Here is a 54104-nt window from a genome sequence, read left to right on the forward strand (position 1 = left end):
TTCGAGTCCCGCCCCGCACCGCACCTCACGCCTCCCCAGCCTCGTCGGTGGCTCTCCGCTTCGCTCCGACCCACCGACTCCCTCGCGCGGTGCTGTCTCGCGGCCGCCGATGGCGGCCGCTCGTCGGCACGCGCCAGCGTCTCGATAGTTTGTAAGTGGGGAATATTTTCGCTCACGGACGTTTCACGCGCTCGGCAGGTCGATCTCGTCCCCGTCGGCGTAGACCGTCGGGTCCCGGATGATCCCGTCGAGGTGGAGCGGCGCATCCGTCTCGCCGCCGATCCCGACGTTGTCGCCGATCGCGATGTGGACGGTCCCGCCCGCCTTCTCGTCTAAGAGGACTGAACCGACGAGTTCCGCAACGCCGCCGTTGGTGCCGATGCCGAGCTCCGCGAGGTTGTACGCCGCGTCGCCGACCTCGTCGGCGGCGGCCTCGACGTCGGCGCGGATCGCGTCGTCGGCGATCTCGGTCACGAACCCGTCCTCCACCTCGAACGCCAGCTCCCGCCCGTCGTCGAGCAGGCCGTGGGGCATCATCGTCCCGTCGACGACGAAGGTCCCGGTCGCGCTCGCGGGCGCGACGAACACCTCGCCCGCGGGGAGGTTCGAGAAGTCGCCCGGGTCGCGGACCATGCCGGTGTCGGCGAGCCACTCGCGGTCGCCGACCTCGAAGGTGATGTCCGTGCCGGCGGGCGCGGTGACGCGGACCTCGCTGGCGTCGCCGATCTGCCCCAGCACGTCGTCGCAGGCGGCCTCGATGGCGGCGTAGTCGGCGTCGAGCCCCGTCATGAACACGTCCTCGGTGATCCCGGGCAGCGTCGCGCCGCGCGCGCCGGCGTCGCAGGCCGCGCCGCGGGCGCGGGTGTGGCTCAGGCTCTTCGTCGTCGGCGCGAGGAAGGCGTCGGCCTCCGCCATCGCGGCCGCGACCGGTGCCGGCGGCTCCGTCCCGTGCTGTTCGGTCGGGGGGTACCGGAGGAGCGTCGCGTCGTCGGTGACGGCGCTCGCGGCCGCGTACAGCGCCTCGCCGATCGGCTCGCGCTCGTCGTCGATGACGACCGCGACCGATTCGTCGGGAGCGACGTTCAGACACTGTTCGACCGCGGTCGTCGCGGCGTCGGAGAGGTCGGCTGCCATGCCAGCGTCTCCGTTCGGCCGGGCGTTAGGCCTTGTCATCGCTGAGTTTACTCTATTCCGTAATTGAATTATTTACGTCCGGTGCCGATCGGCGTCGAATTAACCGATCGATTACTCGTGGGGTAGTTAATTTCATTTTACCCACCTCGAAAAGATTATACCGATTCCCGAGCGAGGGGCAGATATGATACGCGTGGGCGTCAACGGCTACGGCACGATCGGGAAACGGGTCGCGGACGCCGTCGCGGCCCAGCCGGACATGACACTCGTCGGCGTGACGAAGGCGTCGCCCGACTACGGCGTCGAGGCCGCGGCGCGGCGCGGCTACGACCTGTACGCGGCGGTCGAGGACCGCGTCGAAGACTTCGCGGCCGCCGGCGTCGACCTGTCCGGGATCCTCGGCGACCTGCTCGACGCCGTCGACGTCGTCGTCGACTGCGCGCCCTCCGGCGTCGGCGAGCGCAACGCGCCCGTCTACGAGGCCCACGACACGCCGGCGATCTTCCAAGGCGGCGAGGACGCCGCCGTCGCCGAGGCCTCCTTCAACGCCCGCGGTCGGTTCGAGGCGGCCCGCGGCGCGGACGCGGTCCGCGTCGTCTCCTGTAACACGACCGCGCTCTCGCGGCTGCTCGCGCCGCTCGACGAGACCTACGGCGTCGAGAAGGCGCGCGTCACGCTCGTGCGCCGCGGCGGCGATCCGAGCGAGACGGACCGCGGCCCGATAAACGACATCGTTCCCGACCCCGCGGCGGTCCCCTCTCATCACGGTCCGGACGTGAACGAGATTCTTCCCGACCTGCCGGTCGACACCGCGGCACTGAAGGCGCCGGTCACGGGGATGCACACCCACAGCGTCAACGTCACGCTGGAGAGCGACCCCGACTCGGGGGCCGTCCGCGACCTCCTCGCCGACGAGGACCGGATCTTCCTCGTCCCGGAGGCCGCGGGCATCGACGGCGCGGGCGCGCTGAAGGAGTACGCCGCCGACGCGGGGCGGCCCCGCGGCGACCTCTGGGAGAACTGCGTCTGGGAGGAGTCGATCAGCGTCACCGGGCGAGACCTGTACCTCTTCCAGAACGTCCACCAAGAGGCCGACGTGGTCCCGGAGAACGTCGACGCGATCCGCGCGATGACGACCGATGTCGACGCGGCCGAGTCGGTGGCGCGGACGAACGAGACGCTCGGCGTGGGTCTCGAAAGTCGGCTCGGGAACGACGGGCCGGCGCGCGCGGAACTGACGGCCGACGACTGACGCCGTAGTCGCGGTCTTTTCGGTCGCTACCGTCCGGAAACAGCCGTCACTCGGTCGGTCGCGTGACGAGGAACGTCCGGCCGCCGCGGCGTTCGAGGTGGACCTCGCTCCCGTCGACGCGGTTCACGCGGACTCGGTCCGGGAGGCGGTCGGTTCGACAGTCGGTGATGTCCACGCGCGTGGGCGTCGCGTACCGGGGTCGGTCGGCGGTGACTGCGCTCATACACCTAGTTCGGCCCGGAACGCTCCTATAACCGAGCCATCCGCGGAGTGAAAGTGAAAGTGGACGATCCGCTGCCGCTCGCCGGTGATTCGGACAGTCGGGCTCGCCGCCGGCGGTCCGCTGTCGCTCCTCTCGGCGGTCCGCTGTCGCCCTACCGCCGGAGGCCGGTCGCCTCGTCGTCCTCGACGAACCGCACCGTGAAGTAGTCGTAGCCGCCGTAGGCAGCATCGAGCGCGCCCATCCACCAGTTCCACCGCTCCACCAGCGAGGAGTCGTCCGGCGCGTCCTCCATGTGCCCGATCACCCCCGTCACGGTCAGGCCGTGGCCGCGGTCCTCGGAGGGCCGCCCGGAGTCGACGAGGTCGCGGGCCGCCCGCGAGACGGCCCGCCGCTCGGCCTCGGTCCCGCCGAACTCGTCTTCGAGCGCGCGTTCCAGACGCTGTCTGTCCATGAACGAGTTTGGGTGCGCAGGTATATGAGTCGCGTGGTAGGGGGTGTCAGGTCCGGTGTCGCGACGGGGTTGCGTCGACTCCGCGGGCGACTCACAACCGCGCCGCGAGCGCGAGGAACAGCAGCGAGAACGGGGCCGTGAGCAGCGCCAGCGCCAGTCCGCCCGCTCCCTCGCCGGCCGCAACGGCCATGAGGAGGCCGACTACGAGCGAGGACGATCCCAGCGTCGCGAGGGTGAGCCGCTCCGGGACGCTCGCTCGGTCCGGCCCGTCGCTCTCCGCCAGCACCGCGCCGAGCGCGGACTCGACCGCGTCCGCCCGGTCGCGGGGGACGAACAGCCACGGCGTCGACCGGAACCACGCGTTCCCCCGGTACGCGAGCAGGAACACCGTCGTCCACGGGAGGTCGATCCGGCGCGTCCTGACGACCGCCCCGAGGTCGTCGCTCCGAGTCCGGTCGCCCGCCGGATACGTCCGCGCGATCGCCCGCTCGGCCGGGTCGAGCCGAACGGCGACCCCCGACGACTCGGCGACCGCCGGCACGAACCAGACGACCCAGAACAGCGGCCAGAGGGCCGGCAGGAAGTCAGTCGGCAGCGCCAGCGCCGCCGCGACGACCGCGCCGAGCCCGGCCAGCGTCCAGCCGGGCCGAAGCGTCTCTGCGGCCTCGCGCAGTCGGGCGACGGACGGCTCCCCGACCGAACTCTCGCGGTACACGGCGTACAGCACCGGCACGGTACCGAGCAGAAGCGCGAGCAAGAGCGCGACCCCGACGGCGATCGCCTCGGCCCCGACGCTCGGGACCGCGAGGTCGCCGGACGCGATACCCGCGATTCCCCCGACGGCGACGGTGCCGAAGACGACGAGGACCGCGCCGGCGATCCCGACTGACACCCCGATCGCGAGCGAGCGCAGTCGCTCGTGGCGGACCGGCCCCCACTCGATCGGGTCGCGTTCGGCGACCGCCTCGGAGACGCTCCGGTCGCCGTGGGGGTCGGCCCGGACCTCCGCGGACTCCGTGCGGTCCATCGCCTCCTCGGAGGTGGAGGGCGTCCCGCGCTCGGAGGGCATACGAGCGCAGTTACCGCCGCGGTAATAAAAAGCGTGAGGCCGGCTTCCGGGTCGACTGACCGGCTACTGCTCCGACGCGGCGGCGTCCGCGTTCGGCTCGGCCGCGTCCGTCGCCGCCCCGGAGGGCTCCGCGGGCTCGACGTTGCCGAGCCGGAGCGCGTTCCCGGTGACGCCGAGGCTCATGCCCATGTCGCCGACGACGACGGCCATCGCGACGCTCACGTAGCCGAGGGGAGCGCCCGCGGCGAGTAGCGCCTTCACGGCGAGGGAGGCCCCGATATTGGTCCGGATCGTCGAGCTCGCGCGCGAGGCGAGGTCGACGACGTACGGGAGCCTGGTCAGGTCGTCGGCCATCAGCGCCACGTCCGCGGTCTCGATGGCGGTGTCGGTGCCGGCGGCGCCCATCGCGACCCCCACGTCCGCCGCCGCGAGCGCCGGGGCGTCGTTGATCCCGTCCCCGACCATCGCGACGCCGCTGTCGGTCTCGGCGGCGAGCTCACGCACCGCCGCGACCTTCTCGTCGGGGAGCAGATCCGCGCGCACCTCGTCGACGCCGACGCGGTCGCCGGTCGCCCGCGCGGTCCGCTTGTTGTCGCCGGTGAGCATCGCGACCCGGTCCACGCCGAGTTCGTGGAGGCGGTCGACGACCCACGCCGCCTCCGGACGGACTGTGTCCGCGACCGCCACGACGCCCTCCAGTTCCGCCTCGGTCCCGACGAGGACGACCGTCTTCCCCTCGGCCTGAAGCCGCGGAATCGTCTCGCTCGCTAGGTCGAGGTACTGCCCGTGGTCGCAGGGCTCGGGCTCCGCGGCGGCGCTCGCCTCGCTCCCGCGCACTCCGTCTCCGCCAGCGTCGTCGGCGTCGTCGCGCTCCCGAACCACCCCTCCGTCAGGGCGGACGTGGGCGTGGCTCAGGTCGAAACCGAGGTCCTCGAACAGCGAGGGCTTGCCGGCGTAGTGGGTCTCGCCGTCGATATCAGCGCGGACGCCTTCGCCCGTGAGCGTCTCGAAGTCGGTGACCTCGGTCTCGTCGCTGGACCCGGTACCGGCGGCCTCGGAACCGGCGGCGTCAGTGCCCCGCACCAATATCGCCTCCGCCACCGGGTGTTCGCTCCGTCGCTCGATGGCGGTCGCGCACGCGAGCACGTCGTCGGCCTCGCGGTCGCCGAGGGGGACCACGTCGGTCACCGACAGCTCGCCGCGCGTGAGCGTCCCGGTCTTGTCGAGCGCGACGACGTCGACGTCGCCGGCCGCCTCCAGGTGTTCGCCGCCCTTGATCAGGACGCCGTTCCGGGCGGCCGCGGTCACGCCGGAAACGACGCTGACGGGCGTCGAGATGACGAACGCGCAGGGGCACGCGACGACGAGCAGGGTGAGTCCGCGGACGAACCACGTCTCCGCGCCGCCGCCGACGAGGACGGGGCCGAGCGCGGCGGTCGCGACCGCGCCGACTACGACGATCGGGGTGTAGACGCCTGCGAAGCGGTCGACGAACCGCTCGGCGCGCGTCTCCTCGCCGTTGGCGGCCTCGACGAGGTCGACGACCCTCGCGATGGTCGACTCCTCGGCGGGCGCGGTGGCCTCAACCTCGAGGTAGCCGGCCTCGTTGATCGAGCCGGCGTACACCTCGTCGCCGGGCTCCTTCTCCGCCGGGACCGACTCGCCGGTGATCGGCGACTCGTCGACCGCGCCGGAGCCCTCGCGGAGCACCCCGTCGAGCGGGACGCGCTCGCCGGGTCGCACCGCGAGCCGCTCGCCCGTCGCGACGGCCTCGGCGGGGACCGTCTCCTCCTCGCCGTCCCGGATCACGACCGCCTCGTCGGGGGACAGCTCCATCAGCTCGCGGAGGGAGGTGCGCGCCCGGTCGATCGAGTAGCGTTCGAGCAGCTCGGCGACCGAGAACAGCACCGCGAGCGTCGCCGCCTCGAACGGGAGGTCGACGAGCAGCGCGGCGACGACCCCGACGCTCATCAGCAGGTCGATGTCGAGGCTCACCCCCCGCAGCGAGTAGAACCCGTTCCGGAGGATCGGCGGCCCGGCGATCGCGACCGCCAGCAGGTACGCGACCGAGGCGCCCGTGACGGCCCACGGCCCGAGGAAGCCGACGCCGCCGATCGTCGCGAACGTCGGGTCGAGCCCGGGGAGCAGCCACTCGAGGGCGAGCCCGACCGCGAGGAAGGCCCCGCCGACCGCGGTGGCGATCGCGCGCGGGCTCGTGAACAGGCCGTCGGCGACGCCGTCGGACTCCGCATCCGCGACCGCGTACCCCGCGCCCTCGACGGCGGCCGTCAGCGCCTCCACGTCCGTCGCCTCCGGATCGTACGTGAGGACGACGACGCCCGTCGTGGGCCGAGTGTCGACCGAGCGGACGCCCTCCCGATCGAGCGCGCCCTCGACTTTCCCCGCGCACGACGAGCAGTCCATGTCCGGCACCGCGAGCCGGAGCTGCGCTCCCGTCGGCGCGCTCCCGTCCGACTCGTCGGGATCGGCTGTCGGGTTCGATTCGCTCATTAGCTGAACGTCGCTCCCGGAGCGTTATTAATCTAGCTACCACATAGAGGCATTATTTTATAAGAGATTAATAAAAATAGATTCGAAGTAAACAAATTTGACGAGGAAGTATTTACCTCCGAGCCGGCTACCCGCGGGTATGACAGACTGGCGCGCCGTCGGCTACGGCTTCGTCGTGATGCTGATCGCCGGGCTGCTGGCCACGCTCGTCCCCGTCGTGGGCCACGTTGGCGCGGGACTCATCGGCGGATTCGTCGCCGGCTACGTCGCCGCCGGCGGGCTGCTCTCCGGCTTCTGGCACGGCCTGCTCGCGGGCTCGGTGAGTGGCGTGGCCGTCACGCTCCTGCTCGCCGCGTTCGGCGGCCTCGTCGGACTGGCCGGTGGCCCACTCGGAAGCCTGCTCGGTGGCGCGGGGGTCCTCGTCGTCGGACTGTTCCTGACGCTGCTGTTCGCGGTCGACTTGGCGCTTGCGGGTGCTATCGGCGGCGTCCTCGGATAGCGGGATCGGCTCGAAGCGGTCCGTCGCTGCGGGGCTCCGGTATCTTATTACAATAGAACCGCGGACGCGACGGGACCGGCCGCCCCGCGGCCGGAATTCACGCGCTCTCGACGGCGTCGAGGACCGCCTCGTAGTCCGGCTCGTTGGTCGGGTCGTCGGCGACCCAGTCGAAGACGACCTCGCCGTCGTCGTCGATCACGAACACGGCGCGGTTCGCGATGCCGTGGAGGCCGAGTTCGGCGATGTCGATCTCGAGGTCGTACGCGCGGATCGCGTCGCCGGCCATGTCGCTCACGAGGTCGAACTCGATCCCGTGCTCCTCGCGGAACGCGCCCTGCGAGAACGGCGAGTCGGCGCTGATCCCGAAGAGGGTCGCGCCGGCCTCCGCGAAGGCGTCGGCGCGCTCCTGGAAGGCGATCATCTCGTTCGTACACGGCGGCGTGAACGCGCCGGGGAAGAACGCGAGCACGACCGGCCCGTCGCCGATCTCCTCGTCGAGGTCGAACGGCTCGTGGTCGCTCGTGCCGACCGTCGCGGTGAACGCGGGTGCGTCGTCGCCTGTGGATACCATCGACTCTCGATACGGCTGATTCACGCAAAAGCCTTGTCGCGACCTCGTTCGGTGCCGGTATTGGCCCGCTACCGTCTCGGGCCGAACCCGCACCGAGTCACTCGCGGTCGAGGTACTCCTGTTGGATGTCGACGATCTCGCCGGAGTTCTCGCAGTCGGCGTACCGGCGGAGCGGCTCCGCGTTGAGCTCGAGGAACGTCTCGCCCCACGTGAACTTCGACAGGGCGCGCTCGGCGCGGTCGCGCTCGCCGAGAATCACCAGCGCCGCGGCGAACGCCTCGACGGTGGTGAGCCGCATCGGACGGCCGAAGTTCACGGGGTTGGCGGCGACGAGGTAGGGCAGCGCGCGGTGCTCGCCGGGGAGCGAGAACATCTTCTCGCCCGCCGACTCCCATGAGCAGTCGAGCGCGACGAGCGCGGTCTCGGCGGCCCGCTCGGCGTCGACGGGCGAGAGCGCGCGCTCGGCGTGGGGGTTGAGGACGACCCCGTACGGCGTGGCTCGGTCCGAGCGGTGGAGCTCGGCGAGGTCGAAGCGCGCGAGCTTCCGGGCCGTACACTTGTCGGGGTCGTCGTCGCCCTCGTACCGGACGTGGAGGTCCACACTCGGCGTTCGACGGAGTCGCGTATAAGCCGTACGGACGCCGTCGGCAGAAAAAATGCGGGTGGTCGACGCCCGCGCGCCGTCACGGGGCGCGGGTCTGCGTCACGATCGGTTCGCCGTCGTCGGCCTCTTCGGGGACGCGCGTCCGCGTCCCGATCGGAGCCGATTCGCCTTCGGTTGTCAGTTCTTTCATCGCGTTTTACAGTATTTACTCGGTGCGTAAAAAATTTTGGCTGAAATACCTATTATCCGCCCTTTGTCCTTATATAGACATGGTTTTTTGGCATTTATACCAACGAATGTTCTAGCAAATGCTATTTTTGTGCCTGATCAAACGCGCCAGTTATTCGCCAGTCCGCCGCGAATCGGACTCCGCCGCTTCGTCCCGATACCGTCAAACCGGCCCGGTACCGGCGGGGTTTTTCCTCGTCGCCGCGCAGGTGATCGCATGGAGCTGTTCGCGGTTCCGGACCTCCCGGAGATCCGGGAGGGAGACGACCTCGCGGCCATGATCGGCGAGCGCGTCGACCTCCGCGAGGACGACGTGGTCGTCGTCGCCAGCACGGTCGTCTCGAAGGCCGAGGGACGCGTCTTCGACCTCGACGACTTCCCGGCCGGCCCCCGGGCCCGCGAGGTCGCCGACCGGCTCGCCGAGATAGCGGACGAGGAGAAGGATCCGCGCTTCGCGCAGGCGGTCATCGAGGAGTCGACGGAGCTGGTCATGGAGGCGCCGTTCCTCCTCACCGCGACGCGCTTCGGGCACGTCGGCGTCAACGCCGGCATCGACCGCTCGAACGTCCCGGACGGCGACCTGCTGCTGCTCCCGGAGCGCCCCACCGAGAGCGCGGAGCGCATCCGCGACGGACTCGCGGCCGACCGCGTCGTCGTCAGCGACACCTCCGGTCGTCCCTTCCGGCACGGCCAGCGCGGGGTCGCGATCGGCTGGGCCGGGCTACCCGCCAGCCGCGACTGGCGCGGCGAACGCGACCGCGACGGCCGCGAGATGGGCGTCACCGTCCAGAACGTGATCGACGAGCTCGCCGCCGCCGCCAACCTCGTCGCCGGCGAGGGCGCGGGCGGCACCCCGGTCGTCGTCGTCCGGGACTGGGAGTTCGGCGACCACGACGGCTCGGACAATCACTTCCGCGAGGTCGAGGGCGACTTCGTCCGGCAGGCCCTGCGGGAGTGGACCTTTCAGGAGTAACCATGCTCGGAATCGAACTCACCCCAGAACACGAGCTGTCTCGCCTCGTCGACCTCGGCGTCCGCGCCGAGGAGGCCGGCTACGACGCCGTCTACTCGACGTGTCACTACAACAACCGCGACCCGTGGGCGTTCCTCTCGCGGCTCGCGGCCGCCACCGACTCGGTCCGGCTCGGTCCGGGGGTCGCCAACCCCTACGAGACCCACCCGGTGACGCTCGCGTCGAAGGTCGCGACCCTCGACGAGGCCTCCGAGGGGCGCGCCGTCTTCGGGCTCGGCCCGGGCGACCCCTCGACGCTCGCCAACCTCGGCCTCGAAGACGAGCGCGGGCTCCGCTCGGTGCTGGAGGCGTTCAAGACCGCACAGCAGCTCTGGGCCGGAGAGCGCGTCGACCACGAGGGCACCTTCGACGCCGCGGACGCCGGGCTCAACTACGAGCCGCCGCAGGGCGCGGACATCCCGGTCCACGTCGGCGGCGAGGGGCCGCACATGTGTCGGATGGCCGCGAAGCACGCCGACGGCCTCCTGTACAACGGCTCGCATCCGAAAGACCTCGCGTGGGCCCGCGAGCAGGTCGACGACGGCCTCGACGACAGGCCCGATAGCCGGGGCGAGTTCGACCTGATCGCCTACGCCGCGGTGTCGGTCGCCGAGGACGAGGCCGCCGCCCGCGAGGCCGCCCGGCCGCCGGTCGCGTTCATCGCCGCGGGCGCGGCCCCGCCCGTCCTGAAGCGCCACGGGATCGACCCCGACGCCGCGAGCGGGATCGGTGACCGCGTCTCGGCCGGCGAGTTCTCCGCCGCCTTCGAGCGCGTGACCCCCGAGATGGTCGACGCCTTCTGTATGGCGGGCACCCCCGAGACCGTCCGCGAGCGCGCCGCCGCCGTCGCCGAGCACGCCGACGGCCTCGTCGTCGGCTCGCCGCTCGGGCCGGACCTCGAGGCCGCCGTCGACCTCGCGGCCGAGGCGGTCGACGGGCTGTTCTGAGGTCCGTCGACTGGGTTCCCGAGGCGCGTCGACGGGGGCTGTTCCGGGCCGCGTCGGCGGCGGCGGTTCCGGGCCGCGTCGGCGGCGGCGGTTCCGGGCCGCGTCGGCGGCGCCCGCACTGCTTTCACGCACGCCGGCGGCGGATTCTCGCCCGCTGACAATCGAGAATCGCTGCTGATAACGCCGGCGGGAGGTTCATAACCCGTTCTCGTCGAGGGCGAAGCATGTCCACGACACGACAGCGCCGCCCGGGTGTCCGCGGGCGGTACGAGGCCCTCCTGTGGCGGACGATGGACGCGCTCGGCGTCACCGAATCGATAGAGCGCAAGGTCGTCACGGCGGTCGGCATCCAGTTTCTCGTCACGGTCGGCATCTTTCTCACTCAGTTTCTGATCTCGGGGACCGCCGCGTACGTCGTCTCGGGGGCGCTGTTCCTCGGCGCGGTCGTCGCCATCTACAACACGCTGCTCATCGTTCGACAGGACTTCGTCGGCCCGATACGCGCGCTGGAGCGTCAGGCGGAGGCGATCGCCGCGGGGAATATCGACGACGCGCGTGAGCCCGACGCGACCGGGTCGTCGGGCGGCGACGCCGCGGGCGCCCTCGACCCGACCCAACCCGACGAGATCGGGAGCCTCGTCGGCGCCTTCGGCGAGGTCCACGGGTACCTCACGACCGTCTCCGCGCAGGCGGAGGCCCTCGCCGATCAAGAGTTCGACGACCCCGCGCTCGACGAGGAGGTCCCGGGCGCCTTCGGGGCGTCGCTCGACGAGATGGCCGAGAACCTCGCGGCCTACACCACCGAGCTGGAGGCGCTCGTCGACGCCTTCGGCGACGCCGCCGAGCGCGCGCAGGACGGCGACCTGACGGCGACCATCGACGGGGACGCGCTGGCGACCGACGAGGGCCGGTACGTCGAGATCGTCGACAACTACAACCGGCTCGTCGCGACGCTCGGCGAGACGGTCGGCGAGGTCGGCGGGTTCACCGCCGACGTGGCCGGGGCCGCGGACGAGGTGCGCGCGAGCATGGACGAGGTCGACGACGCGAGCGGCGAGGTCGCGCGCTCGGTCCAGGAGATCTCCGACGGCGCGGCCGAGCAGACGGACGAGCTGGAGGCGATCGCGAGCGAGATGAACACGCTGTCGGCGACCGTCGAGGAGATCGCGGCGAGCGCCGACGACGCGGCCGAGACCGCGCGCGACGCCGCCGAACGCGGTCGCTCCGGCCGCGAGGAGGCGGCTGAGGCGATCGCGGAGCTTGAGACGCTGGAGACGCGGATCGGCGAGACGGCGGCCGCGGTCACGGACCTCGCGGACCGGGTCGGCGAGATCGACGAGATCGCGGCCGTGATAGACGAGATCGCGGAGGAGACCAACCTGCTCGCGCTGAACGCCTCCATCGAGGCGGCGCGCGCCGACGGCTCCGGCGACGGGTTCGCGGTCGTCGCCGACGAGGTGAAGTCGCTCGCCGAGGAGACGCGCGAGTCGGCGGGGGAGATCTCCGGGCGGATCGAGGAGGTCCAGACCGCGTCGGCGGAGACCGCCGCCGACGCCGAGGCGATGGAGGCCCAGGTAGCCGAGGGGGTCGAGACGATCGAGTCGACGCTGCGGGAGTTCGAGGGCGTCGTCGAGGACGTGACGAGCGTCGACGAGACGGTCCAAGAGATCAGCGACGCGACCGACGACCAGGCGCGCACCACGCAGGAGGTCGTCGACATGGTCGACGGCGTCGCCTCCGTGAGCCGACAGACCGCGACCGAGGCGGAGACCGTCGCGGCCGCGGCCGAGGAGCAGACCGCGACCGTCTCCGAGGTGACCGGCCGGGTCCACACGCTCTCGGACCGGTCCGACGACCTGTTGGCGCGGCTGAACGAGTTCGAGGTTCCCGACGGGGGCGACGGTGCCGAAACCGTCGACGGTCCGGGGGCCGGCGCCGAGGTGCGGTCGGCGACGGGCGCCGACGACGACTGAGGACGCGGTCGGCGATCGGTGCTGACGACGACTGAGGACGCGGTCGGCGATCGGTGCTGACGACGACTGAGGACGGTCTGGGCGCGACGAGGTCGGCGACCGGCGCCGCCGACTACTCCGAGCGCCCGCGTCCGCCGAGCGAGGGCAGGTTCACGCCGATCTCACCGAGCAGCGCGCCGACGGCGGCGTAGCCCAGCGCGCCGACGGAAGCGATAATCAGGACCTGTCCGACGAGGACGAGCAGCGCCGACAGCGGGTCGCCGGCGCCGAGGATGAGGTCGTTCAGGAAGATGTCGACGAACCGCCCGACGTCGCCGACCAGCCGGGAGACGAAGTCGATGAGCGCCATCATGAGTCACGCTTGTACCGGGGGGTACTTGGGTGTTGAGTTCGCGGCGGGACCTCGATCGCTCCGGAACTACGCCTCCGAACACGGCTCCGACGGGTCGTCGTCGCGCGCGTACCGCAGCGCCCAGGCGATCAGGACGCCCTGAAACGGCAGGCGGGCCAGCGCCGCGAGCCGCGCCGGAGCGACGAGTCGGTCCGGGAGGAGGTCGTCGAGGGTGTCGCGCCGGGCGAGGTGGACGTTCGCCGGAAACACGGCGAGGAGGAGGGCGACGATCCCCCACGCGGACGGGCGCCGCGTCCGCGGTATCGCGACGCCGACCCCGAGGAGTATCTCGGCGATCCCGGAGAGGTACACCAGCCCGACGGGCCGGGGGAACGACGGCGGGATCGCCTCCGCGAACCGATCCGGGATCAGGAAGTGGGCGACCCCGGCGGTAACGTACGCCGCGCCCATGAGGGGCGCGAGCGAGCGTTCGGCGGCGTCCGACTCGACGGGATCGGGCCGTCGGCGCGCGGGCTGTGCGTCTGCGGCGTGGGACCGGTCGGCGTCGGCCATCGGTCCGACGCACGCACCGGACGCGTATCAGTCCTCCCCGACGGCCGCGGCGGGCCGTATCGGTGCGCGCGGTGCGGCCGAGGGTTCCGGGAACCGAACCCCTTACGAGCGGGCGAGCCCAACGGCGTGGTAATGAACACGTTGTTCTGGGTGCTGACGGGGGTCCTCGCGTACTCCGCGGTCGCGATGTGGCTGCGGAACGAGGGGATCCTCCCGGACGCGGTCAGGATCTCCGGACCGGTGTTGACGCTCCGGACCCTCCGCGGGCGCGCCTTCCTCGGCCGACTGGCGGCGCCGAAGCGGTTCTGGCGCGCGGTCGCCAACCTCGGCCTCGGCGGGGCCTTGGTGGCGATGGTGGCGTCGTTCGCGCTCATCCTCTCGTCGGCGATGTCGGCGTTCACGAACGCACAGCCCGCCGCGATCCAGCAGCCGCAGAACTTCCTCATCATCCCCGGCGTCAACGACTTCCTTCCCCTGTCGGTCGCGCCGGAGATCGTCGCCGGGCTCGGAGCCGCGATGGTGATCCACGAGGGGGCACACGGGCTCCTCTGCCGGGTCGAGGGCATCGACATCGACTCGATGGGACTCGTCTTCTTCGCGCTGCTCCCGGTGGGCGCGTTCGTCGAACCGGACGAGGAGGCGACGCAGGATGCGTCTCGCGGCGCGCGCGCACGGATGTTCGCTGCCGGCGTCACCGCGAACACCGTCCTCACGATCGTCGTCTTCGCGCTCCTCTTCGGCCCCGTGGTCGGCGCCATCTCGCCCGCGGCGGGCTACGCGGTCGGCGAGGTCAACCCCGGCTCCCCGGCGGCCGCGGCCGACATCTCGCAGGGCGACCGGGTCGTCGAGGTCGCCGGAACGCCGATCGAGACGAGCGCCGAGTTCGAGTCGGCGATCGCCGACGCCGGCGACTCGGTTGCGCTCACAGTCGACGACGGCGACGCGCGGGAGACGGTGCGGGTCGACCGCGAGCTACAGGTGGTCGGGTCCGCCGGCGGCAACCCCCTCGGCGTGAGGATCGAGGGCGCACCGGTGACGATCGCGGCGGTGAACGGCGAGCCGGTCGCGACCGAGTCGGACCTCTTCGCCGCGGTCGGCGACGACGAGCGCGCCGCGCTGACGGTGACCGGCAACGCGACCGTCGTCGACCAGGTCCGCGACGCGCCCGGCGCCGAGGACGCCTCGGGCGTCGAAACGGCCGACGGCGAGGCCGCAGTCACCGTCCCGGACGTGTCGATCGGCGCGTACGTCGTCGGCGTTCAGGAGGACGGGCCGATTCACGACGCGGGCGCCGCCCTCGGCGAGCCGCTGACGATCGTCTCGGTCGACGGCGAGCGCGTCGTCGACAACGGGGCGCTCTCCGCGGTCCTCGGCGAGCGCGAGCCGGGGGAGACCGTCCCCGTCACCGTCTACGACGCTGACGGCGAACGCGACACGTACGAGGTCGAACTCGACGCCCACCCGAACCGCGACGGCGGCTTCGTCGGCGTCAGCGTCTTCCCCGGGACGAGCGGGCTCGCGCTCGACGACGTGGGCGTCACCGAGTACCCCGCCGGCGCGTACCTCGAACTGCTCGGCGGCGACGGGGGCGAGGGGACCGCCGGCGGCGTCCCGCTCGGCGGGGTCACCGACTCGCCGCTCGGCTTGGTGTTCGTCGCGCTCATCCTGCCGCTCGGCAGCCTGTTCGGGCTCCCGTTCAACTTCGCGGGGTTCACCGGCGACCTGACCAACTTTTTCGTTGTCGAGGGGCCGCTCGCGGTGCTCGGCGGCGGGACGTTCCTGCTCGCGAACCTCCTGTTCTGGTCGGGGTGGATCAACATCCAGCTGGCGCTGTTCAACTGCCTGCCGGCGTTCCCGCTCGACGGCGGCCGCATCCTCCGGATGGTCGCCGAGGCGGTGATCAGCCGGGTCCCGATCAGCGACCGGCACGCCGCGGTGCGGACGATCACGGTCTCGTCCGGCCTCGTCATGCTGACCGGACTGATCGCGATGATCTTCGGCAACCAGATCCTCACGGCGCTCGGGCTGATCTGAGGCCCGGCGCCACGTCTCGGCCGATGGCGGAGCTGTTCGGCTGCGGCCGGCCGCGCGGCTCGGAAAGGCTCAACTCCCGGCCCGCCGAAGGCGGCGTATGCGCGCCCCGCTCGCGGCCGCCGCGCTCGTCGCGCTCGGCGTCCTCCTGATGGCGAACCCGCTGTTCCTCCCGGTCTCGGTCGGCGAGGCCGACCCGGCCTACACCCACACCGTTCGGTCGGTGACCGCCGGGTCGTCGGTGGGTCTCGACGCTCCGACCGACGAAGGTCTCGACGACTCGAACGCCGTCGTCGCGTACGCCGACCTCGACCCCGCCGCCCGCGCGGCGTTCGACCGCGCCCGCGACGCCCCCGAGGGCGCGTTCGGCGTCGAGAGCTCCGACGAGCGCGTCGACTCGCTGTCGTACCCGACCGACCCGACGCTCGGCGACGGACTGCTGATCGTCGAGCTCGACGGCGAGCGGTACGAGTTCTGGACCCGGACCGTCGAGCGCGAGCCGGGCGCCGTCGTCGCCCAGCGGGTCGTCCTCCAGCCGGTGGCGTTCCTCGGCGGCTTCCTCGCGGTTGTCGCCGGGGCCGCGGTCGGGCTACGGGAGCGGCTCGGCGAGGGGTGACGGGTCGGTGTCACGGCCACGACGGCGACGTACGAACCCAGAGCGCGACCCGTCGACCACAGGGGGCGACCTCACTTCCCGGCCGTCGGCGTCGGTTGACCGACGGGCTTCGGCGCGCTGCCGGCCTCGATCGCCCGACGGGTCGACTCACCGATCTCGACGAGGTGACACAGGGGGTTCCCGGGGTAGACGACCGGGTTCTCCAGCAGGCCGATCAGGAGCCCGGTGAACGGGGCCTCCACCGCGACCGCGTCCTCCTTGAACGGGTTGGTGATCGTCGCGATGCGCTCGCCCTCGCGGACGAGCGAGCCGCTCTCGAAGTGGGTGTCGACGATGCCGCCGGAGTCGGCGCGCAGCCACGTCTTCTCGCCCGCCCCGGCGACAACGGTGCGCCAGCCGGGCCAGCGAACCGTGTCGGTCTCCAGGAGTCCGTACTCCGCGAAGACGGATTTGACGCCGTCGAGCGCGTCGTCGATGAGCGGGCGCTGGAACCGGTGGGCCTCCCCCATCTCGATCGTGATCGTGGGGATGTCGGCGTCGGTCGCCTCGCCGCGGAGCGTGCCGCTCGGCCCGTCGCTGTCGATGATCACCTTCGAGCCGAACGCCATCGCGAGCCGGTACACCGACTCGTCGGTCATGTCTGCGCGGACGTGGAGCATGTTCGTCCGGCCGCGGGTGGAGGTGTGGAAGTCGAGCCCGAAGTCGCACGGCGCGATGAAGTTCTCGTAGATCCGGTGGGCCATCCGCTTCGAGCTGGTCGACCCGGGCTTCCCGGGGAACGACCGGTTCAGGTCGCGGTCGTAGACGGGGAGGTACCGCTGCTGGGCGAGGAAGCCGGGCACGTTGAGGACGGGGAGACAGACGAGCGTGCCCGAAAGCGCCGAGAGGTCCCACTCGTGGGCGACCTCGCGGACGACCTCGATTCCGTTGAGTTCGTCGCCGTGGGCGGCCGCGGTCAGGAAGGCGGTCGGCCCGTCGCGCTCCCCGTTGACGATCGTGACCGGGATACGGACGGGGTCGCCGAGGTACGTCTCGCTGATGCCGTAGCGGATGTTCTGCGTTTCGCCGGGCGGCACCGCCCCGCCGTTGTACGTGAACGCCCGGTCCTCGCTCATGGCAGACCGGAGCGCGGCGTCGGGTATATATATGGCGACCCGGAGACTCCGGATCTCGTCCGGCCGAAACGATCGGGGCGTCTTTTGCGTCGGCCCGCGCAGTGAGAGGTATGAGTTCGGACTCGGTTCGGGTGGGAGTGTTGTCGCTGCACAACAGCAAGGAGACGAAGGCGATCTGTAACGCCGTCGAGGACCTCGGCCACGAGCCGGTGTGGCTCCGCGAGGAGAACGCCGCGGTGAGCGTCGAGGACGGCGAGGTGGCGGTCGAGCCCGCGGTCGACGTGATCGCGAACCGCCTGCTCTTATCGAACACCGACCAGCCCGCGGAGCTGCTCGGGCTGGCGGCGACGTTCGAGCGCATCCGGCCGATGCTGAACGAGCCGAACGCGGTGCTGGCGTCGATCCACAAGTTCGCGACGGCGGCGACGCTCGCCGACTGGAACATCCGCGTGCCCGACGCGCTGCTCGCGCTGTCGAACGACCGCCTCAACGAGGGCCGCGAGCGGTTCGGCGACGTGGGCGTGTATAAGACCGCGATCGGCACCCACGGCGGCGGGACGTGGAAGGTCGACCTGACCGAGCGCGTGAACCCGAAGGTCGGCAACCGGCAGGCGTTCCTCCAGCGGCTCATCGACCGCGACGACGAGAAGCACCGCGACCTGCGGGTGTACGTCGTCGGCGACGAGATCGTCGGGTCGATGTACCGCTACGCGCCCGAGGGCGACTGGCGCACCAACGTCGCGCTGGGCGGCGCGGTGGAGGACGCCACCGACGACATGCCGCAGGAGGCCGCCGACACCGCCCTCTACGCGGCCGAGGTGATGGGGCTCGACTACGCCGGCGTCGACCTCGTCGAGGGGTACGACGGCTGGTACGTCCTCGAAGTGAACCCCACGGCCGGGTTCAAGGGGCTGTTCGAGGCGACCGGCACCAGCCCGGCCCCGCACATCGCGAAGCTGGCGATCGAGACGGTCGGCGGCGAGGTCGAGGACGAGGCGGTCGAGCGCGTCGCCGCGACCCTCGACGACTCGCGGCCGTCCTGCGCGCCCGCGCCGAAGCCGACCCCCTCCGAGCAGCCCGACATCGGCTACATCGAGGAGGTCGTCGTCACGGGCACCTCCGGCTCGACGCAGGCGCTCGCGAAGTCGGACACGGGCGCGACCCGGACGAGCATCGACACCCAGTTGGCCGCCGAGATCGGTGCGGGTCCGATCAAGAGCATGACGCGGGTCAAGTCGGGCAGCGTGAAGGGCGGGAAGGCCCGGCCGGTCGTCGACCTCGTCATCGGTATCGGCGGCAACCAGCACACCGTCACCGCGAGCGTCGAGGACCGCGAGCACATGGAGTACCCGCTGCTGCTCGGCCGCGACATCCTCACTGACTACCGGGTCGACGTGCGGCGACGCGCCGACAGAGACGAGGCCGAGCGCGACGAGGCGGGCGAAATCCTCGAAGAGGAGGAGTAGACCCGTCCGGCGCCGCCGAAATCTGGCTCACGCGCGTCTGACAAAAGTATAAGACCGAGGCTGTCGAGGACACGACACATGGTGAAGAGCACGGTCCGGTTTCCCGAGTCGGTGGTCGAGGAGATCGAATCGCTCGTCGACGAGGGGCAGTTCGAGAGCAAGTCGGAGTTCTACCGCTTCTCGGCCGACTACGTGCTCTCCCGGACCCTCGACGAGTACGACCCGGAGACGATCGACTACGAGGCGATCGAGTCCGAGGTGATCCCGGACGCGGACCGGACGCTGGGCGCGGACGAGGAGACCGACGGCCCCCCGTTCTTCGAGTCCGTCGCGTTCGTGCGGAAGCTCGCGCTCCGGGAGAAGTTCAGCGACGCCGAGGACTTCATCGACCACCAGTACGTCCCCGGTGATCGGCACGCGGTCCTCTTAGAAGAGATCCTCCGGCTGTACCGCGAGGACGCGGCGAGCGGTGACCGAGCCCCGGCCGGCGACCCCGAGCCCGAACCGGAGCAGTCGACCCGGACCCGATAGCTCGGCCCGTCGTTCCTCCACGAGAGCGCAGTCAGGACTCGTACTCGGCCCAGATGTATCGCGTCCCGTAGCTCCGGTACGGGCGCCACGCCTCGGCGATCTCGCGCATCTCCGCGTGCGACAGCGATTCCCCACCGTTGTACACCAGCTCGATCCCTTTCCGAACCGCCAGGTCGCCGAGCGGGAGCACGTCCTCGCGCCCGAGCGCGAAGACGAGGTACATCCTCGCGGTCCACTCGCCGACGCCCGTGATTTCGGTGAGCCGGTCGACGACCGCCTCGTCGCTTACGCCCGCCAACTCCTCGCGCGTGAGGTCGCGCTCGTCGTCGCGAAACGCGGCGGCGGCGTTGCGCAGGTAGTCGACCTTCGTGCCGCTGAGCCCGGCCTCGCGCAGGGTCGCCTCGTCGGCCGCGAGGACGCGCTCCGGGGTCGGGTCGCCGCCCACGACTTCCACGAACCGCTCGTGGATGGCCGCCGCAGAGGCGGTCGAGAGCTGCTGGTTCACGATCGAGGTACAGAGCCGCGCGAACTCGTCGTCCGCGGGCGCGACGTCAAGGGGCCCGTGTCGGTCGACGAGCGTCGCCATCGTCGGGTCCTCGCGGAGGACCTCGATCACCGGGTCGTCTACGTCCGCGGCCGGACCGCCACTCTTCGCCGCTGGCCCGTCAGCGTCCGCGGCCGGGTCGATCGTTCCGTCGACGCCGTCGTCCATACCGGAGCGAGGGGCCGCACGGAGGAGTACGTTCGGTTCCGGACCGGTCCGCGCAGTCCCTCGCACCCCGAGTCGAGCGCCCGTGCCCGTCTCAGCCCCTCGCACCCCGCGTCGACCGTTCGTGCTCGTTTCAGTCTCTCGAACCTCGCGTCGAGCCGCCAACCCACCCGAATAAACTTACAGTTTGTTTTACGTTTGGAAGATGAAAACGTTCAACCATGACGGTTCCGACTCTCAGGTATGCAGCTCGAAGACGTCCAGCGCGTGACGGTGCTCGGCGCCGGGAACATGGGCCACGGTATCGCTGAAGTGGCCGCTCTCGCCGGCTACGACGTGTCGCTCCGCGACATCAACGATGAGCTCGTCCAGAACGGGTACGACCAGATCGAGTGGTCGCTCGGCAAGCTCGCGGAGAAGGACCGAATCGGCGACGACGAGGCGGACGCCGCGCTCGACCGCGTCGACGCGTTCGTCGACCTCGAGGACGCGCTCGACGGCGCCGACATCGTCGTCGAGGTCGTCCCCGAGAAGATGGCCATCAAGAAGGACGTGTACGACGACGTGGTCGAGTACGCGCCCGACGAGGCCGTCTTCGTCACCAACACCTCCAGCCTCTCTATCACCGAGCTGTCGGAGGTGACGGACCGCCCCGAGCGCTTCTGCGGGATGCACTTCTTCAACCCGCCGGTGCGGATGGACTTGGTCGAGGTCATCTCCGGGGAGCACTCGAGCGAGGAGACGCTCGACCTGATCGAGGGGCTCGCCGAGTCGATGGGGAAGACGCCCGTCCGGGTCCGGAAGGACAGCCCCGGGTTCATCGTCAACCGCATCCTCGTCCCCCTGATGAACGAGGCGGCGTGGATCGTCGAGTCCGGCGACGCGACGATGGAGGCGGTCGACTCCACGACGAAGTTCGACATGGGCCTCCCGATGGGGTCGTTCGAGCTCGCCGACCAGGTCGGCATCGACGTGGGCTACCACGTGCTGGAGTACATGCACGAGGTCCTCGGCGACGCCTACCGCCCCTGCCCGCTGCTCGGCGAGAAGGTCGAGGCGGAGGACCTCGGCAAGAAGACCGGCAAGGGATTCTACGACTACGAGGACGGCGACGGCGCGCAGATCCCGAGCGACGCGCTCGACGACGACGTGCGCCGCCGCCTGCTCGCGGTGATGGCCAACGAGACGGCCGGCCTGATCGGCAACGACGTGGCCGACGCCGACGACATCGACGCGGCGGTCAAGCTCGGCGCGGGCTTCCCCGACGGCCCGGCAAAGCTCGCTGACGAAGAGGGGCTCGACGCGCTGGTTGAGACGCTCGACGCCCTCGCGGAGGAGACCGGCGAGGAGCGCTATGAGGCGACCGACTACCTGCGCGAGGCGGCCGAGTCGGGCGGCTTCCGCGGCGACGGAGCCGACGGCGACGCGGAGAGCGGCCCGGCGTTCGACGTGCTGAACGTCGACGTCGACGCCGACGCGCGGGTCGGGCACGTCGAGATCGACCGCCCGCACCGGATGAACACGATCAGCGGCGACGTGCTCGACGAGCTCGCCGACGCGATTGACCTGCTCGACGGCGACGACGACGTGCGGGCGATCCTCCTCTCCGGCGCGGGCGACCGCGCCTTCTCCGCCGGCGCGGACGTCCAGAGTATGGCCGCGGGCGGCGCGGACCCGATCCACGCCGTCGAGCTCTCTCGGCAGGGTCAACAGACGTTCGGCAAGCTCGAGGAGTCGGACAAGCCCGTCATCGCCGCCATCGACGGCTACTGCCTCGGCGGCGGGATGGAGCTCGCGACCGCGGCAGACATGCGGATCGCCTCCGAGCGCTCCGAGCTCGGCCAGCCCGAACTCGACCTCGGCCTGCTCCCGGGTTGGGGCGGCACGCAGCGGCTCGCGCGCGTCGTCGGCGAGGGGCGCGCGAAGGAGATCATCCTCACCGCCGACCGCTACGACGCCGAGACGATGGCCGACTACGGCTTCGTCAACGAGGTCGTGCCGGGCGACGAGCTCGACGACCGGGCGCAGGAGCTGGCCGAGCAGCTCGCGGGCGGCCCGCCGATCGCCCAGAAGTACACGAAGCGCGCCATCCACGCCGGCCGCACCGACAACGAGGCCGGCCTCGAGGTCGAGGCGATGGGCTTCGGCCACGTGATGAACACCGACGACCTCATCGAGGGCGTCACGGCGTTCATGGGCGACGGCGAACCCGAGTTCGAAGGGAAGTAACGAGGGCTCGGCTGCTCACTCGGTGAGCCGCGCGGCGAAGAACGTCCAGCGCGCGTCGGCGCCGTCGGCGAGCGAGTCGTCGACGGTCGATTCCCGCTCGATTACGAAGCCGGCGTTCCGGAGCTGCCGCCGAGTCGCCTCCGCGCCCGCGATGTGCCACTGCATCTCGACGCCGGTGTCGAGCCAGTCCGGGTTCTCGCCGTTCCACGGCTCCGGTCCCTCGGAACAGAGGAGCCGTCCCCCGTCGCCGAGGACGCGGGCGAACTCGTCGACGACGGCCTGGTGACGCCCCTCCGGAACGTGGATTAGCGAGTGGTACGCCGTCACCGCGTCGAAGGCGCCGCCGCGGAACGGGAGCGCGACGAGGTCACCCTGCGCGAGCGGCGCTCCGGGGACGTTCTCGGCGGCCAGCGCCAGTTGGGTGCGCGAGATGTCCGCTCCGACGGCGGTCCCGGAGTCGTTCAGCGCTCGGAGCACGGGCGTGCCCTGCCCGCAGCCGGCGTCGAGGACCCGCGCGTCCGGCGGCAGCGACTCACGGAAGCGGTCGAGGACCGCTCGTCCGCGGCCGTTCTCGACGCGGTCGGCCGCGTACGCCGTCGCGAGTTCGTCGTACCCCCGGCGGACGACGTTCCTGTCGACCATGTGCGGGGACATTCGCGACGGGCTGTTGAACGCTTCGGTCGGCGCGGTCTCGTGGCCCCCCGGAGTATTCGGTGCCGTCCGGTGCCCGTCCGGGACCGATCACAGCGGCGTGTCGGCCGCCGCGGCCACCTGTCTACTGACGCTGCCGACGAGGTACGCGACCGCGGCGACGAAGAGGACGACACCGACCACACTCGACACGCCGGGGAGCGCGGCCTCGACGAACGCGGGGAGCGTCGTCGCCCCGGACACCGGGAGGAGGAGGACCGCGACGCCCCGGCGGACGGACCGTTTCGCGGATGGCTCTGCCATGGCGTCGGCCGACGGAACGCGGAGAATAAAGTGGGTATCGGTCGGCGGCCGGCGCGCTTAGACGTACCCTTCCTCGACGAGCAGCTCGCCGTTGAGCAGCGAGGCGCCCGCCGCGCCGCGGATCGTGTTGTGCGCGAGGCAGTTGTACTTCGCGCCGACGTCGGTGGTCTGGACGCCGCCGGCGACGATGCCCATCCCGTCGGCGTACGTGCGGTCGAGGCGGGGCTGCGGACGCTCGGGCTCGTCGTCGCCGAACACCTTGATGAGCTGTTCGGGCGAGCTTGGGAGGTCGCCGACGCCCTCGAACGAGCGCATCGCCTCGCGGAGGTCCGCCGGCGCGGGGTCCTCGGCGAACTCGGCGAAGACGTTCTCCAGGTGGCCGTCGAGCGTGGGGATCCGGTTACACGAGGCGGCCACGTCGGCGTCGTGGAGGGAGACCTCGGCGCCGTCGAACTCGCCGAGCAGCTTGCGCGACTCCGTCTCCATCTTGTCCTCCTCGCCGCCGATGTGGGGGATGGCGTTGTCGAGGATCTCCATCGAAGTGACGCCGGAGTAGCCGGCGCCGGAGACCGCCTGAAGCGTCGAGACCCGGACGCTTTCGAGGCCGAACTCGTCGATCGCCGCGAGCGTCGGCACCATCGTGATCGTCGAGCAGTTCGGGTTCTTCACGAGGGCGCCGTCCCAGCCCCGCTCGTCGCGCTGGACCTCGATGAGCCCGAGGTGGTCGGGGTTGATCTCGGGGATCGTGAGCGGGACGTCCGCCGCCATGCGGTCGTTCGAGGAGTTCGAGGAGACGACGTATCCGGCATCGAGGAACTCGGGCTCGACCTCGGCCGCGACGCCCGACGGGAGCGAGGAAAAGAGGAGGTCGACGCCGTCGTCCGCGACCCCTGCGGGGCTCGTCTCGGCGACCTCCATCTCGGCGACGCCCTCCGGAATTGGGGTGTCGACGCGCCACTTGGCCGCCTCGCGATAGGTCTTGCCCGCGCTCTCCGCGCTCGCGGTGACCGCGGCGAGCTCGAAGGTCGGGTGGTCGTCGAGCAACTGGATGAACCGCTGGCCGACCGCGCCGGTGGCACCGAGGATGCCGACTCGTACTGACATTGCGCGTGGGTCCGTGACAGGGACGTAAGTGCGTTCGGATAGCCGTCGATACCGCCGAACGCGGCCGGCGATTCGGCCTGACGGTCGGTCCGACTACGATGCGTCGGCGACCGCGGCGCGTTCCCAACGAACCGTCGCCGACTGCCGCGGTCCGGGAGATATTCGCCGATCCGGCAGGAACGTTCCGTTCTGGGCGTCAGGTGCGTTCGAAGCACGCCCAAGTTCGACGGGTTCTCGCTCGTCCCGACCCTGTCCGCCGCCACGCTGGCGAGCGTCACCCACGAGACGGCCCGCTCGCTCTCCTTCGGCATCCGGCCGGAAGTCGTGAGCCTCTCACCCGACCGTTTAACCGCGCGCGACGGCTACCCGAACGTGCGCGCCCCTAGTCCCCGCCCGAGTACTCCCCGATGGGAGCGATGACAGCGCGGAGAACCCAGGCGCGTGACACCGGTCGCGAACGCGACCCGCCCGTCGCCGCGCAGGCGACCGCCCGCCACGAGGGTTTCCCGGTCGACGCGGCACGCCGCCGGAGATGAGACCGGTCGTTAGTGTCGCGGGCGACATTCCGACGCTCGACAGCGGCGCCGCAACGCACAACCCCTCGCGCGCCGAAGGCCCGACATGTCGAACACCCGCGGCGCCGGACCCGCCGTCACTCTCGTCCGCAACGCCACGGCGCTCGCGACCGTGGACGGGACGACGTTCCTCGTCGATCCGCTGTTCGCGTCCGAAGGCACGCTTCCGCCGATCGACAACACCCCGAACGACCGGCGCAACCCGCTCGTCCCGCTTCCCGACGTCGACCTGTCGCACGACGCGGTGATCGTCACCCACCGCCACCCGGATCACTTCGACGACGCGGCCGCGGAGCGACTCGACGCCGACGTGCCGCTGTTCTGTCAGCCCGCGGAGGCGGACGCGTTCGTCGAGGACGGCTTCACCGACGTGCGACCGGTCGAGGAGACGGCGTCGTTCGACGGCGTCGCGCTCCGCCGAACCCCGGGCCGTCACGGACACGGGGAACTTGCCGAGCAGATGGGTCCGGTCTCCGGGTTCCTGCTTGACGGCGACGAGACGCTGTACCTCGCCGGCGACACGGTCTGGTACGACCCGGTCGCGGAGACGCTGGCGGAGTTCGACCCCGACGCCGTCGTGCTCAACGGCGGCGCGGCGCGGTTCAACCACGGCGAACCGATCACGATGGGCGTCGAGGACATCGCGGCCGTGCGCGAGGCCACCGACGCCCCGGTCGCCGTGGTCCACATGGAGGCGATCAACCACTGCCTGCTCTCGCGCGAGGAACTCCGGGCGGAGACGGCGGACGTGCTGATCCCGGAAGACGGCGAGCGGATCGAGTTCTGACCGGCGCCTCGATCACCGCTTCAATTCGCTACGGAGCCTCGCAGCTCGCGATACTGCTCGCCGCGAGAAGGTCCAGGTGCGAGAATCGAACCCGGGCGAGACGGGCTCCGCTCGTCTCGCATGATTCAATCTCGCCTTCCGGACTTTTCGCTCCTCACTCCGTTCGTCGGAAAAGGTCCGGGTGCGAGAATCGAACCCGCGTCTCAGCCTCCACAAGGCTGAAGGATAGTCCACTACCCTAACCCGGACACGCGTCGTCAAATACCCCGCTTCGATAAATAACGGTTACGACTCCCGGACGGGCGTGTGACGCGATGTCGTTCGAACCGCCGACGGTCTCTCGATCACCGCGTCGCTTTTGAGGGCTGCGGGCGTACGAATCGCTAACTGTGGCCTTTACCGACAAGATCTACGTGAAGAACCACCGGCAGCTCGCCTCCCAGCTGGAGGCGAACATTCCGAAGGGGGCGTTCGCCGGCGCCACCCTCGACCTGCTGTTCACCGGCGACGGCCTCTCGAAGCTCGACGAGACGACCCGCGACCGCGTCCTCGACTTCGCCGAGGACTTCCTCGACTGCGACTGCGATTCGAACCCGTACTGCGGCTGCCCCGAGGAGAAGTTCATGCGCTATGTCCTCGAACTGCGCGCCGAGGGGCTCGGCCCGCAGGCCATCGTCGACGTGATGACCGACGATTACATGGTGTACGCGTACACCGGCGACGTGCTCTCGTTCCTCGACGACTCCGTCCGGAAGCTGGAGGCGATCGAGACGCTCGCGGACGTCGACGGCGACGAAGAGATGTCCGAGCGGGCGCGGCGGGCGAAGCGAGAGCTGTCCGGGTAGCGGTCGCGTACCGGGGGACGCTCGACCGCCTCGACCGTCCGTCGCCGCCTGTCGACCCGTGCGCCCTTCTCGATCGCGAGGAGCGGCCGAACGGTCTAAGTGCGCGCGCGCCCGAAATCGGCTAATGAGTCTTCGGCCCGCGTGGCTAACGTTCAGGCGATACGCGGCGGCGACGACGGGGATGACGCTCGTCCTCTTCTCGCTCGGCGTCTACACCGCGGCGACCGGCTCCGGGCTGGCGTGTCAGGCCCAGTGGCCGCTGTGTTCCGACCAGCTCATCCCGGCGCTCACGATCAACCCCGACTTCATCGAGTGGTTCCACCGGGCGTGGGCGATGGTCACCGGCTTCCTCATCATCGGCGTCGCCGGGTGGACGTGGCTCGGGTCCGGGTTCGAGCGCCGGACCAAGCTGGCGGCGACGCTGGCGGTCGCTATCTTACCGCTCCAGATCACCGTCGGCGCGATCACCGTCACCCTCAGCGGGCTCATCCCGGGCGGGTACACCGTGTCCACGCACGCGGCGCACCTGTCCGTGGCGCTGATCATCTTCACGCTGCTCGGGCTGGCAACGATCTGGGGCGGCGGGCGCGGGAACGCGCGACTGCTCCGGGCGGCCGCGGGAATCGCCGTCGCCGGTATCGTCGCCAGCGCGGTCTTCTCGCGGGCAGTCCCGTTCCTCACATACGCGCCGCCCGCGCAGGCCGCCTTCTACATCACCGGACTCGCCGGACACCTCGGGCTCGTCGCGGCCGTCGCGTACGCGACGGAGGCGGTCCGGGGCGGGTACGACGGGCTCGACGCCGGGACGGCCAACACCGTTCGCGCGTTGGCGGCCGGGTCGTTGGCCGCGCTCGTGGGCACGCTGCTGCTCGGCCGGGACCTCGTGTTGTACACCGCGACGTGGCAGCAGATCAACCTCGCCGTCTTGGCCGTCGCCGTCGCGCTCGCCGCGGGCGCGGCGTGGACCCTCCGCGGCGCCGACGAGATGCGCGACGGGAGCGTCCCGATCGGCGGCGACTGATCGGGCCGCTCGCCGTCGGGTCGCGGCCCCGAACGGAGCGGCGTCTCTCCTGAACGACCCTGTCGAACCCCCGCAGTTCGGCAAATATTGCTATCTCGCGGCCGAAACGTTGAAATCGTGATCAACCGAGAAACGGTGTATGGACGAAACCCGTTCTGTGAACCGGCGACAGTACCTGACCGCGGTCGGCGCGAGCGGACTGGCGGCCACCGCCGGCTGTATCGGCGGCGGCGGCGGGGGCGGTGAGACGATCACCATCGGCTCCGACATCCCATACGCGCCCTTCGAGTACCGCAACGAGGCGGGCGACCTCATCGGATTCGACGTCGAGATCGCCGAGGCCGTGTTCGGCGAGCAGCTCGACATGGACTACGAGTTCCAGGAGACCTCCTTCGACGGGATCATCGCGTCGCTGAACAACGCGAACTTCCGCGTCATCATGAGCGCGATGACGATCAACGAGTCGCGCGCCGAGCGGGTCGACTTCTCGGACCCGTACTTCACCGCGTACCAGACCGTCCTCCTCTTGGAGGGCAGCGACATCGGCTCCCGCGAGGACCTCCAGGGCACGTCCGTCGGCGTCCAGCGCGGGACGACCGGCGAGGCCGCCGCCGAGGACCTCCAAGAGGAGTTCGGCGGCGACCTCCAGATCGAGAGCTACGACCAGATCAACGGCGCGTTCGACGCGCTGCTCAACAATCAGGTGGACGCGGTCATCAACGACAACACCGTGAGCGCCTCGTTCGCCGCGGAGAACGAGGAGGTCGTCTTCCTCGAGGGAGACGGGGTCGCGGCCGACCGCGACGACGCGCCGCCGTACCTCACGCTGACGATCGAGGAGTACGGGATCGCGTTCCGGCAGGACGACGACGACTTCCGAGAGGAGGTCAACGGGGCCCTCGCGACGATCCGCGAGAACGGGACGTACGAGGAGATCTACAACGAGTACTTCGACGGCTGAGTCTCCGGACCTCGCCGTCTCTACCTGATATCACATGGCAACACAGACAGAATCGGAGTCGAGCGGCGGCGGCGTACTGATGCGCGACCGGCTGGTGAAGCGGGTCGGCGAGGTGGCCGCCGGGGGGTTCGTGCTGGCCATCGGGGGACTGTTGGCCTGGATCCTTTCGACGCAGGTCGACTACAGCCTGCTCGCCTCGCCGCTCATCGCGCGGCGGTTCGCGGAGGCGTTCTTCCTCGTCATCCAGATCGTCGTGATCTCGAGTCTCCTCTCCGTGTCGCTCGGCGTCCTCGTGGGGCTCGGCCGGATCTCGACATCGAACGTCACCGGACGGATCGCGAAGGGGTACGTCGAGTTCTTCCGCGGCACGCCCCTGCTGTTCCAGCTGTTCGTCATCTACTTCGGCGTGCCGCGGCTCTGGGCCACCGGCGAGTTCCCCTTCACGGACTGGGCGATCCCGGCCGCGATCATCGGGCTCACGCTGAACCACGGCGCGTACGTCGGCGAGGCGATCCGCGGCGGGATCGACGCCGTCCCGAACGGCCAGATGGAGGCGGCCCGGTCGCTCGGGATGTCCCGCGTGATGGCGCTGCGGCAGGTCGTCCTCCCGCAGGCGTGGCGCAACGCGCTCGCGGCCATCGGCAACGACCAGATCATTCTCGTGAAGGACACCTCGCTGCTGACCGTCATCGCTGTCCCGGAGATCATGAGCGTGTTCCGAAACATCAACAGCAACCAACTGGACCCGTGGACCCCGCTCGTGTGGGTGTGCGTGCTCTACCTCGCGATCACGATGTCGATGAGCCAGCTCGTCAACGGACTGGAGCGCCGGTCGGACTGGGGGTCCGACAGCCGGATGTTCGGTCGGCTGTCGGGGCTCGGCTCCGGCGACGACGACGGGGGTGAGGAGGCGTGACCGGTCCGCTCGTCGAGTTTGACGGCGTCGACAAGTCATTCGGCGACACGCAGGTGCTGTACGACGTCGACGTCGACGTCGACGAGGGAGAGGTCGTCGTCGTCATCGGACCGTCCGGGTCCGGGAAGTCGACGCTGCTCCGGTGTGCGAACCGGTTAGAGGAGATTCAGGGCGGCGATATCCGGCTCGACGGCCGGTCCGTGATCGAGACGGACGTCAACGAGATCCGACAGCAGATCGGGATGGTGTTCCAGTCGTTCAACCTCTTCCCGCACAAAACCGCGCTGGAGAACGTCGCGCTCGCCCCGGAGAAGGTGAAAGGCGAGCCGGAGGGCGAGGCGAAGCGGGCCGCGTCCGACCTCCTCGACCGGGTCGGGCTCGCCGATCAGGCCGAGTCGCACCCGGGCGCGCTCTCGGGCGGCCAGCAGCAGCGCGTCGCCATCGCCCGCGCGCTCGCGATGGAGCCGCGGGTGATGCTGTTCGACGAGGTGACGAGCGCGTTGGACCCCGAGCTCGTCGGCGAGGTGCTCGACGTGATCGAGGGACTCGCGGCCGACGGGATGACGATGGTCCTCGTCACCCACGAGATGGGCTTCGCCCGCGAGGTCGGCGACCGGATCGTCTTGATGGCCGACGGCCGAGTCGTTGAGCGGACCGAGACGCGGTCCTTCTTCGACGAGCCGTCGACGGACCGCGGTCAACAGTTCCTTTCGCGACTGCTGTAGGCCGCGCTCAGAACTCGGTAACGACCTCCACGCCCGCCACCTCGTACTCGTCCATCGCCGCGAGCCGGCCCGACACCTCTGACAGTGACAGTTCGCGAGCGACCAGGGCGCCGGGGTCGATCCCCGTCGACTCGATCAGCGCGAACAGGTCCGGGTAGCTCGTCGGCGGCATCCCGCGCGAGCCGAGGAACGAGATCTCCCACCGGGTCATCCAGTCGGTCGGGAGCGACACCTCGCCGCGTTCGGCGTCCGTCGTGAGCCCGACTTGGACGTGGGTGCCTCGGGGACGCAGCGACCGGACGGAGTTCCGACAGGTCTCGGCGATCCCCAGAGCGTCGAGCGAGATGTCGGCGCCGCCGTCGGTGAGGTCGCGGATTTGCTCGGGGACCGAACTTTCCTCCGGCAACGACCCCAGACTCACGCTCTCGTCGGCGCCGAGCTCGCGAGCGAGCGAGAGGGCCGCGTCGTCGATGTCGACCGCGATCACGCGCGCGCCGAGCGCCGCGGCGATCTGGACCGCGGAGAGGCCGGCGCCCCCGCAGCCGTGGACGGCGACCGCGTCGCCGCCGCTGACGTTCGCGCGCTCGGCGAGCGCGTGGTACGCCGTCATGTACCGACAGCCGAGCGCCGCGGCCGCGGTCGCGCCGAGCCAGGCGGGGCGCCCGACGAGGTTGTAGTCGGCGGCCGGCACCGCCACTCGCTCCGCGAACGCGCCCGGGGCGGCGGCCTCGAACCCCAGCGCGCGGCCGTCCTCGCAGACGTTGCCGGCCCCGCGGCGGCAGTGGGGGCACGTCCCGTCGCCGAGCGAGAAGGGGACGACCACGCGGTCGCCCAGGCGGAACCGGTCGACCTCGTCGCCGACCGCGACGACCTCGCCGGCCGGCTCGTGGCCGAGCACTTGGCCGCGCGGGACGCGGTCGTCCGCCCACTCCCCGTGACCGGCCCACGCGTGCCAGTCGCTGCGGCAGACGCCGCAGGCCTCCACGCGGACGACGGCGCCGTCGGGCTCCGGTTCGGGGTCGGGAAGCTCGCGAACCGCGAGCGGCTCCCCGTGGTCTCGAAGGATCGCAGCGCGCATACGGCGATCAATCGGCGGACGCGACAAAGGCCTCTCGGCGGTTCCGCTTCCGCGATCGATTTTTTCGTGTTATTTTGACTTGATCTCAGTGTATGACAAGTGATAATTGAGTAATGTTTATGTGGACCGAGTAATCTGGTTGACACGTGTCGCGACCGATGAAGCGGCGGCCCGGGATCGCCTACCGCCGACCCGAGGGGGACCCCTCTCGGTTCGTGATCGAGGCGGGAGACGATCCGCGGGTCCACGCCCCGGAGCGGCCGGACGGCGGTTGGCTCGACTGCGTGGCCGACGAGGACCGCGACCGTCTCCGGGAGGCGCTCGAGACCGACCCCGTCGACGTGGTGTACCGCGTCGCGTCCGACAGTGAGCCGCAGTGGGTCCACGAGCGTGGCCGGGCGACCGAACGCGGCGACGTGGTGGGGTACCTCTTCCCCGCCGACGAGCGCGTCGAGCGCCGCAAACGGCTGGAACGACAGCGCGAGCGGCTGGAGGAGTTCGCGAGCGTCGTGAGCCACGACCTCCGGAACCCCCTCTCCGTCGCGGTCGGAAACATCGAACTGGCCGACGACCTCGACGGCGACGCGTCGACGGAGCAGCTGGACCGCGCCCTCGACGCCCTCGACCGCATGGACCACCTCATCGGCGACGTCCTGACGCTGGCGCGCGAGGGGAAAACGGTTCAGGCGACCGAGCCGACCGACCTGCGGTCGGTCGTCGAGAGCGCGTGGCGGACGACGGGCCGACCGGCCGACGCCGCGCTCGTCGTCGACGCACCGCTCCCGACGATCCGGTCGGACGCGGACCGACTCCGACAGGCGCTCGAGAACCTCTTCCGCAACGCGATCGAACACGGGACCCCGGACGGACCCGGCTCGGCCGGCACCGGCGGCGACGAGTCGGACCCAGACGAGCGCGGCGCGCCGAGGACGTTCGCCTCGGGAGCGGGGTCGCAGGCCGACGGCACTCCCTCGGACCCCGACGAGGCCGCGGTCCGCGTCCGGGTCGGGCGGACGCGCGAGGGGTTCTACGTCGCTGACGACGGGCCCGGGATCGACCCCGACCAGCGAGACGCCGTCTTCGATGCTGGACACACCACCGCGAAGGACGGGACGGGCTTCGGGCTCGCCATCGTCGAGCGAATCGCCGAGGCGCACGGGTGGACCGTCTCGGTGACGGAGGGCCGGGAGGGCGGCGCGCGGTTCGAGTTCTGCCGCGTGGATGCGATCGAGCCTGCGGGCGTGAGCGACGGCGGTTCGGGGCCGAGTTCGTCCCCCCTCAGCGGCAGCGGGAACCGGTGAACTACCCCCCGAGACCGGCTCACATGAAGTCGGTCAGCCCGGCCTGATCGTCGTCTTCCTCCCCGTCGGCCGCTTCGTCAGCGGCCGCGCCGTCCGCCGAGTCGCGCTGGTCGCTCCCGTCGGCGGTCGCCTCGGAGCCGTCGCGGTCCGGGTCGTCGGCCGCGCCCGAGTCGCTCTCGTCGTCTCGGCGGTCGGCCGCGGCGTGCGCGAAGGCGCCGTCCGCGTGCTCCTCGATCAGTTCCTCGCGGCGGGCCTGCGCGTCCTCGACGATCGACGCGACCTTGTTCGTCGACTCGCCGGAGCCGGTAACGAAGGCGACGCCCGCCTCGTCGAGGTCGTATGCGGCCGCCATCGCGACGGTCAGGTCGCGGGGCTTACAGTGGTGCGTGACGGTCTCGAGGAACGGGAGCACCTCGCGTCTGGCGGTCGCGACGCTACAGCCGCTCGCGGCCGCAATCTTGCCGACGACCTCGTCGGCGGTCGGGTCCGACGACGACCAGAACTGCGGGCGGCCGTACCGGGTCCAGCCACCCTTCTCGCCGTCGCGGGCGGACGCGACGCCCGCCGCCGCGTTGTCGGTCGCGTACCGCCAGTAGGAGTAGTTCTGCGTGGCGCGGACGCGGCCGAGCCACACGTCGGCGTTCGCGAGGAAGTCGTACGCCCGGACCGCCGCCGCCGGCTCGTACACGTCGAGGACGTTGTTCTCGATCCACGCCGTCAGGTCGTCCGGGGTCTCGTCGACGGCGTACGCCGACCGGAGCGCCTCCTCGGCGGACTCCTCTTTCAACACGGCGTCGAGGAACGGGAACAGCCCCAGCGCCTTGTCGCGGTCGCCGGTGACCACGTCCTCGACCGCGATCGAGTCGCGCCCCTGCGTCGCGGCTTGGAGGTCGTTGACCGCGCCTCGGAGGTCGCCGCGGTTCCCCTCTGCGATCCGCTGGAGGGCGTCGGAGTCGAACTCGATTCCCTCCTTGCGGCAGACGTCGCGGAGGACGGGGACGATGGAGCGCGCGGAGACGTCGCGGAACTCGATCTCCTGGGTCGCGTTCCGGAGCCCCCGCGACATGTCGTAGTAGTCGTTGGCGATGAGCACGATGGGCTGGCCGGACTCCTTGACCAGCTTCGTGATCGCCGAGGCGCCGCCGCGGTCGTAGTTGCCGTGGATGTTGTCCGCCTCGTCGACGATGACGAGCTGTCGCGAGGCGGTGTCGCCGCCGGCCGCGCCGCCGCCGGCCGCGCTCCCGCTGAGGGTGGCGTTCCGCGCGGCCCGGCCCGCGAACCGCTCGATGACGTCGGCGGTGCGCTGGTCGGAGGCGTTCAGCTCTACCGTCTCCCACCCCATGTCGTTCGCGAGCGCGTGCGCCGCGCTCGTCTTCCCGACGCCGGGGCTGCCGTGGAGGACGACCGCCTCGTGATGGTCGTCCCACGAGCGGGCCCACTCCGCGAACGCGTCGCGGGCCTTGTCGTTGCCGCGCACCTCCGAGAGCGTGCTCGGGCGGTACTTCTCCGTCCAGTCGGCCATTACCGAAGCAAGGAGCGAGCCGCGTTTAGTGGTTGCGGAGCGACCGGCGCCGCCCTTACGCCCCCTCGTCGGACGGCGGTCGCTCCGAGAGCCGATCGAACCGGTCCTGCGCCGCCTCGGCGCGGCGCTCCGTCTCCTCGGGCTCGTACGAGGCGGCCTCGATACGCCCGCCGTCGAGCGTCACCGACAGGACCGCGTCGGCATGCCCTCCGTCCGGCGGAAGCCGCGAGGCGTCCAGCACCGCGTCCCCCACCTCGTCGCCGTCGCGCTCGAAGAACACGGTCGCGAGCCCGTCCTCGACGCCGTCCACGACCGCGGTGTACTCGCCGTCGGGGAGATCGATACCGGTCATTCGTAGCTCACCGCAAGCACGCGTTCCCCGGCGGCGTTCGAGAGTATCACCGTGTCGCCGGCGTTGTTCCAGACCGGCGACCCCGCCCCCCAGTACAGTTCGGCGTCGGTGTCTGCGCCGCTCCCCGTCCGGAGCGTCACCGTCGCGCCCGCGCCGAGCGTGTATCCCTCCGGGAACGCGTAGCTGTGCGCCGCCTCGTCCGCGACCGTCCACCCGGACAGGTCGATCGGCTCGTCGCCCGCGTTCTCGAAGACCACGTACTCGTCGTTCAGCTTCTCGCCGTCGTCGCCCTCGGCGTCCGCGTTGATCGCCGCGACTTCCAAGGCTGCGGCCGGATCGGTCGACGCCGTCTCGTCCCCTCCGTCAGTGTCGCCGCCGTCGTCGTCGGCGTCGCTGTCGTCGTCGGCTCCGCCTCCGGAACCGCCGTCGACCGGGTCGCCGCCGAGCCGAGCGCGTTCGACGACCTCGCCGCCTGCCCCGGGTTCGATCGGCTCGCCGTCGCGCACCGCGAGCGGGTCGGTGGGCGCGTCGCGCTGCGTCCGCACGGAGACGCCGTTCCCGTCGCTCACGAGGACGACGGTCCCGTGCGTCGCGGTCCAGTAGGTCGGGAGCGACCGGTCCGCGAACCGCCGGAGGACCTCCTCTGTCGGGTGACCGTACTGGGAGTCGTACGCGCTCGACACGACGACCGCCCGCGGTCCCACCGCGTCGAGGAACTGGCCGCTCGACGAGCTCGACGAGCCGTGGTGGCCGGCCTTCAGCACGGTCGACTCCAGTTCCGACCCGTACGCGTCGATCAGGTACGCTTCTTGATCGTCTTCGGCGTCGCCGGACAGCAGGAAGCTCGTCTCGCCGTGGGTGAGCCTGAGCACGACGCTGTTCTCGTTGCGCGCTTCGCCTTCGAGGTACGGCTCGGGCGGCCCGAGCACGTCGACGCCGACCGCGCCGAACGAGATCGCGTCGCCCTCGCGCGTCTCGTACAGCGTCACGTCGTGCTCCTCGACCGCGTCGAGGTACTCGGCGTAGGTCTGCGTGCTCGCGGCGATGCCGGGGTCGTAGACGGCACCGATCCCGTCGGCCTCCGTCTCGTAGTGCTCGATGATCGCCGCGTTGCCGCCGATGTGGTCCGCGTCGTTGTGCGAGGTGACGAGGTGGTCGATCCGCGTGATGTCGTGCCGCCGGAGGTACTCCAGCACGTACTCGCCGTCGTCGTTGTAGTGACCCGTGTCGACGAGCATGGTCGCTCCCTCCGGCCCGACGACGAGCGTGCTGACCGACTGCCCGACGTTGATGAAGTGGACCTCGACGGTGCCGTTCGCCGCCTCGGCCGCCGTCTCGTCGCCCGCGTCCGGTCCCGTCGGCGCCTGATCGCCGGGTACCGCGCCGGCACAGCCCGCGAGGAAGATGATCCCCGCGAGCAGGAGGATCCGGAACGCACCGCCCGTTCGTTTCATGTTTCGTTGATATTCTACACGGGCAAAGAGGTACGCATCCGTTACCGACCCGCACGTGTACTGTCCCGGATCGCGTCGCACCGTCCGCGAAGAGCGACAGCGGTCGCGCTAGCCGCATCCGGACGGTCCGCGTAGAATTCCGTATGGGACCGCTGAGAGTCGAACTCAGGTCATACGGACCCCATCCGCATAGGATACCACTACCCCACGGTCCCTGACTACACGCTGAAAAACGACGGTCCAGTAATTAAGGACTTCGCTTCAGTCGTCGCCGTCCCGCGGGACCACGAGGTCGCCCGCGTCCCGCACCGCGAGGCTCCCGATCGCGTCGCCCTCGTAGACGGCCAGCCCCTCGGCACGACCGAGGACGTACCCGTCGCGGTCCGCCTCGACCGTCCCGCGCTCCGCGCCCGCGGCGTCGACCACGCTCGCGAGGACATCACCCTCGTCGAACGCGTTCCCGGCCGCCACCCGGTGCCGGACGAGTCCGGAGATATCGGTCGTCGGCCCGCGGAAGCGCCGCACGGGAAACTCGACGGGGGCCGGAGCCACGCCGACCCCGGGCTCGCTGGCCGACTCGGGTACTTCGTCGAGGAGCCCGAGTTCGACCGCGACGCCGACGACGCCCGCGACGCCAGCGTCGAGGAGCGCGTCGTCGACGACGCTGTGGGCGCCGAGTTCCGCCGTGAACGCCGGGATCCCCGCCTCGTTGAGTACGGCACCCGCGGTCGATCGCTGGAGGTTCTCTTCGACGTACTCTGCGGCGGGATACTCCCGGACCACCGGAAGCCCGAACGCCTCGACGAGTCGGCCGAGGTCCTCAGAGAGCGCGGCCGCATCGGCCTCATTCCGTCGGTCACCGTACAGCACGCGGTCGCGGATGGCGAACGGCTCGCTACCGACGCCTGCGGTGTGACAGTCGATCAGTGCGTCCGCGGTCGCGTCGGTGCCGACCGCGTCGACTGAGAACTTGTCCCCATCGTCCGACGACTCGCCGGTGATCGCGGCGTACAGCCGGGCGTCGATCCGCTCTTGGAGCTTCGGCGGGCGGGCCGACTCCGCGTCGGCGTCCGGGAAGTGCCGGTTCGGGTCCTCGTCGGCGTAGTACGTCTCTCGCGCGTTCCGGCGCAGGCCGGCCGGGGAGACGACGGGCACGGCGACGACAACGCCGGCGAGGTCGGCGAGGCGGTCGCCGAAGGTCGCGACCGCGTCCTGGACGACCGCGACGCCCGTCGCCTCGTCGCCGTGGACGCCGCCGGTGAGCCACAGCGTCGGCCCGTCGGCGGCGCCGTTCGCGACCGCGACCGGGAGCCGTTCCGTGCCGCCGGTCGGCAGGTCCCCGACCGTGAGCCACCCGCGGTCGAGCGTTCCGGGCTCGGCGCTCGCGCTCCCGACGGCTACCACTCCGCCTCCGTCTGCGTCCGGCTCGTCCATGTCCGCATCTGGGGGCGGCGTATTTATAAAAGAACGCGCTCCAAGGCGACGACCGTCCCGTTCTCGGCGTCCGGGTCGTCGACGACGCTCCCGAGGCAGACCGCGGTGCCGTCCGGCGTGAAGCACGCGGCGAGCGGCGGGTCCGGGTCCGTGTCGCGGTCAGTCGGCGCGTCGCCATTCGTGTCGGTCGGCGCGTCGCTATCGGTCGACGCGTCGTCGCGGACCGCCGCCGGGATCGCCGCGTCGTCGATGTCGATCACGCCGGGCGCGTACACGGGAGCCCCGGTCGCGACGCTGCGGGCGGCCGACCGGGCGACCGTCACCGCGGGGAGGTGGGCGAGGGCGTCCTCCGCCGGGCGGACCACCTCGCGGAGGAGCGCGTCGTCGCCGTCCCCGGCCCACGCGAGCGCGTCCACGAGGTTCTGAAGCGTGCGGAGGTCGCGGTCGTCGAACGGGTCCGTGGCGCTGCGCCGGAGGTGTCCCATGTGCGCGCCGCCCCCCGTCGCGAGCCCGATGTCGTGACACAGCTTCCGGACGTACGTCCCCGACTCGCAGCGGATCCGGAGGAGCGCCCGGCGGTCGGCGACCTCCAGCAGGTCCAACTCGTGGACCGTCCGCGTGCGGAGCCGACGGCTCACGGCGCTCTTCCGCGGCGGCTTCTGGTAGATCTCGCCCTCGAACTCGGCGACGACTTCCCGGAAGTCCGACGGGGGTGACCCGTGGAGCTCCAGCACCGCGACGTACTCCTTCGCCCCTTCGAGGAACACCTGCGCCATGCGCGTCGCGTCGCCGGTCAGCGTGGGGAGACAGCCGGTGACCTTCGGATCGAGGGTCCCCGAGTGAGCGACGCCGCGGGTCGGTGGCCCCTCGGGGTCGAGCGTCGCGAGCGTCTCGTCTATGGCGTCCCGCACCCACGCCGACACTTGGTGCGAGGAGGGCCCGGCGGGCTTGTCGAGGTTGACGACGCCGAACCGGAGCAGCTCCGGCACTGACCGCTCTTCGGGAGGCGCTCTGAGCGGGTCGGGGTCGGCGTCGGAAGGATCTGTCATGCGGAGGTCAGTTGCGGGTTCAGAAGTCGTACACGACGCCGTCGACGGGCGCCTTCCCCTCGTCGTCGTCGGGGTCGTACGCTTCGACGGTCGCGACGAGGACGTTGAGGAAGCGCTCGGGCCCCCAGCGGGCGGTGTTGTACGCGGCGTCGTAGATCGAGAGGTCCTCGATGTCGATGTTGTAGTACTCCCGGTACCGCTTGCGCTCGGAGGCCTCGCGGCGCTCCGTCTCCGTTCGCGCGCGGTCGGTCGGCTTCGCCTCGCGCTCCGCGATCCGCTCCGCGCGGACCGACAGCGGCGCGTCGAACCAGAACCGGAAGTCGGCGTGGTCGGCCGCGAGCCACCCGGCGAGCCGCGATTCGAGGACCACGTCGTCGCGCTCGACGGCGATCTCGCGGAGCCGGCGGTCGAGGTCGCGGTCGATCTGCGGGTCCTCCTCGGCGAACTCGTTGAACTCGACCGGCGTCATGTCGCGTTCGGCCGCCATCTCGCGGAAGATGTCGCCGCCGGAGACGTGCCCGAGACCGAGCGCGTCCGCCAGCTGGACGGCGTTGGTGCTCTTCCCGCTTCCAGGCGGGCCGGAGACGGTGATCAACATATCACCACTGCGCGGGTGTCGTTCAAAACGGTTGTCGTTCGGCTGCGGGAGCGCGCGCCCGTCGGCGCCCGTGTCGAGGACTCGCTCGCCGTCACCGACCCGGCTCGCTCACGCCTCGGGGTCGGCCGTCGCGGCCGTCATCGACCAGACGGCGACGAGGCCGAGCAGGAGCGCGGGGACAAGCGGCAGCACGAGGTACGTGGCGAAAAAGGGGAGCCCGAACCACCCGGCCGCGTACGGATACGCGTAGATGATCCCGGGGATGACGATAGCGCAGACGAAAAGCGCCGCCACCAGCGCCCACCCCTCGCGGCCGAAGCCGTCGGCCGCCGGCTCCCGACCGGCCGACTCCGACGGCCCCGTACCGTCGGCGCCGCCGCTCTCGCCCTCCGGGGCGTGGACATAGCCGCCGTCGGTAGTGCCGTCGGCGCCCGCGGCCGCGTCGCGATCGGCCGCGTCGCCGTCGGCCGCGTCGGTCTCAGAGCTCACTGTCGGGTCTAACCACCACTTTGCCAAAGCCCTCACGGTTCTCGATCATCTCGTGTGCGCGCGCGGCCTCGCTCATCGGGAGGACCTCCCGGACGCGGGGCTCGAAGGTCCCGTCCCAGACCAGTTCCAGGACGTCGTCGACCTCGCCCGGCGTCGCCATCGTCGAGCCGATGACGGAGAGCTGGTTCCAGAAGATGCGGTTGAGCCCCGCGCCCGGGTTCGGGCCAGTGGTCGCGCCGCAGGTGACGAGCCGGCCGCCCTTCGCCATCGACTTCAGCGAGTTCGGGTAGGTCGCCTCGCCGACGTGGTCGACGACGACGTCGACGCCTCGTTTGCCGGTGAGCGCCGCGATCTCGTCCGCGAAGTCGTTCGCCTCGTAGTCGATGACGTGGTCGGCGCCGCAGTCCTCGGCGTGCGCGAGCTTCTCCTCGGTGGAGGCAGTCGCGAACACCTCGCAGCCGGCGTGGTCGGCGATCTGGACCGCTGCGTGGCCGACGCCGCCGGAGGCGCCCAAGACGAGCACCTTCTCGCCCGCCTCGATGTCCGCGCGCGTCTGGAGCATCCGCCACGCGGTCTGGAACACGAGCGACGCGGAGCCGGCGACCTCCCAGTCGACGCCGTCGGGGACCGGGACGAGGTTCTCGGCCGGGACCGACGCCTTCTCGGCGTGGACGCCGCGGACGTGCTCGCCGATGATGTGGAAGGAGACGCACAGCGACTCCTCGCCGTTCCGGCAGAACTCGCAGTTGCCGCAGGAGACGCCGGCGCTCACGGCGACGTGGTCCCCAGGCTCGAAGCGCGTCACGCCCTCACCGACGGCCTCCACGACGCCCGCGGCGTCGCTCCCCGGGATGTGCGGCATCTCCACGTCGATGCCGGGCATTCCGCGGCGGGTCCAGACGTCGAGGTGGTTCAACGCCCCCGCCTTGACGTCGACGAGCACCTCGCCGCGGTCGGGGTCGGGCTCGGGGAACTCGCCGTACTCGATCACGTCGCGGTCGCCGTGGTCGGCGAACTGAACGGCCTTCATATTCGGACCCTCCCGCGGGACCCACTAAACAGTACGCCTCACGGAAACGAGCGACGCGACCATCGAACCGGCGCGGCCACCGGACTGACGCGACCATCGAACCGGCACGGCCCGCGGGACGACGCTCGCAGCCACCGTGCGAGTCGCCCACAGCGACCCGACCGTTTCGTGATGTTTAAGTACCGAAAGCGGGAGCATACGAACGCACGAACTGTAGGGGCGTCGGGCCCCGAGTCCGAGAGGGCGATGATACAACGCGGGTTGCGGTAGCCAAGCCTGGCCCAAGGCGCAGGGTTGCTAACTCTGTGGCGTCACTGCCTCCGGGGTTCGAATCCCCGCCGCAACGCTCGAACGGACGAGTACCGCCGGATCGCGCCGGTAGGGCTCACCACAACCAACACATGAGCACGGAAGAACCACAGGACGACTCGCCGGAGGAGGAGGAAGACCTCCAGTACTTCGTTCGGATCGGGGGCGCGGACCTCGACGGGACGAAGACGGTCGAGCGAAGCCTGTCCGAACTCGACGGCATCGGCACGCGCACGGCGCGGCTGGTCGCCGAGAAGGCCGACGTGGACCGAAACGCCACGTTCGGGCTCCTCGACGAGGAGGACATCGACGCGGTGGTCGACATCGCCGAGAACCTCGAAGACCACGTCCCGTCGTGGATGACGAACCGACAGAACGACTTCTTCACCGGAGAGACGACGCACCTCGTCGGCACGGACGTCAACGAGAAGCGGCGCCACGACATCAACCGGATGAAGATCATCGAATCGTACAAGGGCGTGCGCCACAAGCGCGGGCAGAAGGTCCGCGGCCAGCGCACCAAGTCCACGGGTCGCTCGGAGGGGACCATCGGGGTCAACGTTGAGGAGATCCGCGAGGAGATGGAAGACGACGAGGGCGGTGACGACGAATGAGCACCGGAAAGAACACCAAGGGCTACGAGACGCCGAACCACCCGTATCAGGGCGAGCGCATCGCCGAGGAGTCCGACCTCCTCTCGCGGTACGGTCTGAAGAACAAAGAGGAGTTCTGGCGCGCCCAGTCCGAACTGCGCAACATGCGCCGAGAGGCCCGACGGCTGCTCGGCGAGGCGCAGGGTGACGTCGACGCCGCACAGGACGCCGGCGCGGAGTTCGTTACGCGGCTCCGCCGGATCGGCATCCTCGGCGACAACGACGACATCTCGACGGTCCTGTCGCTCGACGTGACCGACCTGCTGGAGCGTCGCCTCCAGACAGTCGTCTACCGACAGGGCTTCGCCTCCTCAACCCAGCAGGCCCGCCAGTTCATCGTCCACGGCCACATCACCGTCAACGGCGCCCGCGTCACGCGCCCGTCGGTGAAGGTGGATGTCGACGACGAGGGCGCCATCGCCTTCGACGAGACGAGCCCGCTCGCGGACGATCTCCACCCCGAGCGCGCGGAGTCACAGGAGTAACCAACCATGAGTGAATCCGAGGACGGAAAGTGGGGCATCGCCCACGTGTACGCGTCGTTCAACAACACGCTCATCACGGTCACCGACGAGACGGGCGCCGAGACGATCGCCAAGTCGTCCGGCGGCACCGTGGTGAAGCAGAACCGCGACGAGGCGTCGCCGTACGCCGCCATGCAGATGGCGGAGGTCGTCGCCGAGCGCGTCAAGGACGCCGGTCTGGAGGGCGTGCACGTTCGCGTGCGCGGTCCCGGCGGCAACCTCAACAAGTCCACCGGTCCCGGTGCGCAGGCGACGATTCGCGCGCTCTCGCGGGCGGGCGTCGAGATCGGGCGCATCGAGGACGTCACGCCGATCCCGCACGACGGGACGAAGGCGCCGAAGAACAAGCGAGTCTGACATGACCGAAGACGAATTCGACGTCCAGTACGTCGAACGGGACGAACGCAGCGCGCGGGTGCTGATCCGCGGGCTCACGCCGGCGTTCGCCAACGGCATCCGCCGCGCGATGATCGCCGACGTCCCGACGTTCTCGATCGACACCGTCCGGTTCGTCGAGAACTCCTCGGTCATGTTCGACGAGATGATCGGCCTGCGGCTGGGGCTCGTGCCCCTGACGACGCCGCTCGACGACTTCGATATCGGCGACGAGGTCACCCTCGCGCTCGACGTCGAAGGTCCGGCGACGGCGTACTCCGGCGACATCGAGAGCAGCGACCCGCTCGTCGAGGTCGCCGACGAGAACGTTCCGATCATCGAGCTGAAGGAGGGACAGCGGTTGGAGTTCGAGGCCGACGCGGTCCTCGACACCGGCAAGGAGCACGCCAAACACCAGGGCGGCGTCTCCGTCGGCTACCGCCACCTCCAGCGCGTCTCGGTCGAGGGCGACCGCGGCGAGTTCGACGACAACGAGCCGAACATCCTCCGCGGCGTCATCGAGACGCCGGACGGGGAGATCGAGCTCACGGACGAGTTCGACAACGACCTCTCGGAACGGTTCCCCGGCAAAGAGGTCGCGGTCGAGGACGTGCCGGGCGCGTTCGTCTTCCACATCGAGACGGACGGCTCATTCGACGTCGAGGAACTGTTGCTCCGCGCGATCGACTCCATCGAGGAGCGCGCGGACGAACTACAGACGAAAGTCGCAGTATAAGGAAATGACGGCCCTTCGAACCACCCCCCTGACCGTCGCCCCCGCCGGCAGCCGCGGCGCCGCTCCGACCGACGGAGCGCCCGCGGCCGACCGCGGGGACGCCGGGACCGAAAGTGGTTTGAAGGGAGCCGGAATACGGTGGAGTACACGCAGGGATAGCCAAGTCAGGCCAACGGCGCAGCGTTCAGGGCGCTGTCCTGTAGAGGTCCGCAGGTTCAAATCCTGCTCCCTGCACTCCGTTTTCCACGAACTCTCCGTTCAGGAGGGACAGCTATGAGTAGCAAGACGAATCCGAAACTACAGAACCTCATCGCCGATCTGAAGTCGGTCTCGCGTGACTCCGGTGCCAGCGTGTGGCAGGACGTCGCCGACCGACTGGAGAAGCCACGGCGCACGCACGCTGAGGTCAACCTGGGCCGTATCGAACGATACGCGCAGGAAGACGAGACGGTCGTCGTCCCCGGCAAGGTGCTGGGCAGCGGTGTGCTCGAAACGAACGTTACCGTCGCCGCCGTCGACTTCTCCGGAACCGCCCGGACGAAGATCGACCAGGCCGGCGAAGCGGTGGCGCTGGAACAGTACGTCGAACAGAACCCCGAAGGAAGCAACGTGCGGGTGATCCGATGAGTCTCGCGAAGATCGACGCGGACGTCGTCGTCGACGCCCGCGACTGTATCCTCGGTCGCGTCTCCTCGGAGGTCGCCCAGCGCGTCCTCGCCGGGGAGACCGTCGCCGTCGTCAACGCCGAGCGCGCCGTCATCACCGGCAACGAGGAGGCGACGATGGAGACGTACCACAAGCGCGCGGAGCTCGGCTCGGACAGCGGGCCGTACTACCCCAAGCGCCCCGACCGAATCTTCAAGCGCGCCATCCGCGGCATGCTGCCGTACAAGTCGGAGGACGGCCGCGAGGCGTTCTCGAACGTGCGCGTGTACGTCGGGAACCCCTACGAGCGCGACGAGGACGTCGAGAGCGTCGTCCTCGACGGCACCTCGCTCGACCGCCTCTCGAACATCAAATTCACCACGCTCGGGGAGATCTCCGAGTCTCTGGGAGCCAACGTCACATGGTAACGAACACCTCAGGCAAGAAGAAGACGGCCGTCGCCCGCGCCACCGTGCGCGAGGGCGAGGGTCGCGTTCGCATCAACTCCCAGCCAGTCGAGCTGGTCGAACCGGAGCAGGCGCGGCTCAAGATGCTGGAGCCGTTCCGCATCGCGGGCGAGGAGCTCCGCGACGGCGTCGACATCGACATCGACGTCGAGGGCGGCGGCTTCAGCGGGCAGGCGGACGCGACGCGGACCGCCATCGCCCGCGGCCTCGTCCAGCACCTCGGCGACGCCGAGCTGCGCGACGCGTACATGAACTTCGACCGCACCCTGCTGGTCAACGACGTGCGCCAGTCCGAACCCAAGAAGTGGGGCGGACCCGGCGCGCGCGCTCGCTACCAGAAGTCCTACCGCTGAGGTGATCCAGTCATGATGATCCCCGTCCGGTGTTTCACGTGCGGCAACGTCGTGGGTGAACACTGGGAAGAGTTCAAAGAGCGGGCTCGCGAGGGCGACGAAGACCCCGGCGAGGTGCTCGACGACCTCGGGGTCGACCGGCACTGCTGCCGGCGCATGCTGGTGAGCCACCGCGACCTCGTGGACGTCGTCTCGCCGTACCAGTAACCATGTCAGGACAGCGATACAATCGATACGAGAAGGCACGCATCCTCGGCGCGCGAGCGCTACAGGTGTCCTACGGGGCGCCCGTGCTGATCGACACGGACCAGACGGAGCCGATACTCGTCGCCGCGGAGGAGTACGACGCGGGCGCGCTCCCGTTCACCGTGCGGAGGGAATCCAACTAGTGACCCGAATTACCAGCGTCTCGCTGCGTCGCGTGCTCGACTCGCGCGGAAACCCGACGGTCGAGGCCGACGTGCTCACCGAGTCCGGCGGCTTCGGCCGTGGGGCGGCGCCTAGCGGGGCCTCGACCGGGGAGTACGAAGCGATCGAACTGCCGGCGAGCGAGTCCATCGCGAAGGCCCGCGAACACGCGGTCCCGCGCCTCGAGGGCGTCTACGCCGGCGACCAGCGCGCGGTCGACAACGCACTCCGCGCCGCCGACGGGACGGACGACTTCTCCGCCATCGGCGCCAACAGCGCGGTCGCCATCTCGATGGCGGCCGCGAAGGCCGCCGCCGACGTGCTCGGCGCACCGCTGTACCAGCACCTCGGCGGGGCGTTCCGCGGCGAGAACTTCCCGATCCCGCTTGGCAACGTCGTCGGCGGCGGAGAGCACGCCAAGGAGGCGACCCACATTCAGGAGTTCCTCGCGGCGCCCGTCGGCGCGCCGAGCGTCTCGGAGGCCGTCTTCGCGAACGCCGCGGTCCACGCGGCGGTCGCGGACGTGTTAGACGAGCGCGGCGTGCCCGCGGCGAAGGGCGACGAGGGCGCGTGGGCGCCCCCCATCTCGGACGCCGACGCGTTCGAGGTCGTCGACGAGGCGGTCGACCGCGTCGAGGAAGACGTGGGCTTCGAGATCCGCTTCGGTCTCGACATGGCCGCGGCCGAACTGTACGACGACGAGGCCGAGGCGTACGTCTACGGCGACGAGACGAAGTCGGCCGACGAGCAGATCGAGTACGTCGCCGGCCTCGTCGACGAGTACGACCTCGCGTACGTCGAGGACCCGCTCGACGAGAACGACTACGAGGCGTTCGCGGACCTGACCGACCGGGTCGGCGACCGGACGCTGATCTGCGGGGACGACCTGTTCGTCACCAACGTCGAGCGGCTCCAGGACGGCATCGACGCCGGCGCGGCCAACAGCATCCTCATCAAGCCGAACCAGATCGGGACGCTGTCGGACGCGTTCGACGCCGTCGAGCTCGCCGCCCGCAACGGGTACGAGACGGTCATCTCTCACCGTTCGGGCGAGACCGAGGACACCACCATCGCACACCTCGCCGTGGCGACCGACGCCGGTTACATCAAGACCGGGACGGTCGGCGGCGAGCGAACCGCCAAGCTGAACGAACTGGTCCGCATCGCGGACGACGCGGTATGACGGGCCCACACCACGCATGAGCGAAGACAACGACGCGGTCGAACTCGACGACGACGCGGAGACCGAGGCGGTCGACGCGGCGGTCGAGGAGGAGGCCGACACGACCGAGGAACCGACCGCCGACGCGGCCGAGACGGCCGCCGACGCCGAGAGCGAGACCGCCGCGGGCGACGACGAAGCGGACGAGGAGGAGGCCTCCCCGTTCGACGACGACGTCATGCCCGACGACGACGTCGACCTGCTGATCCCCGTCGAGGACTACCTCTCTGCGGGTGTCCACATCGGGACCCAGCAGAAGACGAAGGACATGGAGCGGTTCATCCACCGCGTCCGCGACGACGGGCTGTACGTCCTCGACGTGAGCCTGACCGACCAGCGGATCCGCACGGCCGCGGATTTCCTCGCGAACTACAACCCCGAGCAGATCCTCGTCACATCCTCGCGGCAGTACGGTCGGTTCCCGGCCGAGAAGTTCGCGGACGCCATCGGCGCCCGCGCCCGCACCGGTCGCTTCATTCCGGGCACGCTGACGAACCCCGACTACGCCGGCTACATCGAGCCGGACGTGGTCGTGGTCACCGACCCCATCGGCGACGCGCAGGCCGTCAAAGAGGCCATCACCGTCGGTATCCCGGTGATCGCGATGTGCGACTCCAACAACCAGCTGTCGAACGTCGACCTCGTCATCCCGACGAACAACAAGGGTCGGCGCGCGCTGTCGGTCGTCTACTGGCTCCTCGCCAACGAGACGCTCGACCGCCGCGGCGCCGACACGGTGTTCGCCCTCGAAGACTTCGAGGACGAGCTCTAAGCCGGCCGCGTTTTTCTTCGACGCTTCCTGTTTCGTCCGTTCACCGCTCGGAGAGCCGTCGGCGAATCGATCCGCGGCGCGACGCGCTCAGACGATATCGGGCGTGAACGGGTACGAATAGACCCGCCCGTCGTTGGCCTTCACCGTTGCCACGAGGACCAAGACTAGGTCGACGACGCCGATAATCGGGAACAGCAGGAGGCCGATGAACACGAAGCTCAGGACGGCGGCAATCATGAGCGCGGCGAAGACGACGATCTGGAAGTTCAGCGAATTCTTCGCGTTCCGCTCGACGAGTTCGTCGTCGTCGTCCGCGAGGATCAGGAAGAGAATCGGGCCGAGGAACGACGCGAAGAGCGACGAGGCGTGCGACAGCGCCGCTAGCGTCGTGTCCCCGTCGACGGTCCCGTCGCCGGTCTCAGTTGCTGTGGTTGACATAGCGGGATGGCGGTTTCGGAGCAGATTGATAAATTTTCGGAGACCGACCGGAATACACGGAGGCGTCAGTCGACAGCCACGCTCGAGCCGGCGCCCGTCGCCGACTGCGACCGATCGGTCGTCGGTCGGTCCCCTGCTCAGTCGGGCGTCGACCGGTCCCCCGCTCAGTCGGTCGTCGACGGCTCGCTGTCGGTCGGTTCGTCGACCGCCCCGCCCGTCGTCTCCTCGGGCACGTCGTGGGTCCACCGCGGCTCTATCTCTCGGTTCGCCATCACGATCCGGTCGCCGCCGTCGGTGTCGATCCGCGTCTTCCGGAGTTCGATGGCGGCGACCGTTCCCGTCACGCCCTTCGACTCGACGCGGTAGCCGACGTTGAAGTCCGGGTCCCGCAGGAGGTAGACCCCCGCCACCGTGTCCTCGATCATCTCGGAGAGCGCGTAGGAGACCCCGAGGGCGATGAAGCCGACGGCGGTGCCGAGGCTCGCCGCGATGTCGCCCATGCCGACGACCTTCAGGAACGTGAGCGCGACGCCGAACCAGAGGAACACGGAGACGAGCGTGACGATGAGGTCGCCGACCAGTTCGCGGTCGCCGACGTACAGCCGTTCGATCGACCCGCGGACGACCGAGAGGACGACCCGCACCGTCAGGTACGCCAGCGCGAGGAAGATCAGCCCCGAGAGCAGCCGCGGGACCGCCACGACCAGCCCCTCGACGAAGTTCGAGAGCGAGCGGGAGACGAGCGACGGGATCTGCGTCATGCCGAACCGCACACGGCGGAGAGTGGAAAAGGTGAGGGCGCCGCCGGCTCAGTTCGCGGCCTCGTCGCCGGGCGCCCCGTCCTCGGACAGCGCCGACCGAGCCTCCGCGACGGTCTCGTCCACGCGAGCCCACGCGACGGGCGGCTCGACCGCCTCGAGCTCCGCGTCGAGCGCGTCGAGCCGCTCGCCGAACTCGCCGTCCCGGCCCGGCCGGTCGCCGAGCGCGTCGGCGTGCTCCGCGACCGCGGATTCGAGATCGTCGATCCGCGCGTCCACGTCGTCCGGGAAGGGGGCGCCGTCGCGGTGGCCCCACGCGCGGAGGTCGTCGGCCTCGGCTCGGAGGTCGGCGACGACGAGGTCGAGGACGCGCGTCTGGACGGCGGCGTCGAACCGCCGTCCCGGGTCCGGGTCGTCCGCGTCCCGCAGCGACTCGACGGTCTCGGTGAGGGCCGCGGCGGACTCCTCGGCGGCCTCGACTTCGTCCACGAGCGCGCCGTGACGTCGGTTGGCCGAGCGGAGCCACGCCTCGAACGCCTCCAGTTCGGTTTCGAGGTCGTGGGCGACGCGGACGATGTCCTGCGCCTCGGTGGTTATCTCGTGGAGGGCAACCGCGGCGCGGTACACCGCCACCGGCTCGGCCAGCCCCGACCGCGCCGCGCCGAGGTCGTCGCCGAGCGCCTCCACCTCCGCACGGAGGTCGTCCAGCCGGTCCCCGAACGCCCGCCGGCGGACAGTGACGACCTCGAGGTCCGGCGCGTCGTCGGCGGCGGCGGTCGCCTCGTCGTGGGTCCGCGTCGCGAGGTCGACCCGCGTCTCCGCTGTCGCGAGTATCTGCGACACGTCGGTGACGCTCGACTCGATCGCCGCGGACGTCACCCTCCCGTCGTCGGTGAAGGGTTCGAGCCAGGTCCGGATCGACTCCGGTTCCTCGCCGGTCCGGTCGGCCACAGACTCGACGAGTTCGTCGAGGGGCGTCTCCGCGGGCGCGCTCTCACTCATACGGCCGGATTCGGCGTAGTACGGTGTATACCTTCCTAAGAGCGGTGTGTTCGGGGACAGAGGCGAACAGAGCGGTACGTGGTGGTATATAGCTGTCAGAACCGTCTCTTGTACTCACCACCGATACTGTGGACTCTTCGCGTGACAAGAGGTGACTATATTAAAAATATAAACCAGTTTAATAGACTTGCCCGTTGCCACGCCTGATGTCAGACCGGAACTGGGTCGACGGCGGCGTGTCGCGGCGGAAAGTTCTCATCACGTCCGGAGCGCTCGGAACCGCCGGGTTGGCGGGCTGTAGCGGAAGCAGCGACGGCGGCGACGGCGGATCCGGCGGCGACGGCGGCGACGGTGGCTCCGGCGGCTCCGGTGGCGACGGCGACGACGGCTCCGGGCAGAGCACGGCGCTGCTCAACGCCGAGGGCTCCTCGACGGTGTACCCAATCTCGAACACGGGGAGCTCATACTGGAACTCCAACGCCCCGCCGAGCGACGGCGAGTACTGGGGCGCGAACGACGAGGGCTCGGTGCCCGGCTGGGACCAGCTCTCCGCCGACGGCGCGGACGACATGCTCATCGCCGACTACTTCGCAGCGAAGTTCGGCTTCGAGCCGACCGATCAGCGCTCTTCGCCGCCGTTCCCGACGACGGTCGGCCTGAGCCACTCCGGGACCGGCTGTGAGGCCGTCACTGACGGCCTCGTCGACATCGGCAACTCCTCCGGGCCGATCACGGCGGAGCTCGACTGGACCGAGGAGAAGGCCCAGAACACAGTCGTCGACAACGTTGTCGGTCGCGATGGCCAGCCGGTCGTCGTCAGCTCCGACGTCTCCGACGCCGGCGTCGCGCAGCTGACCGGCGAGGAGATCCGCGGCATCTACCAGAACGAGATCACCAACTGGAACGAGATCGACGGGGTCGACTACGATCAGGAGATCTACGCTATCGGCCGCGCCGAGGGCTCCGGGACGGACACCTCGTTCCGCCTGAACATGCTCGGCGCCGCCGACGCCTCGATGTCGGGCGTCGACACGCGCTTCGGGCAGAACCAGCAGGTCGCGCAGGCCGTCTCCCAGAACGAGGGCGCCATCGCGTACATGGCGCTCGCGTTCACCAGCGAAACGGTCATCCCGATCTCCATCGAGTTCGACGGCACGCTGTACGAGACCAGCCGCGACGCGGAGAACACCATCTTCGACAGCGAGTACCCGCTCAACCGCGACCTCCACATGTACACGCTCATCGAGGAGAACAACCCCGAAGCCGGCGGCTACGACCGGCGCGAGGCGGCGTTCGTCAATATGTTCCTCAACGAGTTCGGACAGAGCGTCTTCGTCGAGGGGAACAACTACATCCCGCTCCCGACGAGCGACCTCCAGTCGATGAAAGACAAAGTCTCGTCCGTCGCCACGGAGGATCTCATCTCGCCGTAGTCCGACGACCGACGGTCGATCGACCCGAGACGAGCGTCGTCTCGGCCGACTGACCCCCCCGCGACCGCCCGTCTCTCCGCGGCCGCCGGCGCTCACGGTACGGACGAACATGGCTTCTACGACACACAACACGCGAATGCTCTCGATAACAGACAGATGCCAACGGTAACAGACGCGCTCGGCGGGCGACTGACCGACGCGCTCGGCGCGCAGCGCAGACGAGTCAGGGAGTTCGTCGACGAGACCGAACCCCCCGCGCTGGCGATCATCTCCGCGATGACGCTGTCGCTTCTGGCCACCCTCGTCGGGTTCCTCGCCGTCTCCGACCTCACCATCGCTCCCTTCGTCATCTTCCTCACGGCGGCGGGGATCGGCTGGTTCCGGTACCAGGAGGAGACCGCGTACACGATCGCGCTGATGATGACGGTGTCGACGATCCTCATCCTCGGACTGATCATCGTCTTCATCTTCCGCGAGTCCGTCCCGGTGATCCGATACGAGAGCGCGACGGCGTTCGGGATCACGGTCCCCGGCCTGCGGATGTTCATCCAGCCGAACTGGGACGCCGTCTCGCCGCCCATCCGGTACTCGATGGTGCCGATGATCCACGGGACGGTGATGGTGACGCTGATCGCCTCCGCGGTCGCCGCGCCCCTCGGTGTTTCCGCGGCGCTCTTCCTCTCGGAGATCGCCCCCGCGACCGTCCGCGAGGTCGTCAAGCCCGGCGTCGAGATCCTCGCCGGCATCCCCTCGATCGTCTACGGGTTCATCGGGTTCACCGTGCTGGGCCCGTGGGCCTCCGACCAGTTCCAGACGACGGGGCAGGGATCGTACCTGTTCGTCGGTATCGTCGTCGGGCTGATGGCGCTCCCGACCGTCGTCTCCGTGGCCGAAGACGCGCTGAGCAGCGTCCCGGAGTCGATGAAGAGCGGCTCGCTGGCGATGGGGACGACCGACTGGCAGACGATGACCTCGATCACGCTGCCGGCCGCGTTCTCCGGCGTCTCCGCGGCGGTCCTGCTCGGCGTCGGCCGCGCCATCGGCGAGACGATGGCCGCCACGGTGATGCTCCGCGGCGTGCCTCGCCTCACGGAGCCACTCGTCAACGTCTTCTACGGGCAGGAGACGCTGACGTCGATCATCGCGCGGAACTACGGCGAGGCCGACGGCCTCCAGATGGACGCCTTGTTCGTCGCGGGCGTGATCTTGTTCGTCACCGTCCTCGTCATCTCCATCGGCGCGCAGTACATCGAATGGAGAATGCACAAGCGGCTCGGGGGTGAGGTCTGATGGCGGACGCGAGCCAGACGGACGCTAGGCTCGTCGAGTCGGAGACCACGGAGACGGACGCCGTCGCGGGCGTTGCCGTCGGGCTCTCGGCGGTCCTGTTCGCGCTCGCCGTCGCCGCGCTGTTCGAGCGCGTCAGCCTCACCGGCTCGCTGTTCGGGATTCGGACCGTGACGCTGCTCGGCGGGCTCCTGACCGCGCTCGGCGTCGCGGTGGTCGCCTTCGGCGCCGGCTCCCGTCTGGGCTACGTCGAGACCGACCCCGACCCGAGCGCCGGGCTCGTCGCCGGCTTCGGCGCCGCCGTTCCGTGGGTCGTCGTCGGCGGGAGCGTCGCGAGCCAGACGCTCGGTCTCGGCACGACGGTCGGCGTCCTCGCCGGGACGGCCGTCGGCGGCGGCGCGTTCGCGCTCACCGTCCTCCCCCGCGAGGACGTGGGGTCGACGCTCCCGCTCGGGAGCCTCCTCGCGCTGACGGGGCTCGTGTTCCTCACCGGCGTCATCGGCCCGACGTGGGTGTGGGAGCTGGACTGGGCCCAGCAGGCGGCCCTCACCGCGGAGTTCCTCATCCCCGCGGCGACGCTGTTCAGCGCGCTGTACGGCGGCTGGGCCTCGGCGAAGGCGTACGGTGGCTTCGGCGCCCGCGGTCGGCACACGGGCGCGTACGTCCTCGTGTACCTGAACGCGCTCTCGATCGTCGCTTTCCTGTTCGTCCTCGTCGCCTTCGTGGTCGTCCAGGGGGTCCCCGGGCTGTTGAACGGCGTCGAGATCGGCCTCGGAACCGGGCCGCAGACGACGGTCCTCGGCGTCTCGGTCACGCTGCCGGTGTCCGTCCCGTTCGTGATGAACGGCGTCGCCCTCTTCAACGACTTCCAGGGCGTGTTGCCCGCGATCGTCGGCACGGTCTGGCTCGTCCTCGGCGCCGTCGTGCTGGCGGTCCCGCTGGGCGTCGGCGCGGCGCTCTTCCTCACCGAGTACGCGGACCGCGGTCGGTTCACCCAGGTCGTCGAGATCGCGACAAACGGGCTGTGGAGCACCCCCAGCATCGTCTTCGGGCTGTTCGGCTTCGCCTTCCTCATCCCGCGGTTCGGCAACGGAAAGTCGCTGCTCTCCGGGATGATCACGCTCGGGTTCATGCTCCTCCCGCTCGTGGTGATCACCTCCCGGGAGGCGATGCTCTCCGTCCCCGACGAGTACCGCGACGCGAGCGCCGCGCTTGGGGTGTCGAAGTGGCAGACGATCCGGAGCGTCGTCCTCCCGGCGGCGCTGCCCGGCGTCGTCACCGGCGTCATCCTCGGCGTCGGTCGGATCGCCGGCGAGACGGCGCCGATCCTGCTGACGATGGCCGGCGGGACGTTCGTTCCCGGCTCGCAGACGGTCGACGTCCTCGGGAGCTTCAAGTTCACGTCCGCGCCGCCGTTCGTCGCCAATCCGGCCCTGCTGGAGGCAACCTCAGCGCTGCCGTACCAGCTGTACGCTCTGATTTCCGCCGGCGTGGGTGCCAGCAGCAACGTCGGCAACGCGGACGAGTTCCGCTGGGCGACGGCGCTGGTGCTGCTCGTCGTCGTCCTCTCATTCTACGCGATCGGCATCGCGACGCGCTACTACTTCCGGCGACGGCTCACACACACCTGAATCCGATGAGCGAGAACACCACCCAACAGACCCAGACCGCATCGACCGACGACCGCTCGCCGACCGACGGCCGCTCGCCCACCACGACGACCGGCGAGACCGTCGAGCAGACCCGCGACGAGTGGACCGACTACGAGTTCCGCGGCGACACGAAACTGGCCGTCGAGGACCTCGACGTTCACTACGGCGACGACCACGCGCTGAAGGGCGTCTCGATGGAGATCCCCGAGAAGAGCGTCACCGCCCTGATCGGCCCCTCAGGCTGCGGGAAGTCGACGTACCTCCGGTGTCTCAACCGGATGAACGATCGGGTCAGCTCCGCCCGGATCGACGGCTCGGTGAAGCTCGACGGGCAAGAGATCTACCGGGACGGGGTCAACCTCGTGGAGCTGCGTAAGCGGGTCGGAATGGTGTTCCAGTCGCCGAACCCCTTCCCCAAGACGATCCGCGAGAACATCGCCTACGGGCCAAAGAAGCACGGCGACCTCGACACGGGCCTCCTCGCCCGCCTGCTGAACCGGAGCGACGCCGACGAGCGCGACGCGCTCGTCGAGCGGTGCCTCCGCGACGCGGCGCTATGGGACGAGGTGAGCGACCGGCTCGACGACAACGCGCTCGGGCTCTCGGGCGGCCAGCAACAGCGGCTCTGTATCGCCCGCTGCCTCTCGGTCGACCCGGAGGTCATCCTGATGGACGAGCCGGCGTCCGCCTTGGACCCCATCGCCACGGCGAAGATAGAGGACCTGATCGACGACCTCGCGGAGGAGTACACCGTCGTCATCGTCACGCACAACATGCAGCAGGCGGCCCGGATATCGGAC

58 protein-coding genes and 4 tRNA genes (1 of these 62 running past the window's edge) are annotated in these 54104 nt (G+C 70.1%); 34 read left to right on the top strand and 28 right to left on the bottom strand.

Annotation, left to right across the window (positions count from 1 at the left end; all coding sequences use genetic code 11):
* Window positions 1-183 precede the first annotated feature (183 nt).
* On the bottom strand, window positions 184-1134 hold the full coding sequence (locus EXE41_RS07800; RefSeq protein WP_137690695.1) for an aminopeptidase: 951 nt from the start codon (window positions 1132-1134) through the stop codon (window positions 184-186).
* Window positions 1135-1318: 184 nt separating this feature from the next.
* On the opposite strand from EXE41_RS07800, the gene EXE41_RS07805 reads away from it, so the two are divergent.
* Window positions 1319-2386 (top strand): type II glyceraldehyde-3-phosphate dehydrogenase, encoded by a 1068-nt coding sequence (locus tag EXE41_RS07805; protein ID WP_049931557.1) that lies wholly within the window; start codon window positions 1319-1321, stop codon window positions 2384-2386.
* Window positions 2387-2432: 46 nt separating this feature from the next.
* Here the strand turns inward: EXE41_RS07805 and EXE41_RS19265 are convergent, their stop codons facing one another.
* The 4 genes from EXE41_RS19265 to EXE41_RS07820 form a co-directional block, all read right to left on the bottom strand.
* Window positions 2433-2609 (bottom strand): hypothetical protein, encoded by a 177-nt coding sequence (locus EXE41_RS19265; RefSeq protein ID WP_167373071.1) that lies wholly within the window; start codon window positions 2607-2609, stop codon window positions 2433-2435.
* Between the two features lie 151 nt (window positions 2610-2760).
* On the bottom strand, window positions 2761-3060 hold the full coding sequence (locus EXE41_RS07810; RefSeq protein ID WP_049931556.1) for a hypothetical protein: 300 nt from the start codon (window positions 3058-3060) through the stop codon (window positions 2761-2763).
* A 91-nt stretch (window positions 3061-3151) separates the two neighbouring features.
* Entirely contained in the window at window positions 3152-4129 is a 978-nt protein-coding gene (locus EXE41_RS07815) for a hypothetical protein (protein ID WP_137690696.1), read from the bottom strand.
* 63 nt (window positions 4130-4192) lie between these two features.
* Window positions 4193-6640: a cation-translocating P-type ATPase gene (locus tag EXE41_RS07820; RefSeq protein ID WP_137690697.1), complete on the bottom strand. Its 2448-nt coding sequence runs from the start codon at window positions 6638-6640 to the stop codon at window positions 4193-4195.
* Between the two features lie 139 nt (window positions 6641-6779).
* On the opposite strand from EXE41_RS07820, the gene EXE41_RS07825 reads away from it, so the two are divergent.
* The gene (locus EXE41_RS07825; RefSeq protein ID WP_137690698.1) at window positions 6780-7139 is read left to right on the top strand and encodes a DUF5518 domain-containing protein; all 360 of its coding nucleotides are present in this window, start codon (window positions 6780-6782) and stop codon (window positions 7137-7139) included.
* Window positions 7140-7236: 97 nt separating this feature from the next.
* On the opposite strand, the gene EXE41_RS07830 is transcribed toward EXE41_RS07825, so the two are convergent.
* Together EXE41_RS07830 and EXE41_RS07835 are read right to left on the bottom strand one after the other, a co-directional pair.
* Window positions 7237-7710 (bottom strand): redoxin domain-containing protein, encoded by a 474-nt coding sequence (locus tag EXE41_RS07830; protein ID WP_086216983.1) that lies wholly within the window; start codon window positions 7708-7710, stop codon window positions 7237-7239.
* Window positions 7711-7807: 97 nt separating this feature from the next.
* Window positions 7808-8311, bottom strand: coding sequence for a DUF367 family protein (locus EXE41_RS07835; protein WP_094553724.1), 504 nt, complete (start codon window positions 8309-8311; stop codon window positions 7808-7810).
* 448 nt (window positions 8312-8759) lie between these two features.
* Between EXE41_RS07835 and EXE41_RS07840 the strand changes: the two genes are divergently transcribed.
* The 3 genes from EXE41_RS07840 (at window position 8760) to EXE41_RS07850 (ending at window position 12474) form a co-directional block, all read left to right on the top strand.
* Window positions 8760-9515 (top strand): coenzyme F420-0:L-glutamate ligase, encoded by a 756-nt coding sequence (locus EXE41_RS07840; protein ID WP_049931550.1) that lies wholly within the window; start codon window positions 8760-8762, stop codon window positions 9513-9515.
* A gap of 2 nt (window positions 9516-9517) precedes the next feature.
* The gene (locus EXE41_RS07845) at window positions 9518-10501 is read left to right on the top strand and encodes a 5,10-methylenetetrahydromethanopterin reductase (RefSeq protein WP_137690699.1); all 984 of its coding nucleotides are present in this window, start codon (window positions 9518-9520) and stop codon (window positions 10499-10501) included.
* A 290-nt stretch (window positions 10502-10791) separates the two neighbouring features.
* Window positions 10792-12474 (top strand): methyl-accepting chemotaxis protein, encoded by a 1683-nt coding sequence (locus EXE41_RS07850; protein WP_049931706.1) that lies wholly within the window; start codon window positions 10792-10794, stop codon window positions 12472-12474.
* Window positions 12475-12586: 112 nt separating this feature from the next.
* Here the strand turns inward: EXE41_RS07850 and EXE41_RS07855 are convergent, their stop codons facing one another.
* Window positions 12587-12826: a hypothetical protein gene (locus EXE41_RS07855; protein WP_049931548.1), complete on the bottom strand. Its 240-nt coding sequence runs from the start codon at window positions 12824-12826 to the stop codon at window positions 12587-12589.
* A gap of 66 nt (window positions 12827-12892) precedes the next feature.
* A complete protein-coding gene (locus tag EXE41_RS07860; protein ID WP_086219695.1) occupies window positions 12893-13378 on the bottom strand; it encodes a DoxX family membrane protein in 486 nt (161 codons plus the stop codon).
* 132 nt (window positions 13379-13510) lie between these two features.
* On the opposite strand from EXE41_RS07860, the gene EXE41_RS07865 reads away from it, so the two are divergent.
* On the top strand, window positions 13511-15412 hold the full coding sequence (locus EXE41_RS07865; RefSeq protein ID WP_137690700.1) for a site-2 protease family protein: 1902 nt from the start codon (window positions 13511-13513) through the stop codon (window positions 15410-15412).
* A gap of 97 nt (window positions 15413-15509) precedes the next feature.
* Window positions 15510-16025, top strand: a complete 516-nt coding sequence (locus EXE41_RS07870; RefSeq protein ID WP_137690701.1) for a hypothetical protein — start codon at window positions 15510-15512, stop codon at window positions 16023-16025.
* Window positions 16026-16096: 71 nt separating this feature from the next.
* Here EXE41_RS07870 and EXE41_RS07875 read toward each other — a convergent pair whose 3' ends face one another.
* A complete protein-coding gene (locus EXE41_RS07875) occupies window positions 16097-17140 on the bottom strand; it encodes a succinylglutamate desuccinylase/aspartoacylase family protein (RefSeq protein ID WP_086215751.1) in 1044 nt (347 codons plus the stop codon).
* A gap of 110 nt (window positions 17141-17250) precedes the next feature.
* Here EXE41_RS07875 and EXE41_RS07880 point away from each other — a divergent pair, with 110 nt between their 5' ends.
* Together EXE41_RS07880 and EXE41_RS07885 are read left to right on the top strand one after the other, a co-directional pair.
* Window positions 17251-18606, top strand: coding sequence for a RimK/LysX family protein (locus EXE41_RS07880; RefSeq protein ID WP_176450716.1), 1356 nt, complete (start codon window positions 17251-17253; stop codon window positions 18604-18606).
* A 78-nt stretch (window positions 18607-18684) separates the two neighbouring features.
* Window positions 18685-19137, top strand: coding sequence for a hypothetical protein (locus tag EXE41_RS07885; RefSeq protein WP_049931543.1), 453 nt, complete (start codon window positions 18685-18687; stop codon window positions 19135-19137).
* 31 nt (window positions 19138-19168) lie between these two features.
* Here the strand turns inward: EXE41_RS07885 and EXE41_RS07890 are convergent, their stop codons facing one another.
* The gene (locus EXE41_RS07890; RefSeq protein ID WP_199240863.1) at window positions 19169-19723 is read right to left on the bottom strand and encodes a DNA-3-methyladenine glycosylase; all 555 of its coding nucleotides are present in this window, start codon (window positions 19721-19723) and stop codon (window positions 19169-19171) included.
* Window positions 19724-20089: 366 nt separating this feature from the next.
* Here EXE41_RS07890 and EXE41_RS07895 point away from each other — a divergent pair, with 366 nt between their 5' ends.
* Window positions 20090-22075, top strand: a complete 1986-nt coding sequence (locus tag EXE41_RS07895; protein ID WP_137690703.1) for a 3-hydroxyacyl-CoA dehydrogenase/enoyl-CoA hydratase family protein — start codon at window positions 20090-20092, stop codon at window positions 22073-22075.
* Window positions 22076-22090: 15 nt separating this feature from the next.
* Here the strand turns inward: EXE41_RS07895 and EXE41_RS07900 are convergent, their stop codons facing one another.
* The 3 genes from EXE41_RS07900 to asd all read right to left on the bottom strand — a co-directional run bounded on the left by EXE41_RS07900 (window position 22091) and on the right by asd (window position 24133).
* On the bottom strand, window positions 22091-22717 hold the full coding sequence (locus EXE41_RS07900; RefSeq protein ID WP_137690704.1) for a class I SAM-dependent methyltransferase: 627 nt from the start codon (window positions 22715-22717) through the stop codon (window positions 22091-22093).
* Window positions 22718-22816: 99 nt separating this feature from the next.
* Entirely contained in the window at window positions 22817-23029 is a 213-nt protein-coding gene (locus EXE41_RS07905) for a hypothetical protein (protein WP_049931540.1), read from the bottom strand.
* Between the two features lie 57 nt (window positions 23030-23086).
* On the bottom strand, window positions 23087-24133 hold the full coding sequence (gene asd, locus EXE41_RS07910; protein WP_137690705.1) for an aspartate-semialdehyde dehydrogenase: 1047 nt from the start codon (window positions 24131-24133) through the stop codon (window positions 23087-23089).
* 621 nt (window positions 24134-24754) lie between these two features.
* Here asd and EXE41_RS07915 point away from each other — a divergent pair.
* The gene (locus EXE41_RS07915) at window positions 24755-25495 is read left to right on the top strand and encodes an MBL fold metallo-hydrolase (RefSeq protein ID WP_137690706.1); all 741 of its coding nucleotides are present in this window, start codon (window positions 24755-24757) and stop codon (window positions 25493-25495) included.
* Window positions 25496-25670: 175 nt separating this feature from the next.
* On the opposite strand, the gene EXE41_RS07920 is transcribed toward EXE41_RS07915, so the two are convergent.
* Window positions 25671-25743: transfer RNA gene (locus EXE41_RS07920), tRNA-His, on the bottom strand.
* Window positions 25744-25884: 141 nt separating this feature from the next.
* Between EXE41_RS07920 and EXE41_RS07925 the strand changes: the two genes are divergently transcribed.
* The 5 genes from EXE41_RS07925 (at window position 25885) to EXE41_RS07945 (ending at window position 29963) form a co-directional block, all read left to right on the top strand.
* Window positions 25885-26340 carry a DUF5814 domain-containing protein gene (locus EXE41_RS07925; RefSeq protein ID WP_049930709.1) on the top strand — a complete coding sequence of 152 codons (456 nt, stop codon included), beginning with the start codon at window positions 25885-25887 and terminating at the stop codon, window positions 26338-26340.
* 124 nt (window positions 26341-26464) lie between these two features.
* Window positions 26465-27361, top strand: coding sequence for a COX15/CtaA family protein (locus tag EXE41_RS07930; RefSeq protein ID WP_256370416.1), 897 nt, complete (start codon window positions 26465-26467; stop codon window positions 27359-27361).
* 139 nt (window positions 27362-27500) lie between these two features.
* On the top strand, window positions 27501-28322 hold the full coding sequence (locus EXE41_RS07935; RefSeq protein ID WP_086215742.1) for a basic amino acid ABC transporter substrate-binding protein: 822 nt from the start codon (window positions 27501-27503) through the stop codon (window positions 28320-28322).
* A 79-nt stretch (window positions 28323-28401) separates the two neighbouring features.
* Entirely contained in the window at window positions 28402-29238 is an 837-nt protein-coding gene (locus tag EXE41_RS07940) for an amino acid ABC transporter permease (protein WP_049930713.1), read from the top strand.
* Window positions 29235-29963: an amino acid ABC transporter ATP-binding protein gene (locus EXE41_RS07945; RefSeq protein WP_086215741.1), complete on the top strand. Its 729-nt coding sequence runs from the start codon at window positions 29235-29237 to the stop codon at window positions 29961-29963. The genes EXE41_RS07940 and EXE41_RS07945 overlap by 4 nt, the downstream gene beginning before the upstream one ends.
* 7 nt (window positions 29964-29970) lie before the next feature.
* On the opposite strand, the gene EXE41_RS07950 is transcribed toward EXE41_RS07945, so the two are convergent.
* Window positions 29971-31041, bottom strand: a complete 1071-nt coding sequence (locus EXE41_RS07950; protein WP_137690707.1) for a zinc-dependent alcohol dehydrogenase family protein — start codon at window positions 31039-31041, stop codon at window positions 29971-29973.
* 146 nt (window positions 31042-31187) lie between these two features.
* Here EXE41_RS07950 and EXE41_RS07955 point away from each other — a divergent pair, with 146 nt between their 5' ends.
* Window positions 31188-32342 (top strand): HAMP domain-containing sensor histidine kinase, encoded by a 1155-nt coding sequence (locus EXE41_RS07955; protein ID WP_137690708.1) that lies wholly within the window; start codon window positions 31188-31190, stop codon window positions 32340-32342.
* Window positions 32343-32361: 19 nt separating this feature from the next.
* Here EXE41_RS07955 and EXE41_RS07960 read toward each other — a convergent pair whose 3' ends face one another.
* The 9 genes from EXE41_RS07960 to EXE41_RS08000 form a co-directional block, all read right to left on the bottom strand.
* Window positions 32362-33864 (bottom strand): replication factor C large subunit, encoded by a 1503-nt coding sequence (locus EXE41_RS07960; protein ID WP_137690709.1) that lies wholly within the window; start codon window positions 33862-33864, stop codon window positions 32362-32364.
* A 55-nt stretch (window positions 33865-33919) separates the two neighbouring features.
* On the bottom strand, window positions 33920-34216 hold the full coding sequence (locus EXE41_RS07965) for a DUF3006 domain-containing protein (RefSeq protein ID WP_049930723.1): 297 nt from the start codon (window positions 34214-34216) through the stop codon (window positions 33920-33922).
* Complete coding sequence (locus EXE41_RS07970; protein WP_137690710.1) at window positions 34213-35670, bottom strand: lamin tail domain-containing protein; 1458 nt, start codon at window positions 35668-35670, stop codon at window positions 34213-34215. Before EXE41_RS07970 ends, EXE41_RS07965 begins: the two co-directional genes overlap by 4 nt.
* Window positions 35671-35814: 144 nt before the next feature.
* A tRNA-Pro gene (locus tag EXE41_RS07975) sits at window positions 35815-35885 on the bottom strand.
* 46 nt (window positions 35886-35931) lie between these two features.
* Window positions 35932-37104, bottom strand: coding sequence for a succinylglutamate desuccinylase/aspartoacylase family protein (locus tag EXE41_RS07980; protein WP_086215737.1), 1173 nt, complete (start codon window positions 37102-37104; stop codon window positions 35932-35934).
* A 23-nt stretch (window positions 37105-37127) separates the two neighbouring features.
* Entirely contained in the window at window positions 37128-38153 is a 1026-nt protein-coding gene (locus EXE41_RS07985; RefSeq protein WP_137690711.1) for an RNA-guided pseudouridylation complex pseudouridine synthase subunit Cbf5, read from the bottom strand.
* A gap of 19 nt (window positions 38154-38172) precedes the next feature.
* Complete coding sequence (gene cmk / locus EXE41_RS07990) at window positions 38173-38751, bottom strand: (d)CMP kinase (protein ID WP_086219724.1); 579 nt, start codon at window positions 38749-38751, stop codon at window positions 38173-38175.
* Between the two features lie 108 nt (window positions 38752-38859).
* The gene (locus tag EXE41_RS07995; RefSeq protein ID WP_137690712.1) at window positions 38860-39240 is read right to left on the bottom strand and encodes a hypothetical protein; all 381 of its coding nucleotides are present in this window, start codon (window positions 39238-39240) and stop codon (window positions 38860-38862) included.
* Window positions 39230-40270: a zinc-binding dehydrogenase gene (locus tag EXE41_RS08000; protein WP_086215735.1), complete on the bottom strand. Its 1041-nt coding sequence runs from the start codon at window positions 40268-40270 to the stop codon at window positions 39230-39232. Before EXE41_RS08000 ends, EXE41_RS07995 begins: the two co-directional genes overlap by 11 nt.
* A gap of 260 nt (window positions 40271-40530) precedes the next feature.
* Here EXE41_RS08000 and EXE41_RS08005 point away from each other — a divergent pair.
* The 13 genes from EXE41_RS08005 to rpsB all read left to right on the top strand — a co-directional run bounded on the left by EXE41_RS08005 (window position 40531) and on the right by rpsB (window position 46734).
* Window positions 40531-40616 (top strand) — tRNA-Ser (locus tag EXE41_RS08005).
* A gap of 55 nt (window positions 40617-40671) precedes the next feature.
* Window positions 40672-41193 (top strand): 30S ribosomal protein S13, encoded by a 522-nt coding sequence (locus EXE41_RS08010; protein WP_049930734.1) that lies wholly within the window; start codon window positions 40672-40674, stop codon window positions 41191-41193.
* Window positions 41190-41717 carry a 30S ribosomal protein S4 gene (locus EXE41_RS08015; protein WP_006112313.1) on the top strand — a complete coding sequence of 176 codons (528 nt, stop codon included), beginning with the start codon at window positions 41190-41192 and terminating at the stop codon, window positions 41715-41717. The genes EXE41_RS08010 and EXE41_RS08015 overlap by 4 nt, the downstream gene beginning before the upstream one ends.
* Window positions 41718-41723: 6 nt before the next feature.
* Window positions 41724-42113 carry a 30S ribosomal protein S11 gene (locus tag EXE41_RS08020; RefSeq protein ID WP_004046448.1) on the top strand — a complete coding sequence of 130 codons (390 nt, stop codon included), beginning with the start codon at window positions 41724-41726 and terminating at the stop codon, window positions 42111-42113.
* Window position 42114: 1 nt separating this feature from the next.
* Window positions 42115-42867, top strand: coding sequence for a DNA-directed RNA polymerase subunit D (locus tag EXE41_RS08025; RefSeq protein WP_137690713.1), 753 nt, complete (start codon window positions 42115-42117; stop codon window positions 42865-42867).
* A 149-nt stretch (window positions 42868-43016) separates the two neighbouring features.
* A tRNA-Leu gene (locus EXE41_RS08030) sits at window positions 43017-43101 on the top strand.
* 39 nt (window positions 43102-43140) lie between these two features.
* Window positions 43141-43494: a 50S ribosomal protein L18e gene (locus tag EXE41_RS08035; RefSeq protein ID WP_137690714.1), complete on the top strand. Its 354-nt coding sequence runs from the start codon at window positions 43141-43143 to the stop codon at window positions 43492-43494.
* Complete coding sequence (locus EXE41_RS08040; protein ID WP_008367868.1) at window positions 43491-43940, top strand: 50S ribosomal protein L13; 450 nt, start codon at window positions 43491-43493, stop codon at window positions 43938-43940. The genes EXE41_RS08035 and EXE41_RS08040 overlap by 4 nt, the downstream gene beginning before the upstream one ends.
* Window positions 43934-44332, top strand: a complete 399-nt coding sequence (locus EXE41_RS08045; RefSeq protein WP_004595258.1) for a 30S ribosomal protein S9 — start codon at window positions 43934-43936, stop codon at window positions 44330-44332. The genes EXE41_RS08040 and EXE41_RS08045 overlap by 7 nt, the downstream gene beginning before the upstream one ends.
* A gap of 12 nt (window positions 44333-44344) precedes the next feature.
* A complete protein-coding gene (locus EXE41_RS08050; RefSeq protein ID WP_006628058.1) occupies window positions 44345-44539 on the top strand; it encodes a DNA-directed RNA polymerase subunit N in 195 nt (64 codons plus the stop codon).
* A 2-nt stretch (window positions 44540-44541) separates the two neighbouring features.
* Window positions 44542-44721, top strand: a complete 180-nt coding sequence (locus EXE41_RS08055) for a DNA-directed RNA polymerase subunit K (protein WP_049930742.1) — start codon at window positions 44542-44544, stop codon at window positions 44719-44721.
* Window positions 44721-45923 (top strand): phosphopyruvate hydratase, encoded by a 1203-nt coding sequence (eno, locus tag EXE41_RS08060; RefSeq protein ID WP_089308632.1) that lies wholly within the window; start codon window positions 44721-44723, stop codon window positions 45921-45923. Before EXE41_RS08055 ends, eno begins: the two co-directional genes overlap by 1 nt.
* A gap of 16 nt (window positions 45924-45939) precedes the next feature.
* Window positions 45940-46734 carry a 30S ribosomal protein S2 gene (gene rpsB / locus EXE41_RS08065; protein WP_049930745.1) on the top strand — a complete coding sequence of 265 codons (795 nt, stop codon included), beginning with the start codon at window positions 45940-45942 and terminating at the stop codon, window positions 46732-46734.
* A gap of 87 nt (window positions 46735-46821) precedes the next feature.
* On the opposite strand, the gene EXE41_RS08070 is transcribed toward rpsB, so the two are convergent.
* The 3 genes from EXE41_RS08070 to EXE41_RS08080 form a co-directional block, all read right to left on the bottom strand.
* Window positions 46822-47172 (bottom strand): DUF4870 domain-containing protein, encoded by a 351-nt coding sequence (locus EXE41_RS08070; RefSeq protein WP_094494582.1) that lies wholly within the window; start codon window positions 47170-47172, stop codon window positions 46822-46824.
* A gap of 164 nt (window positions 47173-47336) precedes the next feature.
* Window positions 47337-47933: a mechanosensitive ion channel domain-containing protein gene (locus EXE41_RS08075; protein ID WP_094582336.1), complete on the bottom strand. Its 597-nt coding sequence runs from the start codon at window positions 47931-47933 to the stop codon at window positions 47337-47339.
* 48 nt (window positions 47934-47981) lie between these two features.
* The gene (locus EXE41_RS08080; protein WP_137690715.1) at window positions 47982-48932 is read right to left on the bottom strand and encodes a halo transducer protein; all 951 of its coding nucleotides are present in this window, start codon (window positions 48930-48932) and stop codon (window positions 47982-47984) included.
* A gap of 206 nt (window positions 48933-49138) precedes the next feature.
* Between EXE41_RS08080 and EXE41_RS08085 the strand changes: the two genes are divergently transcribed.
* The 4 genes from EXE41_RS08085 to pstB all read left to right on the top strand — a co-directional run.
* Entirely contained in the window at window positions 49139-50365 is a 1227-nt protein-coding gene (locus tag EXE41_RS08085) for a PstS family phosphate ABC transporter substrate-binding protein (RefSeq protein WP_086215726.1), read from the top strand.
* Window positions 50366-50521: 156 nt separating this feature from the next.
* A complete protein-coding gene (gene pstC / locus EXE41_RS08090) occupies window positions 50522-51655 on the top strand; it encodes a phosphate ABC transporter permease subunit PstC (protein WP_137690716.1) in 1134 nt (377 codons plus the stop codon).
* Entirely contained in the window at window positions 51655-53283 is a 1629-nt protein-coding gene (gene pstA, locus EXE41_RS08095; protein ID WP_137690717.1) for a phosphate ABC transporter permease PstA, read from the top strand. Before pstC ends, pstA begins: the two co-directional genes overlap by 1 nt.
* A 5-nt stretch (window positions 53284-53288) precedes the next feature.
* Window positions 53289-54104 carry the 5' portion of a phosphate ABC transporter ATP-binding protein PstB gene (gene pstB, locus EXE41_RS08100; protein ID WP_086215723.1) on the top strand. The gene runs 117 nt beyond the window's last position, so only the first 816 of its 933 coding nucleotides appear in the window; its start codon is at window positions 53289-53291; its stop codon lies beyond the right edge, outside the window.

This window comes from Halorubrum sp. SD690R, from assembly GCF_005435035.1.
Lineage (GTDB): Archaea > Halobacteriota > Halobacteria > Halobacteriales > Haloferacaceae > Halorubrum > Halorubrum ezzemoulense.

What these genes read in the sequence shown, in the direction of transcription:
- EXE41_RS08035 (WP_137690714.1), top strand. Translation starts at nt 43,141, where the DNA reads ATGAGTAGCAAGACGAATCCGAAACTACAGAACCTCATCGCCGATCTG.
- EXE41_RS07885 (WP_049931543.1), top strand. Translation starts at nt 18,685, where the DNA reads ATGGTGAAGAGCACGGTCCGGTTTCCCGAGTCGGTGGTCGAGGAGATC.
- EXE41_RS07905 (WP_049931540.1), bottom strand. Translation starts at nt 23,029, where the DNA reads ATGGCAGAGCCATCCGCGAAACGGTCCGTCCGCCGGGGCGTCGCGGTC.
- EXE41_RS08075 (WP_094582336.1), bottom strand. Translation starts at nt 47,933, where the DNA reads ATGACGCAGATCCCGTCGCTCGTCTCCCGCTCGCTCTCGAACTTCGTC.
- EXE41_RS08020 (WP_004046448.1), top strand. Translation starts at nt 41,724, where the DNA reads ATGAGTGAATCCGAGGACGGAAAGTGGGGCATCGCCCACGTGTACGCG.
- pstA (WP_137690717.1), top strand. Translation starts at nt 51,655, where the DNA reads ATGGCGGACGCGAGCCAGACGGACGCTAGGCTCGTCGAGTCGGAGACC.
- EXE41_RS07875 (WP_086215751.1), bottom strand. Translation starts at nt 17,140, where the DNA reads ATGAGCGAGGACCGGGCGTTCACGTACAACGGCGGGGCGGTGCCGCCC.
- EXE41_RS07800 (WP_137690695.1), bottom strand. Translation starts at nt 1,134, where the DNA reads ATGGCAGCCGACCTCTCCGACGCCGCGACGACCGCGGTCGAACAGTGT.
- asd (WP_137690705.1), bottom strand. Translation starts at nt 24,133, where the DNA reads ATGTCAGTACGAGTCGGCATCCTCGGTGCCACCGGCGCGGTCGGCCAG.
- EXE41_RS07960 (WP_137690709.1), bottom strand. Translation starts at nt 33,864, where the DNA reads ATGGCCGACTGGACGGAGAAGTACCGCCCGAGCACGCTCTCGGAGGTG.
- EXE41_RS07970 (WP_137690710.1), bottom strand. Translation starts at nt 35,670, where the DNA reads ATGAAACGAACGGGCGGTGCGTTCCGGATCCTCCTGCTCGCGGGGATC.
- EXE41_RS07870 (WP_137690701.1), top strand. Translation starts at nt 15,510, where the DNA reads ATGCGCGCCCCGCTCGCGGCCGCCGCGCTCGTCGCGCTCGGCGTCCTC.
- EXE41_RS07900 (WP_137690704.1), bottom strand. Translation starts at nt 22,717, where the DNA reads ATGGTCGACAGGAACGTCGTCCGCCGGGGGTACGACGAACTCGCGACG.
- EXE41_RS08055 (WP_049930742.1), top strand. Translation starts at nt 44,542, where the DNA reads ATGTCAGGACAGCGATACAATCGATACGAGAAGGCACGCATCCTCGGC.
- EXE41_RS07840 (WP_049931550.1), top strand. Translation starts at nt 8,760, where the DNA reads ATGGAGCTGTTCGCGGTTCCGGACCTCCCGGAGATCCGGGAGGGAGAC.
- EXE41_RS07950 (WP_137690707.1), bottom strand. Translation starts at nt 31,041, where the DNA reads ATGCGCGCTGCGATCCTTCGAGACCACGGGGAGCCGCTCGCGGTTCGC.
- EXE41_RS07820 (WP_137690697.1), bottom strand. Translation starts at nt 6,640, where the DNA reads ATGAGCGAATCGAACCCGACAGCCGATCCCGACGAGTCGGACGGGAGC.
- EXE41_RS07850 (WP_049931706.1), top strand. Translation starts at nt 10,792, where the DNA reads ATGGACGCGCTCGGCGTCACCGAATCGATAGAGCGCAAGGTCGTCACG.
- EXE41_RS08085 (WP_086215726.1), top strand. Translation starts at nt 49,139, where the DNA reads ATGTCAGACCGGAACTGGGTCGACGGCGGCGTGTCGCGGCGGAAAGTT.
- EXE41_RS07890 (WP_199240863.1), bottom strand. Translation starts at nt 19,723, where the DNA reads ATGGCGACGCTCGTCGACCGACACGGGCCCCTTGACGTCGCGCCCGCG.
- EXE41_RS07845 (WP_137690699.1), top strand. Translation starts at nt 9,518, where the DNA reads ATGCTCGGAATCGAACTCACCCCAGAACACGAGCTGTCTCGCCTCGTC.
- EXE41_RS08070 (WP_094494582.1), bottom strand. Translation starts at nt 47,172, where the DNA reads ATGTCAACCACAGCAACTGAGACCGGCGACGGGACCGTCGACGGGGAC.
- EXE41_RS08045 (WP_004595258.1), top strand. Translation starts at nt 43,934, where the DNA reads ATGGTAACGAACACCTCAGGCAAGAAGAAGACGGCCGTCGCCCGCGCC.
- EXE41_RS07860 (WP_086219695.1), bottom strand. Translation starts at nt 13,378, where the DNA reads ATGGCCGACGCCGACCGGTCCCACGCCGCAGACGCACAGCCCGCGCGC.
- EXE41_RS07895 (WP_137690703.1), top strand. Translation starts at nt 20,090, where the DNA reads ATGCAGCTCGAAGACGTCCAGCGCGTGACGGTGCTCGGCGCCGGGAAC.
- EXE41_RS07825 (WP_137690698.1), top strand. Translation starts at nt 6,780, where the DNA reads ATGACAGACTGGCGCGCCGTCGGCTACGGCTTCGTCGTGATGCTGATC.
- EXE41_RS19265 (WP_167373071.1), bottom strand. Translation starts at nt 2,609, where the DNA reads ATGAGCGCAGTCACCGCCGACCGACCCCGGTACGCGACGCCCACGCGC.
- EXE41_RS08040 (WP_008367868.1), top strand. Translation starts at nt 43,491, where the DNA reads ATGAGTCTCGCGAAGATCGACGCGGACGTCGTCGTCGACGCCCGCGAC.
- EXE41_RS07985 (WP_137690711.1), bottom strand. Translation starts at nt 38,153, where the DNA reads ATGACAGATCCTTCCGACGCCGACCCCGACCCGCTCAGAGCGCCTCCC.
- EXE41_RS07805 (WP_049931557.1), top strand. Translation starts at nt 1,319, where the DNA reads ATGATACGCGTGGGCGTCAACGGCTACGGCACGATCGGGAAACGGGTC.
- EXE41_RS07915 (WP_137690706.1), top strand. Translation starts at nt 24,755, where the DNA reads ATGTCGAACACCCGCGGCGCCGGACCCGCCGTCACTCTCGTCCGCAAC.
- EXE41_RS08025 (WP_137690713.1), top strand. Translation starts at nt 42,115, where the DNA reads ATGACCGAAGACGAATTCGACGTCCAGTACGTCGAACGGGACGAACGC.
- EXE41_RS08015 (WP_006112313.1), top strand. Translation starts at nt 41,190, where the DNA reads ATGAGCACCGGAAAGAACACCAAGGGCTACGAGACGCCGAACCACCCG.
- pstC (WP_137690716.1), top strand. Translation starts at nt 50,522, where the DNA reads ATGCCAACGGTAACAGACGCGCTCGGCGGGCGACTGACCGACGCGCTC.
- EXE41_RS08000 (WP_086215735.1), bottom strand. Translation starts at nt 40,270, where the DNA reads ATGAAGGCCGTTCAGTTCGCCGACCACGGCGACCGCGACGTGATCGAG.
- cmk (WP_086219724.1), bottom strand. Translation starts at nt 38,751, where the DNA reads ATGTTGATCACCGTCTCCGGCCCGCCTGGAAGCGGGAAGAGCACCAAC.
- EXE41_RS07855 (WP_049931548.1), bottom strand. Translation starts at nt 12,826, where the DNA reads ATGATGGCGCTCATCGACTTCGTCTCCCGGCTGGTCGGCGACGTCGGG.
- EXE41_RS08050 (WP_006628058.1), top strand. Translation starts at nt 44,345, where the DNA reads ATGATGATCCCCGTCCGGTGTTTCACGTGCGGCAACGTCGTGGGTGAA.
- EXE41_RS07830 (WP_086216983.1), bottom strand. Translation starts at nt 7,710, where the DNA reads ATGGTATCCACAGGCGACGACGCACCCGCGTTCACCGCGACGGTCGGC.
- EXE41_RS07965 (WP_049930723.1), bottom strand. Translation starts at nt 34,216, where the DNA reads ATGACCGGTATCGATCTCCCCGACGGCGAGTACACCGCGGTCGTGGAC.
- rpsB (WP_049930745.1), top strand. Translation starts at nt 45,940, where the DNA reads ATGAGCGAAGACAACGACGCGGTCGAACTCGACGACGACGCGGAGACC.
- EXE41_RS07815 (WP_137690696.1), bottom strand. Translation starts at nt 4,129, where the DNA reads ATGCCCTCCGAGCGCGGGACGCCCTCCACCTCCGAGGAGGCGATGGAC.
- EXE41_RS07880 (WP_176450716.1), top strand. Translation starts at nt 17,251, where the DNA reads ATGAGTTCGGACTCGGTTCGGGTGGGAGTGTTGTCGCTGCACAACAGC.
- EXE41_RS07930 (WP_256370416.1), top strand. Translation starts at nt 26,465, where the DNA reads ATGAGTCTTCGGCCCGCGTGGCTAACGTTCAGGCGATACGCGGCGGCG.
- EXE41_RS08080 (WP_137690715.1), bottom strand. Translation starts at nt 48,932, where the DNA reads ATGAGTGAGAGCGCGCCCGCGGAGACGCCCCTCGACGAACTCGTCGAG.
- EXE41_RS07980 (WP_086215737.1), bottom strand. Translation starts at nt 37,104, where the DNA reads ATGGACGAGCCGGACGCAGACGGAGGCGGAGTGGTAGCCGTCGGGAGC.
- EXE41_RS07935 (WP_086215742.1), top strand. Translation starts at nt 27,501, where the DNA reads ATGGACGAAACCCGTTCTGTGAACCGGCGACAGTACCTGACCGCGGTC.
- EXE41_RS08010 (WP_049930734.1), top strand. Translation starts at nt 40,672, where the DNA reads ATGAGCACGGAAGAACCACAGGACGACTCGCCGGAGGAGGAGGAAGAC.
- EXE41_RS07865 (WP_137690700.1), top strand. Translation starts at nt 13,511, where the DNA reads ATGAACACGTTGTTCTGGGTGCTGACGGGGGTCCTCGCGTACTCCGCG.
- EXE41_RS07810 (WP_049931556.1), bottom strand. Translation starts at nt 3,060, where the DNA reads ATGGACAGACAGCGTCTGGAACGCGCGCTCGAAGACGAGTTCGGCGGG.
- EXE41_RS07940 (WP_049930713.1), top strand. Translation starts at nt 28,402, where the DNA reads ATGCGCGACCGGCTGGTGAAGCGGGTCGGCGAGGTGGCCGCCGGGGGG.